Source organism: Aminivibrio sp. (assembly GCF_016756745.1).
Lineage (GTDB): Bacteria > Synergistota > Synergistia > Synergistales > Aminobacteriaceae > Aminivibrio.
In genome coordinates this window covers 57,060-114,730 of the sequence record NZ_JAESIH010000051.1, presented here as the reverse complement: position 1 = coordinate 114,730, position 57,671 = coordinate 57,060, and the positions used below count along the sequence as shown (strand labels likewise).

Here is a 57,671-nt window from a genome sequence, read left to right as displayed (position 1 = left end):
GGTGAGGTTGGAGGCAAGGCCAGGGGTCTCGCCTTCGCCTTCAATACCCTGGAAGGGGCGCCTCTGGAGTCCTGTGTTGAACTCCCGGAACTGAACTATGTACTCACCACCGAGGGGTTCGACGATTTCGTTTCGGACAACGGGATAGAAACGCTTCTGAAGGAGAGTCTCTCAGGACAGGAGGAGAACACGGAAGACGAATTTGCCCAGGAGCTTTTCGAGAAGATTGCCTCGGCCTTCCGGAACGGTAATGTCCGTCCGTCCCTTATCAGCGACCTGGAAGACGCCATGGAAGCCATAGGCGACTTCCCCCTCGCCATAAGGTCCAGTTCCATCCTTGAGGACTCGAGGAAGCTTTCCTTCGCCGGGAAGTACAGCACCCGTTTTTCAGCCAACCGGGGACCCCGGGATGAGCGGACCGCCCTCCTTGTCAACGCCGTAAAGGAAGTCTGGGCATCCCTTTACAACCCGGCGGCAAGGGCCTACCGGAAGAAACACGGTCTCACCGATTCCGACGAATCCATGGCAGTGGTGATCCAGCCCGTCATCGGCAGAGAGCACAATTCAATGTTCTACCCGGAAATCGCGGGTACCGCCTTTTCGAAAGTCTACCGCCGACCTTCCACCCGCATCAGGAAAGAGGACGGGGTCATGCGGTTCTGTTTCGGCCTGGGAACGAGAACTGTCGACAGGCTCAAGGCCAATGTATCCTATCTCTCCCACCCGATGCTCCGGCCCCAGGGAAACCTGCCCGCCGACATCGCCATGACCAGCCAGAGCGAGTTTGACTATATCGACATGGCTTCCGGACGATTCACGACCGGCGCTCTCTCCGAGCACCTCCCATTCCTGCTCAGGGAGCACAAGCTGGCATCGGCTTTCATCGAAATTTACGCGGAGAACCTCCTCTACTGGGCGGGGTCAGACCAGGTCAGCAAAGGGAAACCGCTCTTTTCCTTCTCGAACTTCCCGAGACGGCACCCCCGTTTTTTCAGCCTGGTGAAAGAACTCTGTTCCTTCCTCGAAGAACGGATGGGTATGCCTGCGGACATGGAGTTCGTCTACGACACGGAAAGGGAAAAACTCACCCTGCTGCAGCTCAGGCCGCTTGCCTCCTACGAAGAGATGGCCAGGGTCACCATTCCGGAGGTCAGGGAGGAAAACGTCATCCTCAAGGGGAACAGGATGGTGAGCAACGGGAAGCTGGAAAACGTCCATCATCTCGTGTACGTGGACCCTACTGTCTACGGAAAGGACACCGCGTTTTACGAGGTTGCCAGGGAGATCGGCCGGATAAACCACAAGCTCGCGGGAACGAACTATATTCTTGTCGGTCCTGGGAGATGGGGAAGCACCAACCCCAAGCTCGGCGTGCCCGTCAGGTATAATGAAATCTGCAACTGCGGCTGCCTCGTGGAGGTAGGAATCCTTGAAAGCGACTATACGCCCGAGCTTTCTTACGGCACTCATTTCTTCCTCGACCTGGACGTAGACGGAACACTCTATCTTCCCGTCTTCGACGGAATGAAGGGAAACGTCTACAACCGGGAATGGCTGGCCGCCTCGTTTTACGAACAGAAAAGGCACCCGGCAGTCCGGCACTATACCGGAAATTTCTCCGTCCTGCTCGACGGGGAAAACGAGGTCGGCGTCGTCATCTCCAACGATCCTTCATCGGAGTGAATTTTTTGCGCTCCGTCCCGCAGGAGAGGACGGAGCGCTTTTTTTAGCCCGACACGTCACCGCGGTGATGACGATACTTCAGGTCCACAATATACCGTCTCCCGACAAGGCGGCCCTTCTCGAGCAACTTCCCCCTACGGAGACATGATACACAACGGGATCGGACAATTCTTTGCGAATCCCGGCGCAAGCTCGACTGAAAGAGTGTTCCGCGGCTGAAATCCGGGGGAAAGGACACGTTGTTCCTTTCCCCCGCACCGTTCCCCCTCTAGGGCCAGATCCCCCGCAACCTCATGGCATCCACAATTCTGCCGACCGCCTTGACATAGGCGGCCTGGCGGAAGCTGATCTTCCGGTCTTCCCGAATGGACCAGATTTCCCTGAAGGAGCGGACCATCCTCTCATCCAGCTTTGAAAAAACGTATTCTTCGGACCACATGTCTCCCGAGCGTCCCTGGATCCATTCAAAACAGCTGACAATGACTCCTCCGGCGTTGGCGAGGACATCCGGGACTATCAGCACACCCTTGTCGGCGAGAATGGCCTCGCCGGCAGGCGTTATGGGGCCGTTGGCCAGCTCGAGAATTACCTTCGCCTTGACCGCGTCGGCGTTTTTTTCGTCAACCGCGCCGCCGAGAGCAGCCAGAATAAGGATGTCCATTTTCTTTTCGAAAATCAGGTCAGGGAAAAACTCCTCTCCGCCGGGAAAACCTTTCAGAGAACGGGTTTCTTCCTTGAATTTACCTACTTCCGAGTATTTGAGTCCCGCAGGATTGTAAACCGCCGTACCTGAGTCAGAGACAGCCACTACGGTGAGGCCGAGATCTTCCTCGACGAAACGGTGGGCCCGGGAACCCACGTTACCGTATCCCTGTATTCCCACGGTGAGAGGTTTTCCCAGGAGTCCCAGAGACCTGAGAGCTTCCCTGAGGATGAAGATCCCTCCCTTGCCCGTGGAGTCGGTTCGGCCGAGGGATCCCCCAATGACGACAGGTTTCCCTGTGAAGGCTGAAGGCTCGCTCCGTCCCTTCACCTTTTCGAAAGTATCGAGAAACCAGGCCATTACCTGGGGATTTGTGTACACATCAGGGGCAGGAATATCATAGTCAGTCCCGACAAACCTGGAGATGCCGAAAGCATAGGCCCTGCTCAGATTCTCAAGCTCGTTCCGCGACAGTTCACGGACATCCACCGATATGCCGCCCTTGCCTCCGCCGTAGGGAAGGCCGGCGATGGCGCACTTTATGCTCATCCACGAGGAAAGAGCGACGACCTCGTCCCGGTTTACCTCCGCGTGGTAACGAACACCGCCCTTGTAGGGACCGAGAGCGTTGTTGTGGTGGCTCCGCCATGCGCTGAAAATCTTCACCCCCCCTCCGTCGAGCCGCACCGGAAGAGACAGCTCGAGCACTTCTTTCGGATACCTGAGCATTTCAAGATATTCGGGCTCCACCGTCAGAAAGGGTACCGCCTGTTCAAGCTGCTGAAGAAACATGTCTCTCGGGTTCATCCGTTCCTTCACCTCCTCGGAGATCTACTTCCCCATGAAAAACAGAGGCCGCCGCATTGTGCCGTTCTTTTGAAATTTTAACACACTCGGCGCTTATTTTGCCTACTTATTTCTCTTTTCTGTCTAATGAAGAGATCAAAAAAAGGCCGGATTTCTCCGGCCCCCGATCGTACTGCTTATTTTTATTTTTACAGGAACACGCCTCTCATCCGCACCGCATCGGCCACTCTCTGGATAGCTGCCATGAAGGCTGCGCGGCGCATCTTGACGTTCTTTTCCTTCGCATAGGTCCAAACCCTCTGGAAGTTATCCTTCATGATGCGGATCAGCCGATCGTTGTACTCTTCCTCCGACCAGAAGAAGCCGCCGAGGTCCTGTGCCCACTCGAAGTAGGAGCCGATGACTCCGCCGGAATTGGCGAGGAAGTCGGGAACGACGAGAATTCCCTTCTCGTCGAGAATTGCGTCGCCTTCAGGAGTGATGGGGCCGTTGGCGGCTTCGACAATGTACTTCGCCTTGACCTTGTCGGCATTCTTCCCGTTGATGACACCCTCAAGGGCGGCGGGGATGAGGATGTCGCAGTCGAGGAACAGAACTTCGGGAAGATCGATCTTCTGGCAGCCGTCGCAGGTAAAACCTTCAAGAAGATGTTTCGGGTGATTGCTCACATGGTCGAAGGCTTTCTTGATGTCGAGACCGTTTGGTGCATAATAGGTTCCGGTGATATCGCTGATTCCGATGACCTTCGACCCGGCATCGATCATGGTAAGGGCTGCATAGGTTCCCACGTTGCCGAATCCCTGGATGGCGACGGTGGCTCCTTCAGGAGACTTCCCAAGGTTCTTGAGAAGTTCGATTGCGCAGGTTGCAACGCCGTAGCCGGTCGCAGCCGTGCGGCCCTTGGATCCCCACAGGGGAATGGGCTTGCCGGTGAAGATGGCGGGCTCGAGCTTGTTCTTCATCTTGCTGATGGTGTCCATGAACCAGACCATTTCCGGTCCGCCGGTGTTCACGTCAGGGGCGGGAACGTCGGTCCAGGCTCCGATGACGGGAGCCATCCGGGCTGCCCAAGTCCTGGCGATCCGCTCTTTTTCCTTCTTGGAAAGCTCAAGGGGTTCGCAGGAAACGCCGCCCTTGCCTCCGCCGTAGGGAATTCCGGCGAGGGAGCATTTCCAGGTCATCATCATACCAAGGGCTTCGCATTCGTCGAGATTCACTTCGGGGTGGAAACGGACTCCGCCCTTGCCCGGTCCGATGGCGGAAGAATGGAGAACCCTGTACCCGTCGAAAACCCTTATCGTTCCGTCATCCATTTCCACGGGGATAGAAACGCATGTCCGGCGCTCGGAGTGGCTGAGGATGTCGATGAGCCCCTCTTCGAGACCCATCTCCTCAGCTGCTGCATAGAAATTCTTGAGTGCTGTGTCAAGGAGAACGTTTGAGGAAGTACGCTTTACTACGGCCATTAAACACACCTCCTGAATTTTTACGGCATCCGCCGTTTAAGACCGTCCATATCATAGCATTTTTTTTCCTTAAAGCAGCAAGAAAAGAGAAGAAAAAGGTCAAAATAGTTCCAAATACCTAAAACAAAATCTTACAATTCATTCACCGCAATCGGAGCAATCAGCACAAAAGGCACCGCCGCCCGATTCGACGCTCGTCACCATAAGATAAGCCGACCACAGAAACCCCCGCCGGACTATTTCCACCATGTCCTTCCTGAATTTCATGGAGGCTGGAACCTGAAGGGTCACACCATCCTGCTCGATCTTCCGGTATTCGCCCTCCGACGGAGGGGGCCCGTCTTCAACCCTGAAGACTCTCCTTGCTCCTCACCCGAGCCCGAGTGTCCGCTGGATGACGAACCCTTCGCCCATTTTCCGGAGTTTTTCCATAACGCTTCGTTCCGCGACGATTTTCAGTTCCATGTTCATCCTCCTCCTCTCCGGACCTTCAGTCCGGCACTCTTTTTCTTCATGGAAGGCGCCACCCCCGGGAGGCGCAAAGAGACTCCATGTCCCCGGCAGGAGGAGCGGTAATTCTCATGCCGGACAAATCCTCCATTTCGCCTCCGAGATCACCGAAAAGAATCCTGTAGCTGTGAAGCAGAGGACGCCGGATTCCGCGTTTTCTCCATTTTCCGTTGATTTCCTCGCTTCCGTACCTGATGTCGCCGAGAACGGGGTATCCGATGGACGCCATGTGGACCCTCGCCTGATGGGATCGCCCGGTCACAAGATCGATCTCGACAAGAGACGCGTCGTTTCCCCCGGCGAGAAGGCGGTACCTGGTCAAGGCATCCTTGCCGGCGGGATCGACCCGGACGGTGTTCGAAGAAGGATCTTTCAGGAGAGGCGCCCGTATCTCCCCTTCCTTCGGCGGAAAGCTCGCCACCACGGCGAGGTAGGTCTTCCGTATTTTTCTCTCCCGGAAGGCATCCTGGAGAATCCGGAGGCTGACCCCGGAAAGGGCCACCAGCAGAACGCCCGTGGTGTTCCTGTCAAGGCGGTGCACGGCATAGGCCCTTTCCTCGAGCCCTTCGAGATGAAGCATGTACTTCACCCGGTCGAGGACGTTGTCCTGGTCCTTCCTGTCCGGCTGGACGAGAAGGTTTTCTGGCTTGTTCACCGCCCATATGCGGCTGTCCCTGAAGAGAACCGGCACCGTCCTCCGGTAGCGGTACTCCCCCGCCGCCTCCCTGGGACTCTCCCACGGGACGTAAATCTCCTGGCCGGCAGATACCCGGACATCGCAGGAGGCCTTTTTCCCATCGAGCCGCACGGAGCCTGTACGGATCCCCTTCATGACCACGCTCAGCGGAAGCCCCGGCCAGATGGACCGGATCACCTTGTCGAGCCTGCGTCCGCCGTCGGATGAAGAAACAGTCAGTTTATGCGCCATTGTTCCCCTGCTCCCATTTCCAGAACCGCCTCTGGGCGGATACGTTGTAATCGGAAATTTCCTTCCCTTCCTCCATCTTTTCGACGGAATTCTTCCAGCAGAAGAGCCTGAAGTCGAGCTCGTCTGCGGCGCTCACCACCATAGCCTCGGGAGTGGCGGGCAGAACGGGGGATCCGAATTCCCGGCAGCCGTGGTGGCTTACCAGAATGTGGCCGATGGCGAGAAAAATCCGTTCCTCCAGGCCGAAATCCCCGGCAAGGTCGGCGAAGGTGCTGTATCCAAGGACGATATGGTCAATGACCGTGCCGACCACCGTCATCTCGGGAGCAGGAACGAGTCTGTAGGAATCCATTTTTCCAAGGTCGTGCAGCAGTGCCCCCGCAACGGCAACGGGAACATTGATTTCATACCCCGCTTCGGAGTAGGTTCCTGCCAGGGCCCTGGCCGTTCTCGCCACCGCAAGGGTATGCTCCAGCAGCCCCCCGACGTAGGCGTGGTGATGGGCCACTGCTGCGGGGCAGTCCTTGAACCGGTCCCAGAGTTTTCTCTCGAAAAAAACGTAGCGGAGAAATGCCTCTACCTGTCCGCCGCAGCTCTCCAGAAGATCGAAAAACTCCTTCTCCAGGATGTCCCTGTCAATTGGCGAACGCTGAACAAACTGGTGCGGAGGAAATTTCTCCTGGTTCATGAAATAGACCCCGGTGAAATTGTACTGGGGCTGCCCTTTGAATTCGCTTACTTGTCCCGCCAGTCCCAGGGTTTTGCCCACAAGCTCCCCGAAAAGGGACGAATCGGCAGGATCGCGGACTTCAATCTGCTCGTCCCCGCTTTTGTCCCACCACCTGGAATTTCCCCAAATTTTACCTTCGATGATTCCCTCGTCGTCCATAAGGGCAATGTCCCAGTAATTCTTTCCGTTCTTGTCCTTTCTCACGGAAGCTCTCGAAACAACACCGAGGACCTTGAACCGGTCGTCCTTGGCCATACGCCGGATGTCTCCGGTCTTGCTCAACCGCTGCTCTTCCGCGCCATCACCCCGTATTGACATGAAAGCAACCTTAGGCGCCGTATTTTTCAAGACGTCCGGCATGGGCGAGCATCAGTCCGAGCAACTTCCTGGCCTCCATTCTTCCGCCCGAGCCGAGGCGGCATTCCCTTTCGCTGAAAGCCTTTGAATCCCCTGAACGGACGTAGGGGCTGGAGAGAAGGAAGGGTACGGGATGCCAGGAGTGGGCGCTCATAACGCTGGGAGTGCTGTGGTCCCCCGTCACCACGATTACTTCGGGGGAAAGGGCAAGGAGTTTCGGCAGAAGGCCGTCCACCGTTTCCACCACTTTCCGCTTGCCGTCGAAGTCTCCGTCCTCTCCCCTGCTGTCCGTGTATTTCACGTGGACGTAGAAGTAGTCATAGTCGTTCCAGAGACGGCCAACGGCATCGAAGAGCCGGTCCAGAGTTTCGCCGGCGTCGACGACATCCATCCCGACGAGTTTTGCCAGTCCCCTGTACATGGGGTAAGTTGCGACGGCAACGGGCTTCATACGGTAGAGGTCCCCCATCAGCGGCAGATCGGGAGCTGAGGAGAATCCACGCAGCAGGCAGCCGTTCGCCGGGGCATTACCCCGGAGAACCTCCGAGACCTTTCTGATGAAGGCATTGGCCACGGCAGCCATCCGTTCCCCGTCAGGACCAAGAGAAGCCGCCCAGCGCATGGGGGCCCCTTCCTGCTGGGGGTCGGCATCGGCAACCTGCTGAGTCAGGCCGGGGCCGGAGAAGACGACGACAAACCGGTGCTCCCTTCCTGGGTATAACGTGACCTTTACACCATCGATCTCTCTGATGGAGGCCGCCAGCTTCTCCACCACGAGAGCGCTTTTTTCCGTGGCTATCCGACCGGCTCTCCTGTCAAGGATGACGTCGTCTTCTGAGCGGGTGCAGAAATTACCCCGGGCGCAGATGTCTCCCGGGGCCACCAGAGCACCGACGCCCATGGCCTCGAGAATGCCCCTGCCGATGGAATACTCGAGAGGATCGTAGCCGAACAGGGAAAGATGACCCGGACCGCTTCCCGGGGTTATTCCCGTGTCCACTATGTCGATAAGACCGAGCTCGCTCTTTGCCGCCAGAGCATCGAGGTTCGGTGTGCGGGCGGCTTCCAGCTCGGTTTTTCCGTCCGGACCGGGAAGTCCTCCGATGCCGTCCATAACGAGAAGGATCATTTTTCCCCCGTTGTCGCGGGCAAGTCTCCGCAGAAGTTCCATTCTTTTCATGAGTCAGATTCCACCTCCGGGTAATTTCCAGGAACAAATTTGTAGTGAGTACACGTTTTTTTCTGCAAAAACCACTGGATTTTATGATATCATTTTCTCAAAAGATCCATCCAGTTTAAATCAAGGGGGTAATACAGGTGAAGTTTTCCGAACGAGTTCGCGCGCTTCAGTCGTCGCCTGTCCGCCGCCTTCTTCCCTATGCGGAGGAAGCCCGGGCGAAGGGCAAAAAGATCTATCCCCTCAATATCGGCCAGCCTGACATCGTGACCCCTCCGTCCTTCCTCGAGGCCATCAGGGGCTTTTCCCAGGACGTGATAGCCTATGCCACATCCCAGGGAAACAATGATCTCCGTGACGCCATGAGCGGCTACTATAAGAACTTCAACATTCCCTTCGAACGGGAGGACATCATCGTCACAAACGGCGGAAGCGAAGCCCTCTTGTTCGCCTTCATGACCATGTGCGATCCCGGTGACGAAGTTCTCATACCCGAGCCTTTCTATGCCAATTATAACGCTTTTGCCGGTTCCGTGAACGTGAAAGTACGCCCCATTACCACGAAGGCAGAAGAAGGGTTTCATCTTCCCCAGAGAGAGGAAATCGAAGCTCTCGTCACTCCGAAGACCCGGGCCGTTCTCGTCGCCAACCCCGGCAACCCCACCGGAACCATCTACACGAGAGGGGAAATGGACATGCTCGCCGCCCTGGCCCTGAAGCATGACCTTTTCATCGTCGCCGACGAAGTGTACAGGGAGTTTGTCTACGACGGGCTGCAGTACACGAGCTTCGGGCATCTTCCCGAGATCGCCGACCGGGTTATCATCGTGGATTCAGTGTCAAAGCGCTACAGCGCCTGCGGTGCCCGCATCGGCTGCATCGCCTGCAGAAACAGGGATTTCATGGCCCAGGTTCTGAAACTCGCCCAGGGAAGACTGTGCGTCCCCACCCTCGAGCAGGTCGGCGCTACCGCCCTGTACAGCACACCCAAGTCCTACCTCGAGGAAGTGAACAGGGAGTACCAGTCCAGGCGGAACACTCTGTACAAGGCCCTGAAGGAAATGCCGGGAGTGGTGTGCGCCGAACCCAAGGGAGCCTTTTACGTGATGGTGAAGCTGCCCGTGGACGATGCGGAGAAGTTCATCATCTGGATGCTGCAGAACTTCGACGTGAACGGGGAAACTCTTATGGCGGCCGCTGGGGAAGGCTTCTATGCCACCCCCGGACTCGGAAAGCAGGAATTCCGGCTGGCCTATGTCCTGAAAAACGAAGATCTCGTCAAGGCGATGAACATCCTCAAGGTCGGCCTGGAGGCATACCCCGGCCGCATAAAGGCCGCAGTGGCCCGCTGAGGCGAACCTGCAACGGTTTGGAGACAGGTCCCTCCCCGTTTGTCGGGGAGGGTTTTTTTATGGTAGCATTCCGGAGGGAAAAAGTTCCGTCGCTCTATTTGACGATCTACAGGAAAGAGAGGATGAAACATGCTCAAAGTCAGGGAAGCCATGCCGAAGGACGTAGGCCGCTGCATCGCCCGGATGGCACCGGAGGATATTCGGGATCTGGGACTGTCTGAAGGCCAGATCATCGAAATAGAGGGGAAAAAGATCACCGCAGCGCGGCTTCTTTCGTGCGATTCCGAGATGTCCGAGGGAGGAGGCCGGGGGTTCCTCCAGATTGACGGCATCACCAGGGATAACGCCCAGGTTGGAATCGACGACAAAGTCCTCGTCCGGAAGGCCGATCACCATTTTGCCGGCAGCATCACACTGAAGCCCCTTACGTCCACCGCCCTTCTCGAAAAAGAGCGGGACGCGGTGTATATACGGTCCCTGCTTGAGGGAATGGCCGTCAGAAAGGACGACCGGGTGCGGACCAACCTCTTCGGAACGAGAATATGCGACTTCAGGGTCACGGACACGACTCCCGACGGGACGGTCATCATCAGCAAGTCCACCTATGTGAACGTGGAAAAGCAGCCCGAAATAGAGAAGAAGGCCAGGGTTTCCTACGAGGACATAGGCGGCCTCGGCCCCCAGATCCAACGGATCAGGGAGATGATCGAGCTTCCCCTCCGTTTCCCCCAGGTCTTCGATCGGCTGGGGGTCCAGCCTCCCAAAGGGGTTCTCCTCTACGGCCCCCCGGGAACGGGAAAGACGGTGATCGCCAGGGCTGTGGCCGCCGAGACCGATGTTTACTTCACCCATATCTCGGGACCGGAGGTCATCGGAAAATTCTACGGAGAGAGCGAAGAAAGGCTGCGGAACGTCTTCGAGGATGCCCAGGCCCATGCCCCCTCCATCATCTTCATCGACGAAATAGACGCCATAGCCCCGAAACGGGAGGATATGGGCGGGGAGAAGCAGGTCGAACGCCGGGTCGTCGCTCAGCTCCTGGCCCTTATGGACGGCCTGGAGTCCAGGGGACAGATTGTGGTCATCGGGGCAACGAATATACCAAACACTCTCGATCCGGCGCTCCGCAGACCAGGACGGTTCGACCGGGAAATCTCCATTCCCATCCCCGACAAGAAGGGCAGGCATGAAATCCTGACCATCCACACGCGGGGAATGCCTCTGGCTGCCGACGTGGACCTCAGGAAGGTGGCTGAAATGACCCACGGCTACGTGGGGGCGGATCTGGAAGCCCTCGCAAAGGAGGCGGCAATGGCAAGCCTCCGGGAGCTGCTTCCGGAGATCGACATGGAAATGGAGGACATCCCCTACGACCGCCTTCTTGCCATGGATGTGCGCATGGACCATTTTCTCGAGGCCTTCAAGGAAGTGGAACCCTCGGCCATACGGGAAGTCTTCGTGGAGATTCCCGATGTCACCTGGAGGGATATCGGCGGGCTGGAGGAGATCAAGGAAGAGCTTCGTGACGCGGTCCAGTGGCCTCTGCAGCACGGTGATATTTTCGAGAAGTTCGACATCACACCGCCCAAGGGAATCATGCTCCACGGCGTTTCCGGAACCGGGAAAACCCTTCTGGCGAAGGCCCTGGCCCGGGAAAGCGGAGTGAATTTCATCTCCGTGAAGGGGCCCTCGCTCATGTCAAAATACGTGGGAGAAAGCGAGCGGGCCATAAGGGACGTTTTCAGGACCGCAAAACAGGCTTCCCCGTCCATACTGTATTTTGACGAGATCGAGTCGCTGGTGCCTGTGCGGGGCAAGGGAAGCGGCAGCGGGGCGAGCTTCACGGAACGGGTGATCAGCCAGTTTCTCGCTGAAATGAGCGGCATTGAGGAACTCAAGGGAGTGGTAATTCTGGCCACGACAAACCGTCTTGACCTTGTCGACCCCTCTCTGCTTTCGGGCGGCCGGTTCGACCTGATTCTTGAGCTTCCCCGCCCTGATGCCGAGGCCAGGGAGAGAATTTTCGAAATCCACCTGCGAAAAAAACCTCTTTCTTCCGATGTCCGCATCGCAACACTAGCCCGGCTTACCGACGGCAGAACGGGAGGCGATATCGCCTTCGTATGCAGAAAAGCCGCCATGCTCGCCGTGAGAGACCACCTGAAAACCGGAGGAGACGGAGAACTCCTCATGGAATGGCATCATTTCGAGTCCGCTCTGAAGGAACTCAAAGAGCTGCCTTCCATCTGCAGGCAGAACGAGGGAACCAAGTGAAAAAAGAGGGGGCCGTTCTTTCCAGGCAAGGCGTTCTCTTGGCGTGTTGATATTAATCGTTTTTAATGATGTAACTCTCCTTCAGAACTGCCCTGGGGAGAATTGTTGTGCAAAGAAAATATATTCTTAGAAAAAGAAGCCCCTGATAAAAACTGCAATCAGTGGCTTCTTTTTATTTTTACCAACACGTTAAGTAAACGCCTTGCTTTCCAGGCGGCCCCCTGGTTTATTTCCCTCCGTCGTCCAGCGGAAGAGGAGCTTCATCATCCCTGTCCTCCGGGTCGGGACCGTCGGCGGAGGTTTCCTGGGCGTCGTCCGGGACGTCCCCGGGTGCTCCAGGAGCCACACCTTCCGTCCTGGGGGTACCGTACAGCGCCCTGTAAATGTAAAGATTGGCCATCACTTTCCTGACATAGTCGTTGGTTTCCTCAAAACGGACCGATTCTATCCATTCGTCCAGAGGGACATCCTTCCTTCCGGCCAGCCACCGCCGGGCCGAGCCGCTTCCTCCGTTGTATGCGGCTACAGCCTGCTCCACGTTCCCGAAGGATTTCAGAAGACGGGCGATATGGGCCGTTCCGAGGATGATGTTCTGACCAGCGTTGTAAAGGTTATAGTTCTTCATTTCAAGGGCATTCGCCTCACTCCGGGCCGTGGCGGGCATGAGCTGCATAAGACCGGCGGCGCCCACCCAGCTTGTGGCATTGGGGTTGAAGGCGCTTTCCTGCCGCATTATGGCCCATATGATGTTTTCCTCCACCTTGAACCGTTCCGCAGCCTTTCTCACCTCGTCCAAAAAGGGCCGGGGATAGAGATATTCCATTCCCTTCCTGAAGAAAGAAGGCCCCCGGGTGATTTCGCCGGCAATCCGGCTAACTGCGGAATAGGCACCGAGGTGATCGCCGCTCCACTCTGAGAGCCGGGCTGCGCGGAAGAGGGATTTGGGGTCGCCCATCGAGAGCAGATGCCGCCGCGCATAGGTAATGAACCCCCACTGCTCGAGGTCCGAAGGGTTGTCCTGGGCCAGTGACCGGGGAACGTCAGGGACTATGGACAGTTTGTCCCTGCCGCTGAGAAAAGCGTAGATGGATAGAGGATGATTCTTCCGTATCTTTTCAAGGAAAGCGGCCTCCTTTTCCGGTATGTTCAGCCGCCCGTAGCCCCGGGCGATCCAGTAAAGAACCCTTGGGCGCCAGTTTCCGTCCATCCCGGAAACGATGCACTTTTCCCATTCCTGCACGGCTCCCTTGATGTCGCCCCTGTTCCACCTGTCCCATCCCCGGTTGTAGAGAATCCGGGTGGTGAAGGCCGACTCCGGTATGAGGGCGATGACTTTTTCCTCCAGTTCGCGCTTTTCTTTTCCCGAAGCGTGGGTCGAGAGGGAGTACAGGGCCCTCGCCCGTATGGCCCCCTCCCTGGAGGCGGCGACTTCCCTGAGCACCCTGAGGGCCCGTTCTTTCTGGGCTCTTCCTGCAAGGATGGATATTCTCCGTATGGCGGACTCGGCATAGCTCGTGCCGTTCCGGGCGAGGTAGCTCCACAGTTCGAGAGCCTCGCCGTATTTCTGCAGGCTGTAGAGGGAAAAGGCCCTGTAGTATCTCGCTTTTCTTCCATTGCGGGACTCGAGTGGAACCGCCTTGAGAAGGGGCACCGCTTTCCTGTGCTGTCCCCGAAGGTAGGCGGCATACCCAACGGCGAAATTCACGTCAGCCTTCCATGGCTTCGGCTGGGCTTCCAGGATTTTGAGGGCGGCGTTGTTTCTCGGATGGATACCGAGAAGGTTCAGGGCATAGGCAGTCTTGTCTCCGGGAAGTCCCAGGAGAAGCGTAAGGGCTGTCGACTGCTGGGCGGTGTTTTCAGCGAGGCTGTACATGCGCTGAAGATACTTTCTTCTTCCCGCGGCGTCCTCTTCATCGGTGAGGCGGTAGAGGGCATAGGCGACGTAATAGGCTATGTCCGCCGGCGCCTCGGAGAGGAACCTGGAGGCAGTCTGCCTCGCCTCGTCCTTTCTGCCGGTCCTCTCCATCCCAAGAATGGTCATGAGGGTGCCGTAGGGCTTTACTGACGCAGGCCAGTAAGAGGCTGTCCGTTGAAGAAGTTCAAGCGACTCGGCCCATTTTCCGCGAAACCAGAGAGAGTTTGCCGCAAGAGAACGTTCTCTCGGTGAGAGCGTGTCGCCTTTTTGAGCCAGCAGGGCATCCACCCCGCGCCAGTCCCGGGCGGTAAAGAGTTCGTCCATGCCGGAGGCGGCTCCTCCTGCCGGGAAAGCAAAAAGGAAAAAAATGATGGATAAAACACAGAAAACAACAGGCGCTTTCGGCAATCTGGGCACAGGCATCCCTCCTTTCACGGTATTCTCGGCATTATAGGGGAACGACGGAAAGAAATCTCCGGTAAAAAACCCTAATCAGAGGCAAACGGTGTTGCGTCCCTTTTTCTTCGCCCTGTAGAGCGCCTGGTCCGCCCCCATGAGCATCTCATCCGGCCCGCTGGAGGGAGGGCCCCATTCACATATACCGAGACTCGCGGTTACGGTAAAGGGAGTGCCGCTCCCTTGCAGCGGCGCGGGGAAAAAAGGTTTTTTTTCTATCACCGAACAGACCCTTTCGCAGATCTTGAGAGCATCGTCGCCCTTCAGGCCGGGAAAAACAAGAAGGAACTCTTCTCCCCCATACCGGCCAACGATATCATAGCTTCTCACTGCCGACCGGATACGCCGGGCCGCCTCGGCAAGGACCGAGTCGCCCGTCGCGTGACCGTAGCTGTCGTTGACCTCCTTGAAATGATCGAGGTCAAGAAGGGCGATGGCAAAAGACTCCCCTGATCTCTCCGAACGGGCAATTTCCCCTTCGAGGCCGTCTATGACGGCTTTCCTGTTGAGGAGGCCCGTGAGCGAATCATACATGGCTGCCTTCCGGAGCTGTTCCTGGAGGAGGAGAATTCGTTCTCCGACCTTTATCCGCATCTGCAGTTCCTGGGAATCGAAGGGCTTGGTCACATAATCGTCCGCCCCTGCGTCGAGGCCGGCGATGACGTTTTCCTTCTCTCCCTTGACGGTCAGCATGATGATGTACTGGTAGGGCTTCCCCTTTCGTGACCCCTCTTCCATTCGGAGCCTCCTGCAGATCTCCGGTCCGTTCAGGCCGGGAAGCATCCAGTCAAGGATCGCAAGGAGGGGGGGAGATTCTCCGTTTAATACCGAAAGGGCCTCCACGCCGTCGGAAAGGGACACAGCCTCGTACCCCCATTTTTCGAGCAGTGAGCGGAGCATGAACAAAGAGGTCGCTTCATCTTCGGCGATAAGTATTTTCATAGGTGTAATTCTTCCTTTCATTCTCCGGCGCTTTTCGAATATCCGTCTTCGCCGTGAAATATTTCTGCGAGAAACCTTCTCCGGGCCGCAAAAATGCCCGGCACCAGGGCGCGGGCATCCGAGATTTTGCCCGCTGCTGCCGCCTCTTCCACCGCAGCGGCCGCAGCCATGATTTCCCCGGATTCCACGTTTGCCGCGGCACCCCGCAGGTTATGGGCCTTCATCCTGGCTTCATCGAGATCACCGGACTCAAGAAGGGCGGCAAGTTCCCCGACAAGCTTCAGGGAGTCGCCCACGAACAGCTGTATGGTCTTTTCGCAGAGCTTTTCATCCCCGCCCATGCGGGCGAGGAGAATATCCCTTCTGAAGACGTTCTTTCCATTTCCGCCGTCACGGTTTGCAGTTCGTACGTTATTCGCCCCCAGGCTTTTCAGGAGAAGCCCGGCGAGATCCTCGGGGAGAACAGGTTTGGTTATGTAGTCCGTCATGCCAAACCTGAGGTACTTCTCCCTATCGGCAGGGAGTATGTTGGCCGTCATGGCGGCTACAGGTACCTGGTGGTCCAGAACGGGAGACGACGCATCCCTGATGGCGGCCACGGTTTCCAATCCATCCATCACCGGCATCTGGATATCCATGAACACAAAATCGTACCTTTTCAAAGAGAGTTTTTCAATGGCCGCGGCGCCGTCTTCCGCAGTTTCTATCTTCGGAACGCCTATTTTCTCGAGCAGCGAAACCGCCACCATCCTGCTTGTTTCGTTGTCCTCCACCACCAGCACAGAATATCCTGGAGGGAAACGGATAGCTGTCCCATCGTCGTCTTTCTCCCGGGACTTTCCGGGCAGAAGCTTCAGGGGAAGACAGAACCGGAGATGAGCTCCCCGCGCATTCCCAGGCTCGATGGATATTGAACCGCCCATGCCTTCAAGCAGACGCCTGGAGATCACGAGGCCGAGCCCCGTCCCGCCGTATTTTCTGGTGGTGGAGGGATCCCCCTGGACAAAGGGGCGGAAGAGCCTGGCCGCCTGCTCAGCGGAAATGCCGATTCCCGTGTCTCGAACGTCCACACGGAGAACGACCCACCCTTCATCCCCGGGAAGGATTTCGCCGAGGACGGAAACCTCGCCCTTCGATGTGAACTTCAGGGCATTCCCGATGACATTGCCGAAAACCTGGCGGATTCTGAGTGAATCTCCGGAGACAGTTTCTGGAACCTCTCCCGTGAGTTCCATCCTGAACCTGAGATTTTTCTGCCGCGCTCTCGGAAGAAAACTGCCCCGGATACTGTTCCAGAATTCAGTAAAATCGAAAGGAGCATCCTCGAAGGAGAGTCTCCCGGCTTCTATCCTGGAAAAGTCGAGGAGATCGTTGATAAGCCGCAGCAGGGAGGAGGATTCATCCCTCAGGATCCGTACCATATCGGCCTGCCGGGAGTCAAGGGAAGAGTCCTCGAGCAGGGTGGCCATGCCGAGAATACCGTTCAGGGGGGTTCGTATTTCATGACTGACGTTGGCGAGAAAGGTATCCCTGGCCCGCATGGCCTCGGCAAGGTTTCGCTCAGATTCCTCGAGCCGTTCGATTTTTTTGCTGAGCTCGCTGTTCAGGCCCCGGATCACCGTATAGAGTTCGGCGTTCTGGAGCAGTCCGGCTGCCGTGCTCAGAACCACGGTGAGGAACGCGAAGGACAGGTCGAGAATGTCGGCGTCGTCTTCTCCAAGGTATCCCATGAACATCCCTACAGTCCTGTTCTGGGTGGTCATGGAATGAAGGAGGATCTGTCCCCTGCCGTCGGTGGCTGTAACGATGACCGGCCTGTTCCTGTCCACAGCCCAGGCAAAGGTTCTGTCTTCAATGAGGGGGAGCATTTCCTGCTCGAGGAAGGGCTTTCCGGATGGAGGATCGCAGAACTCCAGGGACATGTCGAGACCGTCCTGGGAAAAGACGATGAAGGCCAGAGATTCGAAAGAAATGAAGGTACGCACCTTTCGGGCGCATTCCTCGAACAGGGTATGAAAGGAAAATTCTTCGTCCACCACCACGGAAAAGCCGAGGGAATCCACGGCTGATTCGAGGAGGCGCTTTGCGGCCTCCCGTTCCTTGGAGAGTATGGCCAGTTTTTCTTTCATCTTTTCCATGGAGTCTCCGCTCATCATTCCCGCCTCAGGCCACAAGGAAGATATGCATGATTTCCCGGATCTGCCGTTCTCCCTGGACAAGGACCGATTCAAGATCACCTTCGTCACGCCCGAGATACTCCCAAATCTCAGGGGCAACGGCGGAAAGATAGACCGATCCGCTGGTTCCCGTACGGAGTCCGTTGGCGATGTAATCCGCTGCATGAACAAAGGCCGCCTCTTCCGGCGCGTTTTCTTCAAGGGGCGAGTGGTGGAAATCGCAGAGCTTCCGGATGCTTTCAGGGATATTCCATTCCTCGAGAAGAACTTTGCCAACAGCGGCGTGGTCGAAGCCGAAGACCCTTTTTTCCGCCCGCCAGAGGGGAATCCGCTCAAAAAAAGAAAGCTCGAGGGCATAGGTCATCTCGGTCGGCGTCTTCGTATAAAGGATGATCCTTCCAAGGTCGTGGAGAAGACCGGCGAGGAAGAACCGTTCCTCGTTCCGCACCCTCTTCGAATATGCCAGCAGGCGGGAAAAAACACCGCATGCGATAGAGTGCTTCCAGAGGGCTTTCATGTCCACATACACGGGCGGCACATGGCGGAACACCGTCATGGTGGACACGGCAAGGGCGAGGGCTGTCAGCTCGTTCGACCCGATGATGGCGATGGCCCTCGGAATGGAGAGTATCGGGTTCGGGAAACCGTAAAAAGAGCTGTTCACAAGCCGGAGGAGACGTGCCGTAAGGCTGGGATCCTTGCCCACCACTTTTGCGATGGAAGTGGCGGAGCTGATCGGAGAGTTGATGACTTCCTGTATTTTAAAGTAGATGTCCGGGAACGAAACGAGCCTCACCTCGTTTTTTGCGAGACCGGAGGCGGAGAAGGTCCGGCCGAAGTGCCCCTCCGGCGGGCGCGGAAGCTGCTGTATTTGGGGAAGAGGGTCGGGCGTTTTGCCCGCAGCGATTCCCCCGGCAAATTTCCTGGTGCAGAAAGAACGAATTCCCGCCGGTGCCGGCGTTTCGCCATCCGAAGGGGGAAAATAGGAATCCACGTAGGCGGCGGCCGAACGGAGCGCCTCTTCCCGCAGATGCTCCTCCATCACTATTTCGCCGTCCTCGGCCCCTTCCACGGATGCCCCGGTGACACCCCATATCTTGAACATCCGGATTTGGTTTTCTTTCAGAACGGCCCCCCTGCCCAAGATAAATCTCCCGTTGGGAGCACACAGGTCTTCTTCGAGGATCATCCCCTCCCTGAGGTTATTCACACTCACCCTACCCATGACAGATCCGCTCCCGAAAAAGGGGAATTCCGCCTTTCCATTCAGTCCTCCGGCGGGGAGGAAAAAAGAGAAAGAATCTTGCTGCTTCCCTTGAGCCCCGATCCGGTGAGAACCGCCGCCACCGGGCCTTTCCTGCCGACCCCGCCCTCACGGGAAAGTCGTTCGGCCGCCGCCGCGACGATGGCGCTGGTGGGTTCAACGAAATAGCCTCTTCGGGCGAGTTCCACGCAGCCGTCCCAGATTTCCCTGTCGGAAAAGGAAAGGATGTCGCCGCCTGTTTTTTTCACCGCTTTGAGGACTTCTCTCCCCCGAACAGGTTCCGCGGAGCTTATGCCTTCCGCGATGGTTTCCCTCTTCTCCACTCTTTCCGGAGAAGACCTCCCTTTCCTGAACGCATCCTCCAGGGGTGCGCAGTTCCTGGGCTGAAGGGCGAATATTCTCGGCGGGGTATCTATTTCCCCGCTTGCATGGAGTTCGTCAAATGCCAGGGCACATCCGAGAACAAGGCTCCCCTGGCCCGCGGGAAGCAGAACTGCTTCCGGGGCGGTGAATCCGAGCTGCTCCCACAGTTCGAAAGCGAAGGTCTTGATCCCGTGGGCAAACCACGGACTCCAGTTGTGGCCGGCGTAAAATACGGTCTCAGCCGCCTTTTCCGCAGCTCTCGCGGTATCTTCCCTGGTTCCGGGAATCCGCTCCAGGAGTGCACCGTAGGAGGAGACCTGGACACACTTCCCTTCTGATGTGTAGTCTGGGACGAACACGCGGCATGCAATGCCTGCCCTGGCACAGTAGGCCGCCATGGAGGCTCCCGCGTTTCCGGATGAGTCCTCGATGACTTCCCGGACTCCCAGTTCCCGGAGTCTGCTCACCAGGTAGGCCATCCCCCGGTCCTTGTAGGAGCCGGTAGGACAGACAAAGTCAAGTTTGAGGAAGAGATTCAGGCCGTTCCATTCTTCCCGGACAAGGGGGGTCCATCCCTCACCGAAGGACACCTTCTCCTCCGGTCTTTCCAGGGGAAGAGAAGATCCGTAGCGCCACATCCCCTGCTCACCGGAACGTATCCGGCTTCCGTTCATGGGGAATATGCCGCCGAAGTCCGCATCAAGAGGAGCTCCGCAGCTACAGCGCCACCTGAGACTGTCTTCCGGAACCGTCGCACCGCAGAGAGAGCATCGAAGCATCATTTTGCCGCCATTCGTCATAATAGGATATTATACGTAATTCTCCCCTTCCCTGCATGAAAAAAATAGGCGAGAATGAAAAAGAAACAAAGTTTGAAAGACAATCTCGGGAATTTTATCAAGGAAAAAGGAGGAGAAGGATGTGAAAAAAATAATATGGAAGCTCCTTCCCGCCGTTTCTCTTCTGGCCCTTCTTTTCACCGGAACGCTGGAAGCCGCCATTGACCAGGCCGCGGTAAACCGCGCCTGGAAGACCATTTCAGCAGCGGCAGGAATCGAGCATGAACCGGTCAACTTCGAGAACAAAAAGGAACCTAACGCATGGGTGGAGTTTTCGCCAGGCAATCATTCGGTCCATGTCACTACCGGGCTGATGGCCATACTCGACCACGAGGACGAAATAGCGGGCATTCTCGCCCACGAGGTTGGGCACATACAGCTTGGACATTACAACAGTTCCGTAGGGCGCAGCCTCCTCTGGGGACTTCTTTCCCGTGCCTTTGAAGGAAATGCTGCCCGTGAGATTGTCGGAGGCGTCGGCATGGCCCTGGCGGAATCGGGCTTCAGCAGGGAACAGGAAGTGGCCGCGGACGACTACGGCATCCAGACAGCCTTCGCCGCCGGTTACAGCCCGTGGGGACTCGTCCGGGCAATGGAAAAAATAAAGGCCGCAGGGTACAAGACCTCTCCGAACGGATTCAACTCCCACCCCCCTACGGACAGGCGGCTTCTTCACCTGAGAAATAACGCATCGGCGATAGAACCACGAAAATGACGAAATAAACGATCCAATAATTGTCGCTGTTTCAGAAACCGGAACCTGTGCAACACAACAGCCTTTCGCTTCCCTAAATCCGCACCCCAGCGGGGAGTGTCACAGGGACCGATTGGGCGGGGGGGCGAATTGTCGTTCGTGACAACTGCCCAAGCGAGTCCCGCGGCTCCCCGCGTTCGCCGGCTGCCTGCCTGTGAAACCGACATCCGTGTCGGTTTCTCTCGCCTCAGGCGCCCTTCCCCAGGGGCCTCTCCGCAAAGAGCGCGGAGCGAGATCTCTTCTCCCCTGGGGAGGGCGAATTCACCGTATGCCCGGCGACACTCCCTCTGCCTGAAAAATGAGCGGATTTAGGTTACGCCGCTTCCCTTCTTCGTGCTATAATATAGTTGTATTATCGGTTTTTTTGTTTCTATGGCGTAAAATCCGAATAATTAGTGAAGAAGCGGACAAATTAAGGGAGGCGAAGAAATGAGCGGGATTTGGCAGGACAACTTCAGTTCCGTGGCGAAGAACAACCGGCCGTCACCGATCCGGGAAATGCTGGCAGTGATCAAGCAGCCCGGCATGATCTCCTTCGCGGGAGGCATGCCTGCCCCCGAAGTTTTCCCGGTGGACCAGTTCTACGAGGGGGCCCACATCCTCAAGGATCAGGGTAAGGAACTTCTTCAGTACGGTACCACCGAAGGATATCCCCCACTCAAGGAATTCCTTGCAGCATGGACTGCCCCCCGGATGGGGCGGAAGGTCGCACCTGAAGAAATGCTGATTACCACCGGCTCCCAGCAGGCCCTTGACCTTTTCGCATGGTCCATGATCGACAAGGGGGATTACGTTATTACCGAAGACCCATCCTACCTTGCCGCTCTCACCGTGTTCTTCAACCACGGCGGCAGCTTCCTCGGTGTTCCCACTGACCGCAACGGGATGCAGGTGGACCTTCTCCCCGGCATCATCGAAAAAGCCCGCTCAGAAGGGAAGAAGATCAAGTTCATCTACACTATCGTGAATTTCCACAACCCCGGCGGATCGACCATGTCCGTGGAACGGCGAAAAAAACTTGTGGATATTTCCAAACAATACAATATCCCCATTTTCGAGGACGATCCATATGGGTATGTCAGGTACGAAGGCGACCATCTGCCGTCCATATTCTCGTTCCACGACCAGGGAGGCGTAATCTATGCCGGGTCCTTCTCGAAGATCCTGTCACCAGGAACCCGCGTAGGATGGGTAACGGGGGCGAAGGAAATCATCCGGAATCTCACAGTGTTCAAACAGGGGACCGATCTGTGCTCCAGCACCATCACCCAGGCCCTGGTAGCGGAGTACTGCATCAACGGCCACCTTGACCGCCATCTCCCAGTGATCATCGACAACTACAAGGTGAAACGGGACGCCATGGAAAAGAGCTTCGAGAAACACCTCGCGCCCCTGGGAGTCACCTGGGTCAAGCCGGAAGGGGGCTTTTTTTACTGGCTGAAATTCCCCACGGTAAACACTAATGATCTTTTCAAAAGGGCCATCGAGAAGAAAGTGGCCTTTGTTCCCGGTGACCCTTTCTGCCCTACCGCAGGCGCCGGCATCCACAATGCGCGGCTGTGCTACACCTTCCCGTCCCCGGAAATCATCGAGGAGGGCGTGAAGCGCCTCGCCGAGGCGGTCAACGAACTGGCCATTCCAGCCGTACACTGAGATTTCCCCCGGACGCAGAAAAAATCCCCCCCGAAAAAGGGGGGATTTTTTCTGCGTCCGGGGGAAATTTGATGTAATATACCAAAGTGAGCGGAAAAGAAGCCGGAGGGGGAGAGAACGATGGGTTCGATGAGTCCGCACATCGGTGAAAGAGATACTATTGCCGCCATTGCTACAGCCTGGGGTGAAGCGGGCATAGCCATTGTCCGCCTGTCTGGACCGGAAGCGAGGGTTCTTGCCGACAGGCAGCTTTCTCTTGCCGTCCCTCTTGCGGAAATTCCCTCCAGATACCTCCGGAACGGCTATCTTCTCGACGAAAAGGGTGTCGCCATCGACCAAGTACTCGCCGTGTGGTTTGCCCCCCCGAAAAGCTACACGGGGGAAGAAGTTGTGGAAATCCACACCCACGGCGGCACCCTGGTAGCTCAGAAATGCCTGGAGATTCTCCTCTGCCGGGGAGCCCGCCTCGCCGAGCCCGGAGAGTTCACGAAACGGGCGTTCCTGTCCGGCAGGATCGACCTGACCCAGGCGGAAGCTGTCCTGGGGATCATCCGCTCCCGGAGCGACGAGGCTCTCCGGGCCGCAGCCCGGACGTTGAAGGGAGAACTTGCTTCCTTTGCGAAGGACATCTACGACGAGCTGCTGGCTCTCTCGGGGAAAATGGAAGTTTCCCTCGACTTTCCTGAGGAAGACCTCCCCTACGGAAGCGACGAGGATACGGACCATTCCCTCCAGACAATCCGCCAAAGTCTGGAGGACCTGCTGGACCGATGCGCCACGGGGTTTCTTCTCCGGGAAGGGATCAGGGTGGCCATCGTGGGCAGGCCGAACGTGGGGAAATCTTCCCTTCTCAACGCTCTTCTCAGGGAGTCGAGGGCGATTGTCACGGCCATTCCCGGCACCACAAGGGACCTCATCGAGGAAGTGCTCACATACCGCGGCATACCCCTTCGCCTGGTTGACACGGCCGGAATGGGAGTACCCTCAGACGAGGTGGAGGCCATCGGGATCTCCCTGGCCGAGGAGGCCTTCACGAATGCTGACGTGCGCATCTGGGTGGTCGACGGAAGCGCTCCTCCGGCCCCCTTCGACTTTGACATGGCGGAACGGCTGCGGGATCTCGTCCACGTGGTGGCAGTGAACAAATCGGACCTTCCTCCCGGAAAGGATGATACCGGAAGAACCACAGAAGAGGCGATTTCCGAGCTTCTGCCCGAAAGTCCCATACTTTCCATATCTGCAAAGAAGGGAACCGGACTGGACAATCTGAAGGATGCCGTGGTCTCCTCCATTGCAGGCGGAGGGGCTCTGGATTCGGGGCTGAACACGTCCGCCAGGCAGGTGAACGAGATCCGTGCCGCCATCGGTTTTCTCAAGGATGCCTCCGCGGCCCTTGAAGCAGGGCTGGGACAGGACATCGCCGGATCCTGCGTCAGCGAGGCCCGGTCCGCCATGGAACGTCTTCTCGGCATTTCCGGCGACGATACCCTGCTCGACTACATTTTCAGCCAGTTCTGCGTGGGAAAATAAGCCGCGGGGAGGAGTTCTGAGGCTCCTCCCCGTTCTGGAGCTACAGGATGGACAAAAGGTACTGCAGGCAGGTCCTGACGCCGAAACCGCTGGCTCCCTTGCCGTAGACAGAATACTCGTCCTTGTTGAAGTCTACACCCGCAATGTCGAGATGGGCCCAGGAGATCCCCTCCCCGACGAACTCTCGAAGAAACCGTGCAGCAAAGATGGCCCCGCCGTATCTGCTTCCTGAATTCACAAGGTCCGCCACGGGGGACTTCATGGATTCCGCTATCCTCTCATCATCCTCAGGAAGCCGCCACAGTCGTTCTCCCCTCGTCTTTCCTGCTTCGAGAAGGTCCTTGGCAAGACCATCGTCAGGGGTAAAGAGGCCGGCAATGGACGTTCCCAGGGCCACAGCACAGGCTCCGGTAAGGGTTGCCATGTCGATGATGACATCGGGGCGGAGTTCCGAAGCGTAACTCAGGGCGTCGGCGAGGATAAGCCGCCCCTCGGCGTCGGTGTTGTCGATTTCCACGGTTTTGCCGTTCCTCATCCGGAGAATATCGTCGGGACGGAACGCCTTGCCGCCCGGCATGTTCTCCGCGAGGGGCACTATTCCGTGAACCTCCATGGGAAGCTTCATTTTCGCCGCAGCGCGGAGCAGGGCAAAAACATTGCACGCCCCGGATTTGTCGCTCTTCATGGACCGGATGAAGTCGCCGGGCTTGATGTTCAGTCCCCCGCTGTCAAAGGTGATGCCCTTCCCGACGAAGACCACTTTCCGGAGATGTTTTCCTTCGGGTTTCCAAGAGAGACGGACCAGCCTCGGGGGCGTCGAGGATGCCATTCCCACGGAATAAAGCCCCTCCATCCCCTCTTCAAGAATTTTCCTTTCGTCCCAGACTTCCGCCTCAAGGCCGAAATCCCGGGCTTCTGCAAGGGCATACTCTGCCAGCGTCACGGGGTTGGACCTGTTCCCCGGCTCGTTGGCCAGGTCGCGGGCCATGTTCTGGGCGCACGCGAGCATTTTTCCCAGGGAGAGCCCTTCCTCGTCGCCGCAGTACAGGATAAATTCATCCGGTTCGGGAAGCCTGTCTTCCTCCTTCCGGGTCTTGTATTTTTCGAAGGAATAGCTTCCTAGCTCCACTCCCTCCGCCACGGCACAGCTCACGTTCCGGTCTGAAGGAACCGGCAGGAGGGCGGAAATGCGGGATACCCCGTCCCCTTTCGCCCTCCGGACAAGTTCCGCCGTCCTGGAACGTACGCCGTCCTCCCCGAAATCCTTTCTTTCACCAAGGCCGACAAGGTAGAGCAGCGAAAGGGAAGAACCCGGAAGGAGGGTCTTCGCGATCTTTCCTTTTTTCGCTCCGAACGAGGGATCATCGAGCAGGGCCGCAGCCGCCGCCGCGTCTTCGGGTGAAAGGATGCCCTCCGGGAGAGGTTCTCCCGAAAATACATACAAAGCCGCGGCCCCGCTCCCGGACACGATTCCGCCGGAAAGGGGAGATGCTGTTGTCTTCATTGAATTCACACTCCTTGAATACTCATTTTTCCCCTGCAGGGGATGCTATTTTTTTCGTGTTGACGAACCATACTCCGGTGAAAACAAGAACACCTCCGGCAATCATGGAAAGGGTGACGGTCTCGCCGAGAAAGGCCGCTGAGAGAAGCACGGCCACCACGGGATTGATGTAGAGGAAGCTTCCCGCCTCGGATGCGGGAAGCTCCCGGAGGGCATCGTACCAGAAAAGATAGGCAAGGGCGGAGCAGCACACCCCGAGAAACAGGATATTGGCCCAGGCTCCCGGAGAAATGGACCGGATTTCCGAAACCCCTCCGAAAAAGAGAAAGGGAAGGGTGGCGAACAGCCATCCGAAAGAAAGGGCATAAGCCATCCCGAGTTCAGGGGAGGTTTTCCTGAGAGCCTTCCGGGAAAAGACGGAAAAAAGCCCCCAAGAAAAGACACTGACCACCATGAGCAACTCTCCCCGGCTGTAGCCTCTCCTCAGGAAGACGCCGGGGTCGCCTTTGGAGAGAATGACCAGCACACCGAAAGCAGCTAGAAGGATCCCGCCTTTCTTTCTCCCGTCGAGCCTCTCGCCGAGAATAAGGGCCCCCAGGAGGGCTATGGCGATGGGGTTCGCGGCCACGATGAGCCCCGACATGCCCGCCGAGACGGTTTTCAGGGCAAATGCCTGGAGAGCGTTGTGAAAAAAGACCCCGAGAAAACCCAGCCCGGCGAAGACAGCCGCTTCCTTCAGGGGAAGAAAGCGAATCCTTCCCCTGAGAAGAAGGGACAGGAGCAGCGCCGCCACTCCTGTCCCGAAACGGAGCCAGATCAGAGTCGTGAAGGAGACTTCCGCGACCGCAACCTTGATGGAAGGCAGCGAACCTCCCCACGCAACAACTGCAATGAAGGCCTTGAGCCGTGCCTTGGCGGTGGGTGTCATTGTGCTTCACCGGAGGGAGAGGAATCTCTTCCGGTAGCATCCAAATTTTCGACAAGAAGGGCGGAAAGCCTTCCGGCGAAACGGGCAGGATCCGCTATCTGCCCTCCTTCCGCGAGAACACACTGGTCATGGAGGAGGAAGGCGTATTCCCTCACTTTTTCTTCCGATCCTCCCGTAGCGAGCAGCCTGTCCATTTTCACAATCACCGGGTGATCCGGGTTGATTTCCATAATGCGTTTCATGAGAGGGACCTCCCTGCCCATGGACCGGAGGATGCGCTCCATGTTGAAAGATGTCCCGTCGTCATCGCTTACCAGGCAGGCCGGTGAATCCGTGAGGCGTGAGGAAATTTTCACGTCCTTTACCGTTTCCGAGAGGACCTCCTTCAAAAATGAGGCGAGTCCTTCCGGCCGGGGAGCGTCTTTCCCCCTTTCCTCGGGAGGCAGGGCATCCTCCCGTTCGAGAGACCGGAATTCCTTCCCCCTGAAGTGCGGGAGGGTGGGAGCGATCACCTCGTCAACCGGGTCGGCGAGAAGCAGCACGTCATAGCCTTTCTCCCGGCACCGTTCGAGAAGGGGGGAGTTCCTGAGCACCTGGAGCTTCTTTCCCGTTATATAGTAAATCTCCTGCTGTCCCTCTTTCATTGCCTCAACGTATTCGCCGAGGGAAAGAAAACCATCCCCCGAGGAAGCGGAAGGGAAGAGACAGATTTCTAGGATGGCCTCCCGGTTTTCCTTTTCGGTGCCGTCGAAGGAAGCAAGGCCTTCCTTGATAACCGGCCCGAACTCCTTCCAGAGGCGAACGTATTTCTCCCTGTCGTCGGCCATCATTTTTTTCAGCGCGGCAAGGACCCGCCGGACAAGGCTCTTCCTGATGATCCGGACGAGGGGATCCTCCTGGAGGATTTCCCTTGAGATGTTGAGCGGAAGGTCCTCGGAATCCACCACGCCTCTTAGAAAGCGAAGCCAGGACGGAACCAGGTCCCGGCAGTCGTTCATGATGAACACGTTGCGGATATAGAGGCTCACGCCCTCGCTCCGTGGCGCGTAATGAAGATCGAAGGGAGCTTTCGACGGGAAAAACAGGATTCCCCGGAATTCAGTTCCTCCCTCCACGGAGAAAACAACCCTGCCGAGGGGCGGCTCCCAGTCGGAGGCGATATGTTTGTAAAATTCTTCGTATTCTTGGTCGGTCACGTCTTTTTCCGGACGGCGCCAGAGGGCCTTTCCTGAGTTCAGGACCAGGTCCTCAGCCTCTTCTCCGCCTTCAGGCGTCTTTGAAACGGACATCACGATGGGATAGGAGATGAAATCGGAGTACCTTTTCACGATGTCCCGAAGGGTCCACTCGTCGGCGTAATCCCGTTCGCCCTTTTCCCGGTCGGGCGTTTTGAGGTGAAGGATCACTGTGGTCCCGGGCTCGTTCCGTTCAGCCTCCTCAAGAGTATAAGTGCCGTCACCGGGGGAAGAAAAACGCCAACCTTTCCCTTCTCCGAGACGACGGGTCACCACTTCCACACGGTCGGCTACCATGAAGGCGGAATAAAACCCCACTCCGAACCGGCCGATAAGACTTTCGGCCCCCACCGACTCTCTGCCGGCCTTCATGGCCGCGAGAAATTCCCCGGTTCCGGACCTGGCGATGGTACCGATGTAGTTCGTAAGTTCTTCCCTGTTCATCCCGACCCCGTTGTCAGAGACAAAGAGAGTCCGTCCCTCTGCGCCCCGGGAAATCCGGATCGATGGGGCAGAAAGGCCCGACTCCCCTTCCCTGTCGGCAAACTCCGGGTGGGCGAGAAGTTCAAGGCGGCGCTTGTCGAGGGCGTCGGAAGCGTTGGAAATCAGTTCCCGAAGAAAAATATCCCTGTTGGAATACACCGAATGGATCATGAGGTCGAGAAGTTGCTTCGCCTCGGCCTGAAAAGAAAAACGTTCCTGCTCCATGACTATCCTCCTGCTTCTTTTCGTTGTTTTTCGCGGACTGATGGGCCGCGGATTTTTCCGTTCAAAAAGCCGGGGACGATGCTTTCCGGCAGCACCGTCCCCCGGGAAATGCCTTATTGTGAAAAAAAGCCCTATTCGGCCGGGGCCGGTTCATAATCGCTCATGGCCTGCTTCAGGCTCACCAGGGCGAGATACATTTCCTTGATTGCCGTGAGATGTTCCGTCTTGACCTTCTGGTTTTCAACCTGTGCGTTCAGGAGGTCGATCTGGGCCCCCATGCCTTCCTTATACATAAGCTGGGTGATAATGAGCTCCTCGTCAGAACGAGCAAGCTGCTTCCTCTTGCTGCTTTCCAAGGCCACCGCTTTTTCCCACTGGTTGAGGGCTTGCACCACGTCTTCCCGGACCTGGTTTTTCCTGGATTCCAGGGTCTTCTCCGTCGCTTCGATGGTCTTTGCCTTGTCAGCCACGTCCTCCTTCGTTTTTCCTCCGTCATACACGGGGATGGAAACGTTCATGGAGAGAAGGAACTCCTTCTCCGTGGGAGATGAATTGTCGTTGTCGGTAAGTACCATGTACCCAACAGATCCTTCCACAGTTGGGGCCATTCCCTTCGCGGCGAGAGTCTTCATCACTCTTGCCCGTTCAAGGGCCGTTTCGGCCGACCGGACGTCGTTCCTCCGGCCCATGGCCTTTTCAACTCCTGCCTGAACTGAAAGGGAGGGAACGAGGAGGCTTTCCTCCTTCGGTTCGAAATCCAGCCCGCCGGCAAGGGTCGCCATCCGGGCCAGGGTGTCTCTGTAGGCCGATTCCGCTTCCACAACGAGGCTTTCCGCCTCCTCCACCTTCGCCTGGGCACGGATGATGTCCAGTCGGGGGATAAGTTGCTGCCTGAACTTCTCCTCTGTAATTCTCAGGTCTTCTTTCCTCTGGTTCAGGATGCCCCTCTGCAGAAAAATGTTCTGCCGGGCGATAAAGGACTGCCAGTAAAGACTTTCCGCGGCTGCAAGGGTGTTGTTCACAAGGGCGAGATGGTCGGAGACCAGTCCGTTGTACTGAAGAAGGAGCTGCCGTTCCTGGTCTCCGTAGACTCCGCTCACGTCAAAACGGTGGGTGATTGCGGCCGAGAGGGAATAATTTCCACGCTCACCCATAGTGCTGCGCTCCTGTGAGGAGTAGGTATCGCTAAGCCAGGTAGTGTTTCCCCTGACCCCTACGGACGGGCGCTGATCTGCCACGGAAGACCGGACTGTATGACGGAACGCCTCCAGGCGCTTGTAGGAAGACTGGAGCACCGGGTTGCTCTCCCGCACAGCGAGAAGAAACTCGTCGAGGGACATCTCCGCCGCAACCGCCGACGGGGAAAAAACCCACACCAGGAATGCCGCCGCGAGCATGGTTATTTTGAAGCTCTTTCCCATGAATGTTCCTCCTCGAACGTTTCCGCATGCTCCCCGCAGCATCGGCCTTGTGGGAAAGTAAAAAGAACGATAACCCGTGAAGCAATTTCTGCTTGCCTTTTCTCCGCTGTTTGAGTATAGATATTCAGCCTCATTCCTGTCAAGAAACTGTCAGGCCCCTAAATCCGAACCCCAGAGGGAGTGTCACCGGGGAATGTTTGGGCCACCGGCAACACTCCCTCTGCCTGAAAAATTTGCGGATTTAGGTTTAGGTGATTAGCAACTTGACAAATCATAAATCTTCCGGATAATAGATCTGGTGTAATGGAGGGAAGATTTCGAGTGGACCCCCGGAACGGGGTCCACTCTTTTTTGAGGGCGAAAGACGGAGGCGTCTATGCCCTTCCCTTCTTTCGAATCTCAAGGAGGAACATTAATTAATGAATGAAAATGGTTTCGCGAGCTACGAACTGCGGGAAGAACTGCTTCTCGCCCTGCAAAAGAAAGGATTCTCCATCCCGACCCCGGTACAGGAAAAAGTCCTCGCCATGGAAAATTTTGAGACGGACCTTATCGTCCGGGCAAAGACAGGCTCCGGAAAAACTCTTGCTTTTCTGCTGCCTCTTCTCCAGGAAATGAATCTTCCCCAATCCTCACCCCGGATTCTCGTCCTCTCCCCCACCCGGGAACTGGCCCAGCAAACCGCCCGTGAGGCGGAGTGGCTTTCACGGTACATGGATATATCGGTCGCCACTCTTGTGGGAGGTCTCGACATGTCCACCCAGATCCGTTCTCTCAAGGACGGTGCTGTTATCGTCGTCGGTACGCCGGGAAGAACCCTTGACCATGTGAACAGGGGGACCCTCAGAGCTGACGGTATCCATTCCGTCATCCTGGATGAGGGAGACCACATGCTTGACATGGGATTTCGGGATGAACTCGAAGGCATTCTCGACGCCCTTCCTCAGCGGGAGCGGACATGGCTTTTCTCCGCAACCATGCCCAGGGAAGTCAGGGAACTCTCGAAAAAATATCTTTCCGATCCTGTGTCCATCTCCCTTGTGGAGGACGGGGAACAGCACGAGGATATCGTCCACCGGGCATACCTCGTTCCCTTAAGGCACAAAATGGAAGGACTGGTGAACGTTCTCCTCTGGGAACGGCCGAAGCGGGGGCTGATCTTCTGCCACACCCGGCTGGAAACCATGTCCGTGGCCCAGCGGCTTTCCGCGGAAGGTTTCAGCGCCGGATCGCTCCATGGAGAAATGACCCAGAGAGAGCGTAATGCCGTTCTCGGTTCCTTCAAAAACGGGCACCTGCCGCTGCTTGTCGCGACGAACGTGGCTGCCCGAGGGCTCGACGTGGAGGGGGTGACGCACGTCATCCAGATCGGACTGCCCGACGACAGGGACACCTTTGTGCACAGGAGCGGACGGACAGGCCGGGCCGGACGTGAGGGGACGGACATCCTCCTTCTTTCCCCCCAGGAGGCAGAGAAATTCAAGTATATGCTCGGTTCGGCAAAGGTGACCGTTGAATGGAAGAATGTCCCCGATCTTGACGCCATCTCAAAGGTGCAGAGAGAGATCGCGGAAGAAAAACTTCTCACCGTGACGGAAGCCGGAGAGAACGAGGATTACCTCCTGTGGGCCGAGGATCTTCTTTCCAGAGTCAACGGGAAGAACCTCGTCGCAAGGCTGCTCTGGACACTGTTTTCAAAACGGTCTGCCGGATACAACCTCTCCTCCGAACTGGAACGGGAACTCCGCAGAAAGAGCCGCTTCACCGGAGAAAAGGACCGGACTCCGGGGACAAGGACACTCAAGGGAAGGCGCCCCAAGGGAACAATGCTCCGCCTGAGCAAGGGGCTGTCTGACGGATGGGACGTCGGCAGGGTTCTGAGCTCCGTATGCACATCGCTGAACGTGGATCGTTCGGAGGTCGGCGCCATCAGGATGAAGGACGATCATGTCCTTGTGGAACTGCTTCCCGTGGCCCTCTCCCGGTTCGAAGAGGATAGCCGCGGCCTGGAACGGTGCGGTCTCCTGGAAGAGGGCAAAAGCAGGGATTTCATCCTTCCCGCGTCCAGTCAGCCCCAGCAGGTAAGGGGGCGTCCATCAGGCGCAAACCGGCCCAGGAGGCAGGGCAAGCCGGAATACAGAGGCAAATAAAGAAAAAAGTAAAGCAAAAAGACCGCCGGCTCTTCAGAACCGGCGGTCTTTTTTCCCTTGGTTTAATGTAAATCGAGGGAAGGGTTACGCTTTGTGAACGTTCGCAGCCTGAGGTCCCTTTTCGCCGTCGACGACGTCGAAAGAAACCTTCTGCCCCTCGGCGAGGGTCTTGAACCCATCACCAACAATGGCGCTGAAATGAACGAAAACGTCCTTGCCCTCGTCCGTTGTAATGAAACCATACCCTTTGCTATCGTTAAACCACTTCACTGTTCCCTGACTCATCCAAAGACAGCCTCCTAAAACTTTATTAAATTCGCGGCCTAAGCCACTACTGAACAATATAGGATTTTTCCGTTGATGTCAAGGAAAAATTTTCTTTCCGGGAAAGATTTCGACCCTTTTTTCCTGTTTTTCCGTCTTTTTGCCCTGAGAAAAGAAATTAAATAAAAAGGCTTTTCATTAGCCGAAACTTAATGGTCCTCTCAGGATGTTTTTTTCAGCGTCCCCTCATTTTTAACCGATCCGGTTTCGGGGATGAAGAGGACAGAAAGAAAGGAGAGGACGGCTGAAACGAGAGGGAGCATGAAGGCCATTCTGTAGGCTCCCGCCGGAGTGAGGTGTGCAAAAAGATCAATAACCCATCCCATCACGGAAGTGCAGAGCGCTATGGAAAGGAAGCCGGCAGCGTTGAGTATGGAAATGGCCAGTCCGGTGTATTTTTCCGAGGTAAGCTCCTTGGCCACCGACCATGCGAGGACAAAGGCTGTATTCGTTATGCCGAGAAGGAAAAAAACGGGTTTTAACCACCCGAGAGGAGGCGTTCCGTTTTTCGACAGGAGAATCACCGCCCACAAAACCATGTGGAGCACCGAGCTGACCAGCATGGGGGCTTTTCTTCTTCCCAGACGGTCGGATATCCAGCCGGTGATGGCCCCCCCTGCCATTATCCCGAAGATGAGGGTCACACTATAGGAGGACGCTTCCTGGACTGAAAGCCCGTAGGCGTTCACCAGCCACGGAATGCCCCAAGTACTGATAAGGGCAAAAAATCCGGCCTGGTTGAAGAGGTAAAAAAGTGTCGTCGGAAAGATGCCTCTGACCGAGAGGACATTTTTCAGTCCCGAAACAACGGAAAAGGGATCCGGCGGCAGGTTTGCCCTGGCGATTTCCCTTTCGTTTACCGGAGGAAGTCCCATATCCTGGGGTCTGTTCCGGATAAACCGGAAACAAAGCGCCGCAATTGCGAGCGTGAGGAGACCTATGGCCACAAAACCCGCTCTCCAGGAAACCACGGAGATGAGAAGAGCCAACGGCCCTTGGGAGAAAATGCCCCCGGCATTGCCCACCAGAGTCGTGGCTCCGGAAATAGTGGCAAATTCCCTGTCGCGGAACCACTGGGACTGAATCTTCATGATGGAGACAAAAACGGTGGATACGCCAATACCGACGAGAAATCTCCCCAGGAAAAGCCAGGATAAGGAGGGTGCGAATCCGAAGATGACCGATCCTGCCCCGGCAAGAAACATTCCGAGGGAGACCGTGATCCTTGCCCCGAGTGAATCGGCGAGGAACCCTACCGGTATCTGCATGATCATGTACGCGTAGAAATACATGGAGGCCATGGCGCCAAAAGAGGTTGCGCTGAGGGAAAAGTCTCTCGTCACATCGTCCTTCACCACCGCCGCGGCGAAACGGTGAAAGAAGACCACCATGAAAGCAAAAACCATAACCCCCCACACAATCCAGCGATAGGAGAGGGCCTTCTTCATCCCATCCCCGCTTCCGTCTCTGAATTCTCCGGAATGCTGCTCTGCCATTGTCTCTCCTCTTTTCCCCGTGTTCTTCCCCGGCATACAAACCGCCGGAGTGATGCGTAAAAAGAAATAATACCATTGAAATCCTCATTTTCCTCTTTTTTCCCCGGAAAATTCACCGTATAATCAGGTTCATCAAGAAAGCTGGAAGGAGGCGGGGCCGTGATCCGGATTTCGGATATTAGAATACAGACGGGAGAGCGATCCCTCTTCCAGGACCTTTCGTGGACCATTCTTCCGGGGTCCCGTACCGGTCTCGTGGGAAACAACGGAGCAGGGAAGACAACGCTGCTCCGGATCATGACAGGAGAGACGACTGTGGACTCCGGAACGGTCACGGTTTCAAAAGGCCTCAGGGTGGGTTATCTGCCCCAGGACCTGGTGGAACTGCCCGACGTGCCCGTTCTCTCTTTTTTGCGTTCCAGAACGGGCCTCGCGGCCGTGGAGGACGAGCTTGCAGTCTGCACCGGACGGCTGTCCGGACTACCCTCGGAATCCCCGGAACACGCACGGGAACTCAGTCGCCACGACCTTCTTCTGAAACAGTTCGAGTCCCTCGGCGGATATGCTTTTGACGCCATGGCGGGGAAGATCCTGTCAGGTCTCGGCTTTTCACAGGGCGACAAGGACAGGACCACCGGAAGCTTTTCGGGCGGTTGGAAAATGAGGATTCATCTTGCCGGGCTTCTTCTTATCCGCCCGGACATCCTGCTGCTGGACGAACCGACGAACCACCTTGACACGGAGAGCATGGAGTGGCTGGAAGGGTGGCTTTCGGGTTTTCGCGGGACGATCGTGGCCGTCTCCCATGACCGGAGGTTTCTCGACAAAATTTGCACATCAATCGCGGAACTCTCTTTCGGTAAGATATCCCTGTACCGGGGCAATTTCTCGGACTACTTGGACGAGAGGGAAAGGCGGCTTGAAGAACTCCGACGGCAGGAACGCCTCCAGAAGGAAGAACTGGCCCGCATGGAGGAATTCATCGAACGGTTCCGCTACAAGGCCTCAAAGGCGGCGTCAGTACAGAGCAGGATCAAGCGGCTCGAGAAAATAAACCTGGTTGAAATCAAGGAAGACACGAAAACGGTGTCCTTTCGCTTACCTCCCTGCGTTCGCAGCGGGCTCGACGTGATCTCCATGGAAAAGGGAGAAAAAAAATACGGGGATCAGACCGTTTTTTCCGACGCATCCCTGACAATCAAACGGGGAGAAAAAATTGCTCTGGTCGGAGTCAACGGAGCCGGTAAATCCACCCTCTCCAGGATCCTGAGCGGAACGGAGGAGCTCACTTCGGGAACGGTACGAACAGGACACAATGTTCGGATCGCTTTTTTCTCCCAGCAGTCGTCTGAGAACCTGGATTATTCCAAGACTGTGTGGGAAACCCTCTCGGGCCGTAATCCAGCATGGACGGCCCAGGACAAGCGCAATCTCCTCGGGGCTTTTCTTTTCAGCGGCGATGACATTTTCAAATCCGTTTCGGTGCTTTCGGGAGGAGAAAAATCCCGGCTTGCCCTGCTGAAGCTCCTGATGGAAGAGGCCAACTGCCTCGTTCTCGACGAACCTACGAACCACCTGGATATGCAGACCAAGGACCTTTTCCAAAGAGCCCTCCTGGAATACGACGGCACCCTGGTCATCGTATCCCATGACCGTTACTTTCTGGACAACCTGGCGACCAGGGTGGTGGAAATCGCCTCGGGGAAACTTATCGACTATCAGGGAAACTATTCCTATTTTATTGAAAAAAGGAAAGCCCTTACTTCAGCGGCAGAGGAGAGCCGGGCGGAGAAAAATGAGAAGGAAGATCCAGAAAAAGACCGGAAACGCCTCGAGGCGGAGAGACGAAACCTCCTGTACCGGAAGAAAAGAAAGGTCCTCGAAAAACTTGAGCCGATAGAAGAGAAAATTTCTCTCCTTGAAAAACAACAGTCGGAAAGGGACAACCTTCTCTCCGATCCGGCCTTTCTGTCCGATTCGGAAAAAGTCCAGAACCTGCTCATTCAGAGAAATAACGCTTCAAAGGAACTCGATTCTCTCTACGAACTATGGGAAAGCCTCATGACTGAAATCGAAACGATCGAAAAAACAGGGTAAATCTAACCGCCAGGGAGGAAAGAACGGAATGAAAATAACTTATCCGATACGGTGCGCTCTGATCACAACGACTGCTCTTCTGCTCCTTTTCTTCGTGACGCCGGCAAAGGCGGGCGGCGAAACTTCGGGAAACCTTCTTCTCAGGCAGTTCGTCTCGGAGTTCACCCCCGAGAGGATGACCATGATTATCGACGAGGAGCCGGACGCTACCGGCTACATCAGGGATATCTATCTTGACCTGACGGGATGCGTCGTCGGAGGAGTTCGCATGGATACGCTGCGGGTCAGGGCAATGGGAGTCCAGATGAACCCTCCCGGTGAGTGGGATAAAAAAGGACTCGAAGCCAGGGAAATCCTCAACATTCACGCCTTCGCCCGAATCCTGGAGAAGGATCTCAACGACAACCTTCTTTCGAAAGAATTCGGCGAGGACGACCACTGGAACAACATCCAGGTGGACATGCGCCCGGACGGTATCTACGCAAGGGGGAACTATCTCGTGACCGTTCTCTTCAGGCTGAACATCCTCATCGAAATCTTCAGCCGGTTCAAAATCGTGGAAATGCAGCAGGTATGGCTTCATGACTACACCCTCAAGGTGAACAAGGTGAACGTTCCCCGGTTCATAACGGACCAAGCCGTTGAACAGATCCAGCCCATTCTTGACCTGAGAAAATTCGTCTTCCCGTTGAAGCTCCACTCCATTGTGTACGGCGAGGACAGCCTGACGATCGCGAGCCGGGTACTTCCTGAAGCCTTTCAGGGAATAGTGTATGAGTACGCAGCAGGAAACGGAACGGTGGAAATAAAATAGGGAAGAAAAAAGAGCGGGGGGAGAAATCCAAGGCGTTCGTTAAACGGGTTGATATGTGGTATTCGAAGGTGCTTCCTCGAAAATATGAGGGGCACCTTTTGCGTTGAATCAACGGTTCGGCTGGTTAGTTCCTTCTAACAAGACGAGGGGTAACCTCCCTGCCTTCCACGGGAGATTTCCCCTTTGTGTGACCAACAACCCGCTACAAGTCGCTCCTCAAGGGGATTGCGTTATGGATTTTTGCGAATATCAACACACTAAGAAAACGCCTTGGAGAGGAATCGCTCCCCCTGATTTTTCATTTCGGGCCGTAAGCTCCGGCGAATCCCCTGATGCTGTTCCCTATGAACTCCCGTTCCCTGTCCCGGATGTCGGGTTCCATTTTCCTCCAGGCAGCAAGAAAGGGGTCCCGCTGCAGAAGCTCCTGAAAAATCGTCTCCTCATCATCAGGTGAAACGCCCTTTCTGAACAGGTCCACCACGATGTCTCTCCAGAAAAGGATCTGGTCCCGGGCAAAGGAAAGCATTTCCTTTGCCCCTTCCCCCGCTCCGAAGTGGGAGTAGCAGATCCTCCTGCAGCCAAGAGGAATCAGCCGTTCAATGGATTCGAGGGTCACTTCCGGGAAGAAGCGGGGCGGCGTGGCCGGACGGAGATAAGGAAAAGGCTCCTCCCCTTCAAGGAAAATTCCCGCAGCTTCCCCGGCGAAAAGGGTTTTCCCAAGGTCACCTTCGTCAAGAATAAAAGACCGGTGATGGGATGCATGTCCCGGGGTCTCGATGGCCGAGAATCCGGCCGGGAGGTTTTCATCCGCCAGAAGGGCTTCCCGGGGAAGGGGTTCCGGTTCTCCGTAAAGGTATGCGGTTTCGCCAAGAGTTTCGACGCTCCCCCTCCACAGCGCCGCAGGCTCGAGCAGGTGGGGAATTCCCTTCGGAGCTGCGGACACAGGAGCGCCGTATTCCCGAAACGCGAGGGTAGCCGCCCCGGCATGGTCGAGATGCACATGGGTCAGAAGAACGGCATCGACCCGCCCTCCCCCGTGCCGTTCCACCGCATCGCGGACAAGAGGCCAGGTACTGCCCGGCCCCGTATCTACGAGATAGGTCCTGTCCTCTTTTTCATCCCTGACCAGCCAGGAGGAAATAAAGCGCCGAAACCCTCGTTTGTTCACCTGGAGATCTATGTTCACAAATTTCATGGCACCTGCTCCTATTCTGAAATGACGACTTTCATGCCGACGAAAACCATCTTCTTCAATTCTTCCAGTTCGTGGTTCCTCATCCGTATGCACCCCTGGGTTATCATGGTGCCGATGGAGTTCGGATCATGGGTACCATGAATACCTATCCCCGACCACCCCGGGGTTTTCAGGCGGATGAACCAGGGACCGTACGCTCCCGGTGTGGGTCCGTTCCCGTCGCCGAAGTCGCAGGTCCAGGAGGAAGACCTCTGAATCTGCTGGACGGTGAAGACCCCGGTGGGGGTTCTGTTGTCCCCGACGCGCTGCTTCTGCCCTTCGTCGGCCCCGACAGCCACATCGAAGAGTCGCTCCACTTTCCTTCCCCTGTAGAGGTACATACGATAAGAACTCTTGACGACATGAAGCCAGAGCTGGTCGCTCTTCACACCATCCGGCAGGGATGGGGGGGACAGCTGCGGTTCCGGCGCTTGCAGCGGTCTCGACTCTTCAGGTGGTTCGGGCACTACCAGGGGTTCTTCCGGTTCCTGGGTCGGGGGAGATACGGGCGGCATTTCACGGACCGGTGCCGTCAGGTCCCGGTAGTATGTATAGCCCACATAGCCCGTGATAAAGCCGACAATAACCAGAAGGACAAGGCCGGTCAGCTTTGACCAAAGAGAAAATTTTCTTTTTTCGTACAACATAGAGGAGCCTCCTTGCCGCAATGCGCTCAAAAGTCGAAACAGCATAGATTCTACCATGGAACCCTGGAGTGAAAGGGAAAAATGGATACGTAAATTCCCTGATTTTTCTTCTCTTTTCCCTCTACCTGAATCAGCAAATTTTTCAGGCAGAGGAAGTGTCGCCGGGCATACGGTAAATCCCCCCCGGGGGGAGAAGAGATCTCGCTCCGCGCTCTTTGCGGAGAGATCCCCTGGGGGAGGGCGCCTGAGGGGAAAAGAAACCGGCACGGAGGTCCGTTTCACAGGCAGGCAGCCGGCGAACGCAGGGGGCCGCGGAACTCGCCCGGGCAGTTGTCACGAACGACAATCCGCACTTTCCGCCCAAGCGGCCCCCGTGACGCTCCCTCTGGGGTGCGGATTTAGGTTTAGGCCTTTCCCTATTGCATTTCTCGTCTCGAGGCCGTAAACTGCATCAGGTTCGCATCCAATTCATGAGGAGGTAGAGACGTGGAAAACGAGTTCCAGTTCGACCTTGAAAGGTATATTTCCAGGGAACGATTCGACCGCATCAAAAAGTTTGCTGAAGATAAGGAAACACCCTTTCTTGTAATTGACCTTGCAAAGGTCGAACAGAAATACGATGAACTGATCAGCACCCTGCCCTTTGCTAAGATTTACTACGCCGTGAAGGCGAACCCCAACGCTTCCGTCATTCGGATGCTCGTGTCCAAGGGAAGCTGTTTCGACATAGCGTCGGTCTACGAACTGGATCATATCCTCGCCCTCGGGGCCACCCCGGACAAGATCAGCTACGGCAACACTATAAAAAAGGCGAAGGATATCGCCTACGCCTATTCAAAGGGAGTGCGACTCTTCGCCACCGATTCGGAAAGCGATCTGGAAAAGATCGCGAAGAACGCTCCCGACTCGAAAGTTTTCTTCAGGATCCTCACCGACGGAAGCGGAGCCGACTGGCCCCTCTCCAGAAAGTTCGGCGCCCACCCCGATACCATTTACCGGCTCATCCTTCAGGCTCAAAAACTCGGCCTGATGCCCTACGGGATCTCCTTCCACGTTGGCTCCCAGCAGAGGGACATCGGGCAATGGGATCATGCCATCTCCACCTGCAAGTATCTCTTCGATTCCGCGAAGGCAAAGGGAATCGATCTGAAAATGGTGAACCTCGGCGGCGGATTCCCGGCGAACTACATTTCTCCCACGAAGGAGACCTCCGTTTACGGAGCGGAGATCATCCGGTTCCTCACTGAGGACTTCGGAGAAACCCTCCCTGAGATCCTTCTCGAGCCGGGGCGGTTTATGGCAGGGGACGCCGGAATCCTCGTTACGGAGGTGGTGCTCATCTCCAGAAAGTCGGAGGCCAACCAGTACAGCTGGGTGTACCTTGACGCAGGAAAATTCGGAGGTCTCATCGAAACTCTCGACGAGTCCATCAAATACCCCATCTACTCGGAAAAGACAGGGCCCATCCAGGAAACGATCCTGGCAGGCCCCACATGCGACAGCATGGACATTCTGTATGAAAATGAAAAGTACGTCCTCCCCGCTTCTCTGAAGGAAGGAGACCGCCTGTACTTCTTCACCACCGGAGCCTATACGCAGAGCTACTCCTCGGTCTGCTTCAACGGTTTCCCCCCGCTCCGCGCCTACGTGCTTGAAGATTGAAACAGGACATTCTATACTGAATAAAAACCGGTCATCGGAGGGAACAGGTTGAACGGTTCGTCCCCTCCGCTTCTTCCAGAGAAAGGAGAATGCCCAATGGATACCCGCCCGAAACGCTTTAACGAGCTCTGGGTCACGGAAGAACAGAGCCCGGACATGAAGCTGAGCCTTCGCGTCTCAGATGTGCTTCTGAACGTAAAAAGCCCCTACCAGGACATCCTGCTCGTGGACACCGGAGAATACGGACGGATGATGCTCCTCGACGGAGCAATCCAGATCACGGAACGGGATGAATTCTGCTATTCGGAGATGATGGCCCACGTGGCGCTCTCCTCGCACCCTGATCCGAGAAGAGTCCTCATCGTCGGCGGAGGAGACGGAGGCGTCCTGCGGGAAGTTCTTCGCCACAAAAACGTGGAAAAAGCCACCCTGGTGGATATTGACGAGGTAGTCATCAACGCTTCGAAACGGTTTCTCCCCACCATCAGCGTTGCCCTTGAAGACCCCAGGGCAGACGTAAAACCTATGGACGCCATGGAGTACATCAAGGCCGCCAGGGAAGAATTCGACGTCGTCATCGTGGACAGCACTGATCCCGTGGAATTTGCCGTCGGACTCTTCGAATCCCCCTTCTACCGCGATATCCACAACGCCCTGAAAAAGGACGGCATGGTCGTAGCCCAAACAGAATCGCCCTTCACGGACCGGAACGTCGTCCGGGACGCCTTCCGGGAAATGAGTTCCGTCTTCCCCGTCGTCAGGTTGTACTGGGGGGCTATGCCCACCTATCCCAGCGGCATGTGGACCTACACCGTGGGTTCCAAGTCCGCCGACCCGTCGGTGCCCCTTCGCCCCGCCCCTGAAGGAACCAGATATTACACGTCCGATATTCACAGGGCAAGTTTCGTTCTTCCCCCCTTTGTCATAGACTTGCTGAAATAAGTCGCTTAGTTTAAAATGTACAAGTTTGACATTAACATTCAGGAGGGGAATTGAAAGAGATGAGAGTTTTGGTCGCCCTTGGAGGCAACGCCATTCTGCAGAGAGGCCAGAAGGGTACTGCAGCGGAACAGCGGGACAATATACAGAAAACAGTGGACCAGATCGTCAGGATGATCCGGGCGGGCCATGAAGTGGTGGTCACTCACGGCAACGGCCCCCAGGTCGGCGCAATCCTCATCCAGAATGAATTGGGCAGCACTTCGGTTCCTGCCATGCCCATGGATGTCTGCGGAGCGGAAAGCCAGGGGCTCATCGGATACATGTTCTGCCAGAGCTTCCGCAACACCCTTGCCCTAGAAGGCCTTTCCGGCCATGAGCCCGCATGTGTAGTGACCCAGGTTGAGGTCGATCCTGCAGATCCCGCCTTCGCCCACCCGACAAAGCCGGTAGGACCGTTCTACACGGAAGAGGCGGCGAAAAAACGCATGGCTGAAACCGGAGAATTCTGGATTGACGACGCGGGACGCGGATGGAGAAGGGTCGTCCCCTCCCCCGATCCCAAATACATCGTGGAAAAGGACGTCATCAATTCCCTGATCGAAAAGGGGTTCACCGTCATCGCTTCCGGAGGCGGCGGCATTCCCGTTATTCGCAAGGCCGACGGAACGTACCAGGGAGTGGAGGCGGTCATCGACAAGGACCTCGCCGGAGAGCGGCTCGCCGCAGCCGTGAAAGCCGACATCCTGATGATCCTCACCGATGTGCCCAGGGTTGCCATAAACTACAACACCCCGAACCAGAAGTGGCTGGAGAATCTTACGGTAAACGAAATGGAAACCCTTGAAAAAGAAGGGCATTTCAAGGCTGGATCCATGGGGCCGAAGGTAAAGGCAGCCCTTCGTTTTGTCCGCAACGGAGGAAACCGCGCCGTCATCGCGAGTCTCGAGCAGGCCCTCGAGGCAATGGAAGGGTCCGCCGGAACACAGATCCTCAAGGACTGACCAGAGTCTCCTTTTCCCCTAGGCATATACCGAAAACGGCCCTTGAAGGGGCCGTTTTTTTCTGCCCTCACCTTCCGGTGAAGGAAAGAAACGTGTATCATGTTACCCGGTGTTATTCTTCCACACAAGGAGATGGATCATGAAAACCCTCGCCGTCATTCCCGCCAGATTTGCAAGCACTCGGCTCCCCGGGAAACCGCTTCTCCCGGTGGGGGGGGTTCCCCTTGTCGTCAGGGTACTGCGCCGGGTGAAAATGTGTTCCTCCGTGGACAGGATCATCGTCGCGGCAGACGATGACCGGATTGCGGAAGCAGTACGAAATGCCGGCGGAGAATGCATGCTCACGCCTCCGGAACTGCCGAGCGGAGGCGACAGGGTGGCATGGGTCGCAGGAAAAATACCTTCCGATCTCGTCCTCAATGTCCAGGTCGACGATCCCCTTGTAGGACCGGACATGATAGATTCCCTGACCGCAGCCATGGATGATCCTGTCGTCATGCTCGCCCTCCTGTCGAAGCGGATTGAACGGGAGGAAGAAGTTCTCTCACCGAACATTGTCAAAATGGTGTTCGATGCAGGCGGCAGGGCGCTCTACTTCAGCCGGTCCCCCATTCCCTACCCGAGAAGCGGAGACCCTGTATATTACAAGCATATCGGACCCTATTGCTGGCGAAGGGATTTCCTGCTCAAATTCTCCTCCTGGGAACAGACGCCCCTCGAGAAAACGGAAAGCCTGGAAATGCTCCGGGTCCTTGAAAGGGGACATTCCATCGCCTGCGTTCCCGTGGAGCGGGACACCATCGAAATTGACACCCCGGAGGACGCGGAAGCCCTGGAACGATACCTGGAACTCCACCCCGACTGCGGCTTTTAGCTCCTCCAAAAAGCGGGCCCCGGCATTTTCCCGGAGACCCGCTTTTCTTTCCCCGAAGAAGATATCTCAGAGAGCAGCCCCGGCCCCCGCTCGAATCGCGTGGATCATTTTCTCCACAGAAGAGTCATCCATGATGATATTGAGGCCGAACATGACGGCCCGGGCCAGCAGTCCGTCGCTTTGGGCCATGGTCGCAGGAGCATAGGATGGGGTTTTTGTCCCGAACCAGTCCTTCTCCCCCATTGATTCGAGGGCCTTCCAGTGTTTGGCGAAATGCCATGTGTTGTCAGCGATGATGGAGCACCCGCACCCCGCTGAAATGGCGGCATCCCTGAACGTAACGGCTGACTCCGCGGAGGGCAGCATGAAAATCACATGAGACGCCGTGTCCCCCTCACCGTTATGGGTAGGGCGGGGAACAATTCCCGTATCGGAAACGGCATCAAGGATTCTCTTCTTTGTGGAGCGGAGAAGCCCAAGAGCATAGTCCATTTTCTGCAGCGCCACAAGCCCGAGGGCTCCCTGCAGTTCGCTGAGCCGAAAGTTCACTCCAAGCCCCGACTTAGCCTCGGCGCCCCGGTCGTGCTCTTTGCTGTGGACATGCCCGTGGTCATGGTAGCAGTCCATTCTGAAATGGATTTCGTCACTGTCCGTGAACACAATTCCGCCTTCGCCCACCGTGAGAGTCTTGTTTGGATCGAAGCTCCAGGTGCCGCATGTTCCCAGGCTGCCGAGCATCCTTCCCTTGTAGGTGCCGCCGACGACTTCACAGGCATCCTCGATAATCGGGATGCCGTACTTTTTCCCGAGCTCGGTAAACCTCTCCATGTCCGCTGCGGCTCCGAACATGTGGACCGGCATGATAGCCCGGGTTTTTTCGGTGATAAGCCTCTCCGCAGAGGCCGGGTCGAGGCTCAGTGTTTCGTCGATGTCGCCGAGTACCGGAACGGCGTTGCAGGCCACGATCGCCTCGACTGTGGCAATAAAGGCAAAGGGCGACGTGATGACTTCATCCCCCGGCCGAATGCCGATTCCCTTCAGGGCGACGATGAGGGCGGCCGTTCCGTTGGCTACTGCCAGGGCATGGCGGGCTCCGGTGATTTCCACGGCCCTGTTTTCAAACTCCTCCACCCTGTAAATGCCGTTTCGTACTCCGTGAGATCCGTAACGGTGGATCACCTTTCGTTCAATGACATCCTGAACTGCTGCCAGTTCTTCTTTCCCGAAAATTTCCGTTCCTGCCATCGGTCTTCCCCCCGTCGTTTTCTTCCAGAAGTACCTTGCCCTACCGGGAAACGATTCTTTCATAGACTCCCCGGATATACTCCTCTGTGGCCCTCTCCTTCCAGCTGTCGCCGAAACAGCTCTGCCATAGTTTCTCCATGCCGAGGGCCGTTTTCGTCATTTTTCCCACGTCGTCCGCCCCTATTCCGAAGTCTCGCGCTTTCGGGGTCTCCATACCGTTTATCCGGAGAAAGGTGATCGTATCCTCGCAGCCGTCGGGATAGATGTCGCCGAGAGAAAGCATGGCGATGGTTACGGCCACGCTGTGAGGAAGGGTTGGTGCGGAGTTGCTCAGCCCATACGAAATGGCATGGGCAGCCCCGACTCTCCCGCCGATAGTACTGCTTCCTCCGAGAATGGAGGCCATGGCCGACCGTACTGCATTGTCCATCCGGAACTCTTCCACCCCGGACGTCAGGATCCCCTTGGACAGAAAGAGGCCGTCAAGTGCGTCGGAAACGGCATCTCCGGAGCTGGTTGCGCTTTTCATGATCTCATAATGATGGAAGTAGCAGTCCATCAAGGTGAAAAAACGGTTGTATTTCCGGACCCCCGAAGTAAGCCCTGGGTCTATGACAGCCACTGAGGGTGCTGTATAGGGATTGTTGATGCCCAGCTTCTTCTCGGGACCGCGGAGAACCGCGATAGGCGTAATTTCGGCCCCAGTCCCGCTGAGCGTCGGAAGGACCCAGATATCCGCCCCTTTTTTCATATCCAGACCGTATCCCTGGTACACATGGGCTGGTTCTGGATTGGCAAGGCATATGCCCACAGCCTTCGCAAGGTCCATGGTTCCTCCCCCGCCGATTCCCACCACCACATCATGGGATGTTGTCCTGCTTTTCACGATAGAGACGACGGTGTCGACATCTCCCGTCTTGGGTTCCGACGCTGAGGCGTCGAAAAGATACAGGGCTTCCTGCCCGAAAAGGGGCGCGAAAACAGGCTGGTTCCGCAGAACAGAGTCCACCACGAAGAAGGGATTCTTCTTTTCCTTCTCCAGCCTGTGAAGAAGCTCCCCGACTCCTTCGCGGGAACGGATTATTTCTGTCGGAACCTCGGTGCGCCACCAGGGCTGAAGAGAAAGAAAGCCTTCCATGTCCGCCGGTACGTTTTTCATTTCTGTTTCACCCCAAACCTCGAAAGAATTGTCCCACACCGCTGCTTCCCTTTTTCCCCCAACCGTCACTGAAAGAAAGGGAATACATAACAGCGGGAGAAACACGGAGAAAAGTGTACTCCAACTTTTTTCTCAGGTCCAGAGTACTTCAGGCGAAAAGGATTATTTTCATCGGGGATAAACGAGCGCCGGGGTCCGGAAGGAAAGGTGATGTATGGTTTCCCCGCAAACCGCCGCCGCGGGGGGATAGAAAAAAAGGACCCCGGAAAACCGGGGTCCGGATGGGCCTTTTCTGCTACAGCAGCGCGGAAGTGCCTGGGCCCAGGGGGATGCCCAGCAGATACCACACAATGAGCAGTGCGGTGAAGCAGATGAGGTAGGCGATGGTATAGGGCATCTCCAGGGAGATAACTGTTCCGATGCCTATCTTCGTGTCCGGGTCGGAGCGGTACTGCTCAAGAAGCCCGATAATAACCGGCACGTAGTACGACAGGGGGGAGATGATATTGGACGAAGAGTCGCCGATTCGGTACGCCAACTGGGTAAGAGCCGGCGAGAAGCCCACGATGGAGAACATGGGAACGAAGATGGGCGCCAGGATGAGCCATTTGGCCGAACCGCTGGTGATGAACAGGTTGATGAAGGTGCAGAGGAGGATGAACATGATGAGCAGCGGAATGCCGCCGAGGTTCATCCTTTCGAGCCAGTGGGCGCCGTTGACCGCAAGGATGGTGGTAAGTCTGCTGGCGTTGAAGAACTGGACGAAAATGGCTGCGGGAAGAACCACCACCATGAAGCTCAATCCTCCGGCAAGCCCCTTCTGCATGAGCTTTGGCACGTCGTCCATTTTCTTGATGGTCCCGGCGCCGAAGCCGTAGGCGATGCCGATGAAGAAAAACATGAAGAAGAGGATGGCCACTATGCCGCTCAGGAAAGGCGAGCGGGGGACGATGGTTCCGTCATCGGCCCGGAAGAAGGAGCCTTCGGGAAGGGTGAGGTACAGCAGGACGCCGATGACGAGGACCGCCATGAAGGCTGCGAAGCGGAGTCCCCGGTTCTCCTCGGGGGTGACCGCGTGCTTCAGCAGCTCGTCGGAATCCTTGTCGTGGGCGCTATCGCCGAGAACCCGGACGGTGAATTTCTCAGTCACCCACGTGGTGACGAACATGACGACAAGGGTGGCCACAGCCATGAAGTACCAGTTGATAAGGGGGTGGGTCGGTCCGGGAACGTTCATTCCCTGGGCCGCCGACTGGGTGATTCCGGCGAGGAGGGCGTCAGTTCCCGCAATGAAGAAGTTCGCCGTGAAACCTCCTGACGCCGCCGCGAAGCCGGCGATGATGCCGACCCAGGGATTTCGGCCCAGGGCCTTGAAGACTGCGCCGCCGATGACCGGGGTGAAGATGATTCCGGCGTCGGAGGCGAGGTTGGCGTTGATACCCACCAGGGCCAGAACTGCGGTTACCATGTAGGAGGGGGCGCCGAGAATGGTTTTCCGCATCAGGGCGGAAATCATCCCGGACTGCTCCACGAGGCCGATTCCGAGGGTCATGACGATGATCAGGCCAAGGGGTGCGAAATTGACATAGGTTCTAACGAAGCCGGCCATGAACTTCCTCATTTCAGCGAAAGAGAGAAGGTTCAGAACTGTGACGGTGGTTTCCTTCGGAGCTTCTCCGGCCTTCGCCGCCATGTAGGTCACGGAGACTCCGGCCTCGGAAAGATAATAGGACAGTCCGAGGACGATGATCGAAAGATAGACGAAAAGCCAGAAGGGATGAGGGAGCATGTTTCCGACGATCTCGATCCCCTTGATGAATTTCTCGAACAGAGTCCTCTTCTGGGGGGGCACTGTTTCAGCCATGAAATTACCTCCTTTGCAAAATTATGGGGCAGTCTGTCTTTCCTTCATGATTCGTTTGTATATCCCGTTCTCTCCCCACCTCCTTCAGGCTTTCATTTTCCGGCCGCAAGAGAAAGGGCCAGTTCCGCGAAAAGTGCGGGGCCGTAGTCCAGCACTTTTTCATCGATGTCAAAATACTCGTTGTGGTGTCCGGCAGCGATGTCGGTGCCGAGGACGAAATACACCGCTTTGCCTCCCCTTTTCCGGACAGCCCTCATCATCCAGGAAACATCTTCGCTGCCGCCGAGGCTGATGGGGGGGACAAGTCGTTCGATGCCGCCGATAGTCACGGCCTTTTCCCCGACGATCCCGGCCAGCTCTTCGTCGCTCAGGGCATCCACCGCCTCTCCCATCTTCGCCATGGACATTTCCACGCCGTACATGGAGGCAGCTCCGGAAACGATCTCCATCGCCCTGTCGTACACGTAGGAATTCAGATCCATGGTCAGGCCGCGGGTTTCCACTTTCATCACCGCCCTGGAAGGGATAACGTTCCTGCCGCTCCCTGCCTGGAGGACTCCCACATTGATCCTGGTCGCCCCGTCCTTGTGGGGAGGAATTCCGGCAAGGGCTAGGGCGGCGGAGGCCGCCGCGAGCAGGGCGTTCCGGCCTTCATTCGGAGCCCCTCCGGCATGGGCCGCCTTGCCCTTGTAGGTCAGGTCGAACTTGGTGGTGCAGAGAAAATCGCCGCACGCAGGAGAGATGCTCCCGGTGGGAACCCCCATTCCTACATGGGCGCCGAGGAAAAAGTCCACATCATCGAGAAAACCCTTGGCCGCTATGGCTTTCCCTCCCCGGACACCTTCCTCGGCAGGTTGGAAGATGAGCTTGATCACTCCCGTGAGGGAATCCTTTCTTTCCATGAGCAGTTCCGCAAGGGCGAGGCCGATGACGGCATGGGCGTCATGACCGCAGGAATGCATGGCATTATCGTTCATGGAGGAAAAACCCTCCCGGAACGGACGGTGCTTCTCGTCCTGCGCCTCGGACACATCCACGGCGTCGATGTCAAAACGGAACGCAAGGACCGGTCCCGGTTTTCCGGTGTCGAGCAAGGCCACCGCTCCCGTGTAACCGTCCATTTTTTTGATCCACCCGGGATCGGCTCCCTGGGCAAGGGCCCGCTCAACGAAAGGGGCGATTTCCTGGTCGGAGGGGCGTCCCATGACGGAGTCCAGGTCAAGCACGTCCCTGCCCACAAGAACGTCATATCCGAGAGAGTCAAGAATACCCGCTATACGTGCCGTAGTCCGGAATTCCGTCCAGCCTGTTTCGGCATGGGCATGGAAATCTCTTCTGAGATCTGTGTACTTCCGCAGTTTTTCTTCACCAAGAACCGTCATGGTGATCCCCTTTCAGTCTCGTTTCGCCGCAAGAAAATCAAGAGCGCAGGCGGCAAGGATTTCCACGCCGAGGGGAATAGCCTTCTCGTCGGGAAGGAACCGGTTGTTGTGCAGAGGAGCCATGTCTTCCTTCGCCACTCCCTCGGGCCTGCATCCCAGCCACATGAACTGGGCCGGGATCTTCCGGCTGAAAAAGGCGAAATCCTCTCCCCCGAGGGCGGGCTTCTCCACCCGAACAATCTTCTCCTCACCGATTATCTCCGAGAGCGTGGAAAAAACAAGCCTCGTCAGGGCCGGATCGTTCATGAGCGGGGGGTACCCCTTCACGTACTCCATTTCGCAGTCTCCTCCCATTCCCCGGGCCACGCCCGCAGCGATGGATTCTATGCGGGAGGGCATCTTTCCCTGGGTTTCGGGGCTGATCGTCCTGACCGTCCCCTCGAGGACGACTTCATCAGCGATGACGTTATATCTGTTGCCTCCCCGGATGGTCCCGATGGACACCACGGCGGCATCGAGGGGGCTGACGTTTCTCGACACAACAGTCTGGAGGGCTGTGATCACCTGGGCGGCGATGGCGATGGCGTCCACACCGTTTTCCGGCTCGGATCCGTGAGCTCCCTTTCCCTTCACGGTGAGGAAGAGTCTGTCGGAAGCCCCCATAAGCGGACCTTCTTTCGTCCCCACTGTTCCCGTCACAAGGGAGGGCCATACATGCATGCCGAAGATCGCATCCACAGCCGGGTTTTCCAGGACTCCCGCGGAAATCATGCCGGGGGCCCCTCCCGTGGGGTTTGCCTCCTCGGCGGGCTGGAAAATGAACTTGACAGTCCCGCGGATGCGTTCTTTCAACTCGGAGAGGACGAGGGCGGCGCCGAGAAGCGATGCTGTGTGCACATCATGGCCGCAGGCGTGCATTACTCCTTTTTTTGAGGAAGCGCAGGGGTGACCTGTTTTTTCCTCCATAGGAAGGGCGTCCATGTCAGCCCGGAGCGCTACGCAGGGACCATCCTCCGCTCCCTTGAGGATGCCGACAACTCCGTTTCCTCCTAAACCAGCGATCACATCCATGCCCGTCTCCCGGAGGACCCCGGCCACGAGAGCGGCGGTTCCGCTTTCCTGGTTACTGAGCTCAGGCTCCCGGTGAATCCGGCAGCGCAGGTCAAGTATTCTTTCCAAATAACGGGCGACGACAGGTTTTAACTGCTGATTCATGACAGTTCCTCCAAAAGAATGATTTTCAGGTGCAGTCTCCCCGAGAAGGAACATCGGGAGAAAGAAAAGGGATGAGGATCGATGAGAAAAAACGCAGGCTCTTGGTCCGCTTGGCCGCCGGGGCTGCCGTTGATGGCGGCGGTTGCTGCCGCTCAGTTGGAAAATAAAGTAACATAAGGACGGTACGTTTTCAACACCTGTCTCCTAAATCCGCACCCCGGCGGGAGCGTCACCGATACTCCCTTGGGCGGGGGATGCAGATTGTCGTGCGTGACAACTGCCCGGTCGACCACCGCGGCTCCCTGCGTTCGCCGGCTGCCTGCCAGTGAAACCGACATCCGTGTCGGTTTCTCTCCCCTCAGGCGCCCTCCCCAGGGGATTCATCAGCAAAGAGCGCAGAGCGAGATCCTTTTCGCCCCCGGGGAGGGCGAATTCACCCTATGCCCGGCGACAACTCTCTCTGGCTGAAAAGCCTGCGGATTTAGGGGAATGCCGCCATCTTTCCATTGTGCCTGTCCCTTTATGGCCCCCAGGAAAAGAAAAAGGCCCGGAAGAGAACGGATTTCTCTTTCGGGCCCCGCTGTCAGTTTCCGTTGCGCTTGAGCACTTCCTGCCAGGTGACAAAGGAGTGGTAATATTCCATGTCCCCGTCGTCAAGCCCTCTCGTTATTTCCGTTATATGAGTCTGTTTTGCGCCTATCTGTTCCAGAACGTAGTCCACTGCAACCTGAGGTTTGCTTTCTTCGCCGCAGGTATAAATATCGAGGGCCATGTACCCCACTTCGGGCCATGTATGGATGGAGAGATGGGATTCGCTGATTACCACGACGCCGCTCACGCCATCGGGGGGAAAACGGTGAAAAGAAACTGACCACACTTGGGTTTTGGCCCTTTTCGCCGCTTCCACCAGAATTTCCTGCAGCCTGTCAACCTGAGAAATGACAGGTCCGCACCCTGAAGCCTCCACTATGAAATGAAACCCCTGCGGTGCCATTTTCCCCCTCCTCTTCCAGGCAGATATTTTTTTCCAAGGGAAGAAAAAGGCCGGCCGATAATCTCACCGGCCGGCCTGATCATCAAAACAATGGCGGCGGCGATGCCGCCATCCTGCAACTTCCCCGTTCCCGCCTGTTTTATCAAAATTCGGCAGAGGTGGTAACCTCTGCACTGCTCCGACGAGCATCCGTATTTGAATTCCTGAGGAATTATATCATAAATGCACAGGGTTGGAAGACTGCGGGGCGGTCCCCTAAATCCGCACCCCGGCGGGGAGCGTCACGGGGACTACTTGGGCAGGGGGTGCAGATTGTCGTTCGTGACAACTGCCCGGGCGAGTCCCGCGGCTCCCTGAGTTCGCCTGTTGTCTGCCTGTGAAACCGACGTCCGTGCCGGTTTCTTTTCCCCTCAGGCGCCCTCCCCCCGGGGGATTCATCAGCAAAAAGCGCGGAGCGAGATCTCTTCGCCCCTGGGGAGGGCGAATTCACCGTATGCCCGGCGACACTCCCTCTGCCTGAAAGATTAGCGGATTTAGGGGTCCGTTCCGCTGCATCGCCGGGGATTGTCCTTCAGTCTGGAGTATGCCGGGCATCTTCCTGATTCCGATGAAGACGCCCGACATTGAAATGCCGGGCGTCTCCATCGGAATCTTTATGCTCTACCTGTTTCTTTGTCCTTGGTGGAGCTAAGGGGATTCGAACCCCTGACCTCTTGAATGCCATTCAAGCGCTCTCCCAGCTGAGCTATAGCCCCTTACGCACAACGGGAGTATTATAAGGAGCCTCGCCGATTCTGTCAACCCGACCGGAATGAAAAATAAACAGAGAAAAAATCAGCCGGCCAGTGACTGCCCTTTTTTCTCTATCACCTCGAGCAGAAGGATATAGGCTTTTTCAAAAGCATCCAGCCCCTCTTCGAGCAGCCTGTCGGTCACTTCATCGAGGGAGATGCCGAGGGCTGCAAGCTTATCGAGTCTGCGTTTCATCCCTTCCCTGTCTGACGTGACGGTCAGGCCGACGGTCCCTCCGGCGAGAAAGGCCTCAAGGGTCGCGGGCGGAATTGTGTTGACGGTATGGGGGCCGATGAGGGAATCCACGTACATGGTCGGCGAATAGTCAGGATTCTTTGTTCCCGTGCTTGCCCAGAGAAGCCGCTGAACCTGGGCTCCCTTTTCTTCAAGAGAGCGCCAGCGGGGGCCGGACAAGATGATCTCAAAGTCCATGTAGGCTGCCCGTGCGTTGTCCACGGCAATTTTGCCGGCGAGGGCTCCTCCTGTGTCTTTGGAAGCGAGAAGCTTGTCCACTGCCGTATCCACACGACTCACGAAAAGTGAAGCTACGGAGGCAATGCCCGAAAGCGGCTTTCCCTCCGATGCCCGATCCTCAAGGCCTGCAATGAAAGCCTCAGCCACTTCACGATACTGCCGTACCGAAAAAATGAGCGTAGCGTTCACGTTGATGCCCAGGGCAATGCAGCGGCGGATCGCCTTCATGCCCTCCGGGGTCGCCGGAATCTTGATCATGACGTTTTTCTTTTCCGTGAGCCGGGCAAGGGTCTGCGCCTCCGACACCGTTCCTTCCGCGTCGTGGGCGAGAAGAGGGCTGACTTCAAGGCTTACGAAACCATCCTTGCCGCCGCTCCCGGCGTATATCGGGAAGAACCGGTCGGCAGCCTCCCGAACGTCGGCCACGGTAAGAGATGTATAGATTTCTTCCCTGTTTTTTCCCTGCCTTACCATGGAAAGAATGTCCCCGTCATAATCGGAGGTCTTTCCTATGGCATTCTCAAATATGGAGGGATTGGTCGTCACTCCCCGCACACCTTCTTCGATCATTTTGTCCAGCCTGCCGGAACGAAGAAGATCCCTGCTGAGAAAGTCGCACCAGATGCTCTGCCCGAGGGCAAGCGCTCTGAAAATCGAATTGTCCTTTGTCATGTTGAAAAAATCCTCTCCTCTTCAGATATGAGCCTGAACCATCCCGAGTTCGGCACCACCTTGCCGAAATTGAATCATCGGGGCCCGGTGCCGGTGAAAACAGGAAGATCCGGCCTGAATTCCGCCGCCGCTGCACGGAGATCCGCTTCCGTCGCATCTGGGAAAAAGGCCCTCCACCCCCTGTTCTTCATGGGAAACAGGACCCCGGTGCCTTTCGCGGCCGGCATGAGGATCATTTCTTCCATTTCGCTCCAGGGAAGAACCTCCGTCCTCCCTCTCCCCCAGAAAAGGGTCTGCCGTACAAATCCCTTGTCTGACAGGGTGATTTTCTTGTCATATCCAGCCACGTAGACACAGGCGGATCCCACCAGGAGGTACGGAATAAAGGCCGACAGGCCGCCTCCTGAAAGGAAGCGGCGAAGCCCGTCGGATAGAAGAAAGAAACCTGCCAGCAGACCGGCACCCCTCAACCACCGGGGGAAAGGGAGCCCGCTGCCCGAAAAAACCTTCGTGCTGATCAATCCCCTGAAACCTCCCCGGACTCGCCCTTTTCAACCCAGGGCACTCCGATGCCGAACCTGGTCATGAGAAGCGCCACGAGAGGGTTGATATAGTTGAGAAAGGCATAGGGCAGGTAGGAAAGGGTGGGCACGCCGAGAACGCCGCTGTTGTATGCTCCGCATGTATTCCAGGGGACGAGGACCGACGTGAGGGTTCCTGAATCTTCGAGAGTACGGGAAAGCAGTTTCGGGTCCAGTCCTTTACCGTCCTTTCGAAATTCCTCAAATGCAGGCCGGAACATTCTTCCCGGCATGACCAGGGCGAGGTACTGGTCCCCGAGGAACATGTTGGTGAACACGCAGGAGGAAATAACCGCCCCCACGAGGCCGAACACGGTCTTCACCCTTTCCATGAGCCGCTCGAGGAGCACCTCGAGGAAACCGCAGGTCTCCATGATGCCGCCCAGAACAAGGGCTACCAGGATGAGGGCCACTGTTTCAAGCATGCCCGTCAGGCCGCCCCGGGCGAGAAGGTCGTTCAGCATGGAGGCCACTTCCTTTACGGTATCGAAACTTTCCGGCTGGAAAACGACGGCCCCCCTGAGAAGTTCATTTACGGCTCCTATGTCTGCAGACTCGGCCACCTGGCTGAAAAGGACCGGAGTATATCCCGAGTGAAGCGCTCCAAGCACATCGCCGAGGCCGACTCCATGGAAGAGGGACATGCCCGAGGCGAGCAGCATTCCGGCAGTTATACCGGGCAGGGCGGGAACTCTCAGCGCCACAAGAACGAGCACGAGGAGGGGAGGAAGGAACCCGATCTTGGATATGACAAACTCGGCGGACATCATCTGCTGGATGACGGATATCCTTGAATTGTCGAGCTCGGCACCGCTGTAGCTTCCACCCATGTAGGCGGCAATTCCCGCCACGATCAGAAGAGTGGGCCCGGTAGTCCACATCATGGCCCGGATATGGCTGAAAAGATCGCTTCCGGCCACTGCCGGGGCGAGGTTCGTAGTGTCAGACAGGGGGGACATCTTGTCGCCGAAATAGGCCCCGGAGATGACAAATCCTGCCGTTACGGGAGCAGGAACGCCAAGGCCGGCGCCTATCCCCATAAGGGCGATGCCCACGGTGCCGCTGGTGCTCCAGGAGCTGCCGGTGGAGAGGGACACGATCGAGCATATGAGGAGGGACGCCAGGAGGAAGTACTGGGGAGAAAGGAGGTTCAGCCCGTAATAGATGAGGGTGGGAACGACTCCGCTCTGGATCCAGGCTCCGATGAGTCCACCTATGGTCATGAGGATCAGGACGGCCTGAAGGGCAACGGTGATGCCGTTGATCATCCCTTCCTCCACGTCACGCCATTTCCTCCCGATGAAGAACACTCCGACAAGAGCGGTGAAGACCGCCGCTATGAAAAGGGGCACATGGGCCGAGAGAGCCAGCCCGAAGGCGGCGCCTGACTCGAATTTGATGTCCAGAACTCCGTAGCTTATGATAAGAGCATCGACAGCGAGAACAAAGAGGGCTTCGCCGAAGCGGGGTTTTCTTCCCCTTTCAATCTCCATACAAATCCATCCTTTCCGTATCCCAGAAATTTCGCCTCTATCCGGTCGGGCGTTTTTTCATTATAGAGAGAGATATTTCATCTGTCCATTAAGTACATTGCCTGGAGGGAAAGAAAAAAGGGTGCAGCAGAAGCCGCACCCCCGAAAACATGTCGGAAATTAACGTACCGGAAAACGTCCCAGGATGTCAGGACTGGAAACGACAGGAAACCGCCCGGCGAGAGAAGCGGCCTCTTCGGAGAGGACGGATTGCTCAAGATCGGCGGTGACGAGTTTTTTCGCTTCAGCGAACGTGAGAGAACGGGGCTCTTTTCGTTCCAGCACTTCGAAAATGCAGAAGCCGTCGCCGGCTTCCACAGGCCCGAGGACCGTATTGAGAGGGACAGAGAATACGAGTCTGTCCAGGCTTGCCGGAAGCGTTCCCTCTTCAACCCACCGGGCATCGCCTCCTGACGGGAATGAGGCGGGATCCTCGCTGAAACGCCCGGCCACGGAAAAGAAATCCTCGCCGGAGAGAAGGGCAAGAAGGGCCGACCGTCCTTTTTCCTCGGATGTGACGAAAATATGCCTGATCCTCGCGCTGCCTTTACGAACATATTTTTTTCGGTTCTTTTCATACGCAGCTTTCAGTTCTTTTTCACCGAAGGCAAGCCGGGGTGCGAGAGAGGCGATATAGGCATTTGCCAGAAGGTTGATCTGGTTCCACCGTATCTGGGCGGCTATTCTCGGGTCAAGGTGGAGTCCCTTGAGAACAGCCCCCCTGGAAAAGAGAAGAGCCATGGAAACCCTGCCGAGAAATCCATTAAGTTCCTCGTCCGTCATTTCTTTCGCCGCAAGCGCGGCAAGGGCATCGTTTCCTCCGAATTCGAGGCCCAGAAGGTAAAGGATCTCTTCCGCCGACACTTTTTCGTCCCCAACCGCGAGGACTGTTTCTGCCGCCCCTGCCGCAGAAGCCGCTGCCAGAAGAACAAGAAGAGTACAGAATGCGTTCCGGATCCGCCGTTTCATTATGAACCTCCATATCAGAAGGTGTCCTTTCATGAACGGCCGCCGGAGGGGCGACCAGGATACGGCACGGGGATGTACTGAACTGACGGCCGTGCTGAAGAGGACTGGGGATAGAGGCTCATGAGATTGCTGAAAAAATCGTGTTCGTTCGGTACCACCGGCAGTCCGAGAGTTGCCGCTTCATCCACCGTGATCGGATAATCATGGGTCCAGCGCCCCTCGGTGAGTGCGGTTGCCAGCTCCATTCCCTTCTCCTCTCCAAGGCGGTCGGATACCAGTTCATATACGAGGTCCCGCGTCTGCCGAAGAGCTTTCCTGCTCACGTCAGCCAGGATGAGGGTTTCGTCGTCCACGTCGTTTACAGCTTTGCTCTCCACGGCTTTCAGAATTGAGGCCGCCGGGAATTTGCCGATCTGGGGGTCCACCGGCCCAAGGACGGCGTGCCTGTCCATGAGGATCTCATCCGCCGCCAGGGCGATAAGGGTTCCCCCGGACATGGCGTAGTGGGGAACAACCACCGTCACTTTTGACGGATGACGCTTCAGCGCCCTGGCGATCTGCTCCGCTGCCAGAAGGAGCCCGCCGGGGGTGTGGATGATAATGTCGATCGGTGTCTCATCAGATGTGAGACGAATAGCCCTCAGTATTTCCTCCGAATCTTCGATGTTGATGAAGTTCCGGGAAAACATGCCCCAGAAGCCCATGGTCTCCTGACGGTGGATAAGAGTGATGATCCGAGTCCCGCGCCTTTTTTCGCAGTTCCGTATGGCGGCCACCCTGCGCCACTGGAGCTGCTGCTGCTTCAGCTGGGGAAAGATAATGAAAATGAGGAGAAAGTACAGCCAGAAAAATGACCCGTCCATTGGGATCCTCCTTCCGCCCGAAGGGGAAAAGTTGTTTTTCTATTTTGAAGCCGTTTCCGCGAGATCGGGTTTTCTGCACGCGACGGAACGGAAACGCACTTCACCGCCGTCAAGAAATGCCTCGATGCATTCTCCACCGGTGCTTCCCTTCCCAAGCAGGAAATCGGCCAGCCTGTCCTCAATGAGCGTCTGGATGATCCGCCGGAGAGGGCGGGCCCCATATTTCGGCTGGTACCCCTTTTCCAGGATAAAGGAACGGACTTCATCACCTACAGAGAGGACGATGCCCCTGGAGGAAAGCCTGGAGACTAATTCTTCGACCATGATAGCCACTATGGCCATCATACTCTCCCTGTTCAGGGGCCGGAAGACGATCATTTCATCGAGGCGGTTTATAAATTCCGGCCTGAAGGTCCTGTTGACCTCGTCCATGATCGCCGCCTTGAGTTTGCTCCAGTCGAAGGGGTCTTTCTCGTCTCCCCCCGAAAAGCCGAGGGTAGACCCCTTGGCCGCTTCCCTCGCCCCCACGTTGCTTGTCATGAGGATGACTGTATTTCGGAAATCCACCGTTCTCCCCTGACCGTCGGTCAGCCGTCCATCTTCCAGAATCTGGAGCAGGATGTTGAAAATATCGGGATGGGCCTTTTCGATCTCGTCAAAGAGCACCACCGAGTAGGGTCTCCGGCGGACCGCTTCGGTGAGCTTGCCCCCCTCTTCATAGCCTACATATCCCGGAGGGGCCCCGATGAGTTTGGACACCTCATGCTTTTCCATGAATTCACTCATGTCAAGGCGGATCATGGTATCTTCCGAACCGAAAAGGAATTCCGCAAGACGCCTTGCGAGTTCCGTCTTTCCGACTCCCGTCGGGCCAAGAAGAAGGAAGCTGCCGATGGGCCGCCTTGGGTCTTTCAGTCCGCTCCTTGCGCGACGAATAGCCCTGGCGACGGAAACCACCGCATCATTCTGGCCGACAAGCCGTTTCTCAATTTCCTCTTCCATCCTGAGGAGC

43 protein-coding genes and 1 tRNA gene (2 of these 44 cut by a window edge) are annotated in these 57,671 nt (G+C 56.6%); 13 read left to right on the top strand and 31 right to left on the bottom strand.

Annotated features, from left to right (window positions below; all coding sequences use genetic code 11):
* Positions 1-1,683, top strand: partial view of a PEP/pyruvate-binding domain-containing protein gene (locus tag JMJ95_RS08320; protein WP_290684440.1) — the 3' portion only. It extends 63 nt beyond the left edge of the window; the window shows 1,683 of its 1,746 coding nt (coding positions 64-1,746); the start codon falls outside the window, past its left edge; it ends in the stop codon at positions 1,681-1,683.
* A gap of 268 nt (positions 1,684-1,951) precedes the next feature.
* Here JMJ95_RS08320 and JMJ95_RS08315 read toward each other — a convergent pair whose 3' ends face one another.
* From JMJ95_RS08315 to JMJ95_RS08295, 5 genes are all read right to left on the bottom strand, one after another.
* Positions 1,952-3,193: a Glu/Leu/Phe/Val dehydrogenase gene (locus JMJ95_RS08315; RefSeq protein ID WP_290684438.1), complete on the bottom strand. Its 1,242-nt coding sequence runs from the start codon at positions 3,191-3,193 to the stop codon at positions 1,952-1,954.
* A 188-nt stretch (positions 3,194-3,381) separates the two neighbouring features.
* Positions 3,382-4,659 carry a Glu/Leu/Phe/Val dehydrogenase gene (locus tag JMJ95_RS08310; protein WP_290684436.1) on the bottom strand — a complete coding sequence of 426 codons (1,278 nt, stop codon included), beginning with the start codon at positions 4,657-4,659 and terminating at the stop codon, positions 3,382-3,384.
* Positions 4,660-5,170: 511 nt separating this feature from the next.
* Positions 5,171-6,097 carry an RluA family pseudouridine synthase gene (locus tag JMJ95_RS08305; protein ID WP_290684434.1) on the bottom strand — a complete coding sequence of 309 codons (927 nt, stop codon included), beginning with the start codon at positions 6,095-6,097 and terminating at the stop codon, positions 5,171-5,173.
* Positions 6,087-7,109, bottom strand: a complete 1,023-nt coding sequence (locus JMJ95_RS08300) for an HD domain-containing protein (RefSeq protein WP_290684432.1) — start codon at positions 7,107-7,109, stop codon at positions 6,087-6,089. The genes JMJ95_RS08305 and JMJ95_RS08300 overlap by 11 nt, the downstream gene beginning before the upstream one ends.
* 46 nt (positions 7,110-7,155) lie before the next feature.
* The gene (locus tag JMJ95_RS08295; RefSeq protein ID WP_290684430.1) at positions 7,156-8,364 is read right to left on the bottom strand and encodes a 2,3-bisphosphoglycerate-independent phosphoglycerate mutase; all 1,209 of its coding nucleotides are present in this window, start codon (positions 8,362-8,364) and stop codon (positions 7,156-7,158) included.
* A gap of 137 nt (positions 8,365-8,501) precedes the next feature.
* Between JMJ95_RS08295 and JMJ95_RS08290 the strand changes: the two genes are divergently transcribed.
* The gene (locus JMJ95_RS08290; protein WP_290684428.1) at positions 8,502-9,713 is read left to right on the top strand and encodes a pyridoxal phosphate-dependent aminotransferase; all 1,212 of its coding nucleotides are present in this window, start codon (positions 8,502-8,504) and stop codon (positions 9,711-9,713) included.
* A 129-nt stretch (positions 9,714-9,842) separates the two neighbouring features.
* On the top strand, positions 9,843-11,987 hold the full coding sequence (locus tag JMJ95_RS08285) for a CDC48 family AAA ATPase (RefSeq protein WP_290684427.1): 2,145 nt from the start codon (positions 9,843-9,845) through the stop codon (positions 11,985-11,987).
* A gap of 226 nt (positions 11,988-12,213) precedes the next feature.
* On the opposite strand, the gene JMJ95_RS08280 is transcribed toward JMJ95_RS08285, so the two are convergent.
* From JMJ95_RS08280 to JMJ95_RS08260, 5 genes are all read right to left on the bottom strand, one after another.
* Positions 12,214-14,226 (bottom strand): lytic transglycosylase domain-containing protein, encoded by a 2,013-nt coding sequence (locus JMJ95_RS08280; protein ID WP_290684425.1) that lies wholly within the window; start codon positions 14,224-14,226, stop codon positions 12,214-12,216.
* A 168-nt stretch (positions 14,227-14,394) separates the two neighbouring features.
* Positions 14,395-15,300 carry a diguanylate cyclase gene (locus JMJ95_RS08275; RefSeq protein ID WP_290684423.1) on the bottom strand — a complete coding sequence of 302 codons (906 nt, stop codon included), beginning with the start codon at positions 15,298-15,300 and terminating at the stop codon, positions 14,395-14,397.
* A 17-nt stretch (positions 15,301-15,317) separates the two neighbouring features.
* Entirely contained in the window at positions 15,318-17,456 is a 2,139-nt protein-coding gene (locus tag JMJ95_RS08270; protein WP_290684422.1) for a response regulator, read from the bottom strand.
* 7 nt (positions 17,457-17,463) lie between these two features.
* Positions 17,464-18,702 (bottom strand): HDOD domain-containing protein, encoded by a 1,239-nt coding sequence (locus JMJ95_RS08265; protein WP_290684420.1) that lies wholly within the window; start codon positions 18,700-18,702, stop codon positions 17,464-17,466.
* 41 nt (positions 18,703-18,743) lie between these two features.
* The gene (locus tag JMJ95_RS08260) at positions 18,744-19,778 is read right to left on the bottom strand and encodes a threonine synthase (RefSeq protein ID WP_290684418.1); all 1,035 of its coding nucleotides are present in this window, start codon (positions 19,776-19,778) and stop codon (positions 18,744-18,746) included.
* A gap of 247 nt (positions 19,779-20,025) precedes the next feature.
* On the opposite strand from JMJ95_RS08260, the gene JMJ95_RS08255 reads away from it, so the two are divergent.
* The 3 genes from JMJ95_RS08255 (at position 20,026) to mnmE (ending at position 23,880) form a co-directional block, all read left to right on the top strand.
* Entirely contained in the window at positions 20,026-20,658 is a 633-nt protein-coding gene (locus tag JMJ95_RS08255; protein ID WP_290684416.1) for a M48 family metallopeptidase, read from the top strand.
* Positions 20,659-21,126: 468 nt separating this feature from the next.
* On the top strand, positions 21,127-22,350 hold the full coding sequence (locus JMJ95_RS08250) for a PLP-dependent aminotransferase family protein (RefSeq protein ID WP_290684414.1): 1,224 nt from the start codon (positions 21,127-21,129) through the stop codon (positions 22,348-22,350).
* A 120-nt stretch (positions 22,351-22,470) separates the two neighbouring features.
* The gene (mnmE, locus tag JMJ95_RS08245; RefSeq protein ID WP_290684412.1) at positions 22,471-23,880 is read left to right on the top strand and encodes a tRNA uridine-5-carboxymethylaminomethyl(34) synthesis GTPase MnmE; all 1,410 of its coding nucleotides are present in this window, start codon (positions 22,471-22,473) and stop codon (positions 23,878-23,880) included.
* Positions 23,881-23,920: 40 nt separating this feature from the next.
* Here mnmE and JMJ95_RS08240 read toward each other — a convergent pair whose 3' ends face one another.
* The 4 genes from JMJ95_RS08240 to JMJ95_RS08225 form a co-directional block, all read right to left on the bottom strand.
* Positions 23,921-25,384: a leucyl aminopeptidase gene (locus tag JMJ95_RS08240; protein ID WP_290684410.1), complete on the bottom strand. Its 1,464-nt coding sequence runs from the start codon at positions 25,382-25,384 to the stop codon at positions 23,921-23,923.
* Between the two features lie 22 nt (positions 25,385-25,406).
* Positions 25,407-26,312: a DMT family transporter gene (locus JMJ95_RS08235; protein ID WP_290684408.1), complete on the bottom strand. Its 906-nt coding sequence runs from the start codon at positions 26,310-26,312 to the stop codon at positions 25,407-25,409.
* Entirely contained in the window at positions 26,309-28,255 is a 1,947-nt protein-coding gene (gene htpG, locus JMJ95_RS08230; RefSeq protein WP_290684407.1) for a molecular chaperone HtpG, read from the bottom strand. The genes JMJ95_RS08235 and htpG overlap by 4 nt, the downstream gene beginning before the upstream one ends.
* A gap of 131 nt (positions 28,256-28,386) precedes the next feature.
* A complete protein-coding gene (locus JMJ95_RS08225; RefSeq protein ID WP_290684405.1) occupies positions 28,387-29,676 on the bottom strand; it encodes a TolC family protein in 1,290 nt (429 codons plus the stop codon).
* 419 nt (positions 29,677-30,095) lie between these two features.
* On the opposite strand from JMJ95_RS08225, the gene JMJ95_RS08220 reads away from it, so the two are divergent.
* A complete protein-coding gene (locus JMJ95_RS08220; protein ID WP_290684404.1) occupies positions 30,096-31,826 on the top strand; it encodes a DEAD/DEAH box helicase in 1,731 nt (576 codons plus the stop codon).
* Positions 31,827-31,910: 84 nt separating this feature from the next.
* On the opposite strand, the gene JMJ95_RS08215 is transcribed toward JMJ95_RS08220, so the two are convergent.
* Both JMJ95_RS08215 and JMJ95_RS08210 read right to left on the bottom strand, forming a co-directional pair.
* Complete coding sequence (locus tag JMJ95_RS08215) at positions 31,911-32,111, bottom strand: cold-shock protein (protein ID WP_133957834.1); 201 nt, start codon at positions 32,109-32,111, stop codon at positions 31,911-31,913.
* Between the two features lie 200 nt (positions 32,112-32,311).
* On the bottom strand, positions 32,312-33,646 hold the full coding sequence (locus JMJ95_RS08210) for an MFS transporter (protein ID WP_290684401.1): 1,335 nt from the start codon (positions 33,644-33,646) through the stop codon (positions 32,312-32,314).
* Between the two features lie 159 nt (positions 33,647-33,805).
* Here JMJ95_RS08210 and JMJ95_RS08205 point away from each other — a divergent pair, with 159 nt between their 5' ends.
* Together JMJ95_RS08205 and JMJ95_RS08200 are read left to right on the top strand one after the other, a co-directional pair.
* Positions 33,806-35,743 carry an ABC-F family ATP-binding cassette domain-containing protein gene (locus tag JMJ95_RS08205; RefSeq protein ID WP_290684399.1) on the top strand — a complete coding sequence of 646 codons (1,938 nt, stop codon included), beginning with the start codon at positions 33,806-33,808 and terminating at the stop codon, positions 35,741-35,743.
* Between the two features lie 28 nt (positions 35,744-35,771).
* Entirely contained in the window at positions 35,772-36,557 is a 786-nt protein-coding gene (locus tag JMJ95_RS08200; protein WP_290684397.1) for an LmeA family phospholipid-binding protein, read from the top strand.
* Positions 36,558-36,855: 298 nt separating this feature from the next.
* Here JMJ95_RS08200 and JMJ95_RS08195 read toward each other — a convergent pair whose 3' ends face one another.
* A complete protein-coding gene (locus JMJ95_RS08195) occupies positions 36,856-37,752 on the bottom strand; it encodes an MBL fold metallo-hydrolase (RefSeq protein WP_290684395.1) in 897 nt (298 codons plus the stop codon).
* 11 nt (positions 37,753-37,763) lie between these two features.
* Complete coding sequence (locus JMJ95_RS08190) at positions 37,764-38,438, bottom strand: L,D-transpeptidase family protein (protein ID WP_290684393.1); 675 nt, start codon at positions 38,436-38,438, stop codon at positions 37,764-37,766.
* A 486-nt stretch (positions 38,439-38,924) separates the two neighbouring features.
* Between JMJ95_RS08190 and JMJ95_RS08185 the strand changes: the two genes are divergently transcribed.
* The 4 genes from JMJ95_RS08185 (at position 38,925) to kdsB (ending at position 42,917) form a co-directional block, all read left to right on the top strand.
* Complete coding sequence (locus tag JMJ95_RS08185; RefSeq protein WP_290684391.1) at positions 38,925-40,100, top strand: type III PLP-dependent enzyme; 1,176 nt, start codon at positions 38,925-38,927, stop codon at positions 40,098-40,100.
* A gap of 96 nt (positions 40,101-40,196) precedes the next feature.
* Entirely contained in the window at positions 40,197-41,042 is an 846-nt protein-coding gene (speE, locus tag JMJ95_RS08180) for a polyamine aminopropyltransferase (RefSeq protein ID WP_290684389.1), read from the top strand.
* A 59-nt stretch (positions 41,043-41,101) separates the two neighbouring features.
* On the top strand, positions 41,102-42,043 hold the full coding sequence (arcC, locus tag JMJ95_RS08175; RefSeq protein ID WP_290684387.1) for a carbamate kinase: 942 nt from the start codon (positions 41,102-41,104) through the stop codon (positions 42,041-42,043).
* Positions 42,044-42,182: 139 nt separating this feature from the next.
* Positions 42,183-42,917 (top strand): 3-deoxy-manno-octulosonate cytidylyltransferase, encoded by a 735-nt coding sequence (kdsB, locus tag JMJ95_RS08170; protein WP_290684386.1) that lies wholly within the window; start codon positions 42,183-42,185, stop codon positions 42,915-42,917.
* A gap of 66 nt (positions 42,918-42,983) precedes the next feature.
* Here the strand turns inward: kdsB and JMJ95_RS08165 are convergent, their stop codons facing one another.
* The 13 genes from JMJ95_RS08165 to JMJ95_RS08105 all read right to left on the bottom strand — a co-directional run.
* Positions 42,984-44,162, bottom strand: coding sequence for a DegT/DnrJ/EryC1/StrS aminotransferase family protein (locus JMJ95_RS08165; protein ID WP_290684385.1), 1,179 nt, complete (start codon positions 44,160-44,162; stop codon positions 42,984-42,986).
* 40 nt (positions 44,163-44,202) lie between these two features.
* Positions 44,203-45,321, bottom strand: a complete 1,119-nt coding sequence (locus JMJ95_RS08160) for an iron-containing alcohol dehydrogenase (protein WP_290684383.1) — start codon at positions 45,319-45,321, stop codon at positions 44,203-44,205.
* Between the two features lie 295 nt (positions 45,322-45,616).
* On the bottom strand, positions 45,617-47,185 hold the full coding sequence (locus tag JMJ95_RS08155; protein WP_290684381.1) for an AbgT family transporter: 1,569 nt from the start codon (positions 47,183-47,185) through the stop codon (positions 45,617-45,619).
* Positions 47,186-47,277: 92 nt separating this feature from the next.
* Positions 47,278-48,567, bottom strand: coding sequence for an amidohydrolase (locus tag JMJ95_RS08150; RefSeq protein ID WP_290684379.1), 1,290 nt, complete (start codon positions 48,565-48,567; stop codon positions 47,278-47,280).
* A gap of 12 nt (positions 48,568-48,579) precedes the next feature.
* Complete coding sequence (locus JMJ95_RS08145) at positions 48,580-49,782, bottom strand: M20 family metallopeptidase (protein WP_290684377.1); 1,203 nt, start codon at positions 49,780-49,782, stop codon at positions 48,580-48,582.
* Between the two features lie 583 nt (positions 49,783-50,365).
* Entirely contained in the window at positions 50,366-50,776 is a 411-nt protein-coding gene (gene speD / locus JMJ95_RS08140; protein ID WP_290684375.1) for an adenosylmethionine decarboxylase, read from the bottom strand.
* Between the two features lie 679 nt (positions 50,777-51,455).
* Positions 51,456-51,531: transfer RNA gene (locus tag JMJ95_RS08135), tRNA-Ala, on the bottom strand.
* Between the two features lie 79 nt (positions 51,532-51,610).
* A complete protein-coding gene (gene tal, locus JMJ95_RS08130; protein ID WP_290684373.1) occupies positions 51,611-52,714 on the bottom strand; it encodes a transaldolase in 1,104 nt (367 codons plus the stop codon).
* A 74-nt stretch (positions 52,715-52,788) separates the two neighbouring features.
* A complete protein-coding gene (locus tag JMJ95_RS08125) occupies positions 52,789-53,235 on the bottom strand; it encodes a hypothetical protein (RefSeq protein WP_290684372.1) in 447 nt (148 codons plus the stop codon).
* The gene (nhaC, locus tag JMJ95_RS08120) at positions 53,232-54,788 is read right to left on the bottom strand and encodes a Na+/H+ antiporter NhaC (protein WP_290684370.1); all 1,557 of its coding nucleotides are present in this window, start codon (positions 54,786-54,788) and stop codon (positions 53,232-53,234) included. Before nhaC ends, JMJ95_RS08125 begins: the two co-directional genes overlap by 4 nt.
* 159 nt (positions 54,789-54,947) lie before the next feature.
* Entirely contained in the window at positions 54,948-55,796 is an 849-nt protein-coding gene (locus JMJ95_RS08115; RefSeq protein ID WP_290684369.1) for a peptidylprolyl isomerase, read from the bottom strand.
* 29 nt (positions 55,797-55,825) lie between these two features.
* Positions 55,826-56,659, bottom strand: a complete 834-nt coding sequence (locus JMJ95_RS08110) for an ATP-dependent Clp protease proteolytic subunit (protein WP_290684367.1) — start codon at positions 56,657-56,659, stop codon at positions 55,826-55,828.
* Between the two features lie 39 nt (positions 56,660-56,698).
* Positions 56,699-57,671: the final stretch of an ATP-dependent Clp protease ATP-binding subunit gene (locus tag JMJ95_RS08105; RefSeq protein WP_290684365.1), read on the bottom strand. Its footprint extends 1,520 nt past the window's final position; only the last 973 of its 2,493 coding nucleotides appear in the window; the start codon falls outside the window, past its right edge — the gene reads right to left on this strand; it ends in the stop codon at positions 56,699-56,701.

Coding starts and splice junctions, on each gene's coding strand:
- JMJ95_RS08195 (WP_290684395.1), bottom strand. CDS start 37,752: ATGAAATTTGTGAACATAGATCTCCAGGTGAACAAACGAGGGTTTCGG.
- JMJ95_RS08145 (WP_290684377.1), bottom strand. CDS start 49,782: ATGAATCAGCAGTTAAAACCTGTCGTCGCCCGTTATTTGGAAAGAATA.
- JMJ95_RS08215 (WP_133957834.1), bottom strand. CDS start 32,111: ATGAGTCAGGGAACAGTGAAGTGGTTTAACGATAGCAAAGGGTATGGT.
- JMJ95_RS08225 (WP_290684405.1), bottom strand. CDS start 29,676: ATGGGAAAGAGCTTCAAAATAACCATGCTCGCGGCGGCATTCCTGGTG.
- JMJ95_RS08115 (WP_290684369.1), bottom strand. CDS start 55,796: ATGAAACGGCGGATCCGGAACGCATTCTGTACTCTTCTTGTTCTTCTG.
- JMJ95_RS08150 (WP_290684379.1), bottom strand. CDS start 48,567: ATGACGGTTCTTGGTGAAGAAAAACTGCGGAAGTACACAGATCTCAGA.
- JMJ95_RS08235 (WP_290684408.1), bottom strand. CDS start 26,312: ATGACACCCACCGCCAAGGCACGGCTCAAGGCCTTCATTGCAGTTGTT.
- JMJ95_RS08250 (WP_290684414.1), top strand. CDS start 21,127: ATGAGCGGGATTTGGCAGGACAACTTCAGTTCCGTGGCGAAGAACAAC.
- htpG (WP_290684407.1), bottom strand. CDS start 28,255: ATGGAGCAGGAACGTTTTTCTTTTCAGGCCGAGGCGAAGCAACTTCTC.
- JMJ95_RS08295 (WP_290684430.1), bottom strand. CDS start 8,364: ATGAAAAGAATGGAACTTCTGCGGAGACTTGCCCGCGACAACGGGGGA.
- JMJ95_RS08210 (WP_290684401.1), bottom strand. CDS start 33,646: ATGGCAGAGCAGCATTCCGGAGAATTCAGAGACGGAAGCGGGGATGGG.
- JMJ95_RS08315 (WP_290684438.1), bottom strand. CDS start 3,193: ATGAACCCGAGAGACATGTTTCTTCAGCAGCTTGAACAGGCGGTACCC.
- tal (WP_290684373.1), bottom strand. CDS start 52,714: ATGACAAAGGACAATTCGATTTTCAGAGCGCTTGCCCTCGGGCAGAGC.
- JMJ95_RS08190 (WP_290684393.1), bottom strand. CDS start 38,438: ATGTTGTACGAAAAAAGAAAATTTTCTCTTTGGTCAAAGCTGACCGGC.
- JMJ95_RS08110 (WP_290684367.1), bottom strand. CDS start 56,659: ATGGACGGGTCATTTTTCTGGCTGTACTTTCTCCTCATTTTCATTATC.
- JMJ95_RS08165 (WP_290684385.1), bottom strand. CDS start 44,162: ATGGCAGGAACGGAAATTTTCGGGAAAGAAGAACTGGCAGCAGTTCAG.
- mnmE (WP_290684412.1), top strand. CDS start 22,471: ATGGGTTCGATGAGTCCGCACATCGGTGAAAGAGATACTATTGCCGCC.
- JMJ95_RS08275 (WP_290684423.1), bottom strand. CDS start 15,300: ATGAAAATACTTATCGCCGAAGATGAAGCGACCTCTTTGTTCATGCTC.
- arcC (WP_290684387.1), top strand. CDS start 41,102: ATGAGAGTTTTGGTCGCCCTTGGAGGCAACGCCATTCTGCAGAGAGGC.
- JMJ95_RS08270 (WP_290684422.1), bottom strand. CDS start 17,456: ATGATGAGCGGAGACTCCATGGAAAAGATGAAAGAAAAACTGGCCATA.
- JMJ95_RS08310 (WP_290684436.1), bottom strand. CDS start 4,659: ATGGCCGTAGTAAAGCGTACTTCCTCAAACGTTCTCCTTGACACAGCA.
- speE (WP_290684389.1), top strand. CDS start 40,197: ATGGATACCCGCCCGAAACGCTTTAACGAGCTCTGGGTCACGGAAGAA.
- JMJ95_RS08200 (WP_290684397.1), top strand. CDS start 35,772: ATGAAAATAACTTATCCGATACGGTGCGCTCTGATCACAACGACTGCT.
- JMJ95_RS08160 (WP_290684383.1), bottom strand. CDS start 45,321: ATGAAAAACGTACCGGCGGACATGGAAGGCTTTCTTTCTCTTCAGCCC.
- speD (WP_290684375.1), bottom strand. CDS start 50,776: ATGGCACCGCAGGGGTTTCATTTCATAGTGGAGGCTTCAGGGTGCGGA.
- nhaC (WP_290684370.1), bottom strand. CDS start 54,788: ATGGAGATTGAAAGGGGAAGAAAACCCCGCTTCGGCGAAGCCCTCTTT.
- JMJ95_RS08280 (WP_290684425.1), bottom strand. CDS start 14,226: ATGGACGAACTCTTTACCGCCCGGGACTGGCGCGGGGTGGATGCCCTG.
- JMJ95_RS08305 (WP_290684434.1), bottom strand. CDS start 6,097: ATGGCGCATAAACTGACTGTTTCTTCATCCGACGGCGGACGCAGGCTC.
- kdsB (WP_290684386.1), top strand. CDS start 42,183: ATGAAAACCCTCGCCGTCATTCCCGCCAGATTTGCAAGCACTCGGCTC.
- JMJ95_RS08265 (WP_290684420.1), bottom strand. CDS start 18,702: ATGGGTAGGGTGAGTGTGAATAACCTCAGGGAGGGGATGATCCTCGAA.
- JMJ95_RS08240 (WP_290684410.1), bottom strand. CDS start 25,384: ATGAAGACAACAGCATCTCCCCTTTCCGGCGGAATCGTGTCCGGGAGC.
- JMJ95_RS08260 (WP_290684418.1), bottom strand. CDS start 19,778: ATGAACGGAAGCCGGATACGTTCCGGTGAGCAGGGGATGTGGCGCTAC.
- JMJ95_RS08220 (WP_290684404.1), top strand. CDS start 30,096: ATGAATGAAAATGGTTTCGCGAGCTACGAACTGCGGGAAGAACTGCTT.
- JMJ95_RS08155 (WP_290684381.1), bottom strand. CDS start 47,185: ATGGCTGAAACAGTGCCCCCCCAGAAGAGGACTCTGTTCGAGAAATTC.
- JMJ95_RS08285 (WP_290684427.1), top strand. CDS start 9,843: ATGCTCAAAGTCAGGGAAGCCATGCCGAAGGACGTAGGCCGCTGCATC.